50 protein-coding genes, 2 tRNA genes, 2 pseudogenes and 1 riboswitch (2 of these 55 only partly in view) are annotated in these 57,671 nt (G+C 56.5%); of the genes and pseudogenes, 28 read left to right on the plus strand and 26 right to left on the minus strand.

Features of this window, described 5'->3' with window-relative positions; translation table 11 throughout:
• From AAC620_RS12395 to AAC620_RS09445, 4 genes and pseudogenes are all read left to right on the plus strand, one after another.
• Nucleotides 1-62, plus strand: a pseudogene (locus AAC620_RS12395) (capsule biosynthesis protein) (its annotated part extends 109 nt beyond the left edge of the window); the annotation flags it as partial.
• 5 nt (nt 63-67) lie between these two features.
• Nucleotides 68-901, plus strand: coding sequence for a 3-deoxy-8-phosphooctulonate synthase (gene kdsA, locus AAC620_RS09435; protein WP_317655712.1), 834 nt, complete (start codon nt 68-70; stop codon nt 899-901).
• Between the two features lie 24 nt (nt 902-925).
• Entirely contained in the window at nt 926-2,422 is a 1,497-nt protein-coding gene (locus tag AAC620_RS09440) for a phosphomannomutase/phosphoglucomutase (RefSeq protein ID WP_340244526.1), read from the plus strand.
• Nucleotides 2,423-2,502: 80 nt separating this feature from the next.
• Nucleotides 2,503-2,577 (plus strand) — tRNA-Gln (locus tag AAC620_RS09445).
• A 76-nt stretch (nt 2,578-2,653) separates the two neighbouring features.
• Here AAC620_RS09445 and AAC620_RS09450 read toward each other — a convergent pair.
• Both AAC620_RS09450 and AAC620_RS09455 read right to left on the minus strand, forming a co-directional pair.
• Nucleotides 2,654-3,535 (minus strand): carbon-nitrogen hydrolase family protein, encoded by an 882-nt coding sequence (locus AAC620_RS09450; RefSeq protein WP_340244528.1) that lies wholly within the window; start codon nt 3,533-3,535, stop codon nt 2,654-2,656.
• Nucleotides 3,532-4,254 (minus strand): arylesterase, encoded by a 723-nt coding sequence (locus AAC620_RS09455; protein WP_445322461.1) that lies wholly within the window; start codon nt 4,252-4,254, stop codon nt 3,532-3,534. The genes AAC620_RS09450 and AAC620_RS09455 overlap by 4 nt, the downstream gene beginning before the upstream one ends.
• On the opposite strand from AAC620_RS09455, the gene AAC620_RS09460 reads away from it, so the two are divergent.
• The 21 genes and pseudogenes from AAC620_RS09460 to AAC620_RS09560 all read left to right on the plus strand — a co-directional run bounded on the left by AAC620_RS09460 (nt 4,253) and on the right by AAC620_RS09560 (nt 27,555).
• Nucleotides 4,253-4,954: an ABC transporter ATP-binding protein gene (locus AAC620_RS09460; RefSeq protein ID WP_340244530.1), complete on the plus strand. Its 702-nt coding sequence runs from the start codon at nt 4,253-4,255 to the stop codon at nt 4,952-4,954. The genes AAC620_RS09455 and AAC620_RS09460 overlap by 2 nt on opposite strands.
• Nucleotides 4,951-7,491, plus strand: a complete 2,541-nt coding sequence (locus tag AAC620_RS09465; protein ID WP_340244532.1) for an ABC transporter permease — start codon at nt 4,951-4,953, stop codon at nt 7,489-7,491. Before AAC620_RS09460 ends, AAC620_RS09465 begins: the two co-directional genes overlap by 4 nt.
• On the plus strand, nt 7,440-8,324 hold the full coding sequence (locus AAC620_RS09470) for a serine/threonine protein phosphatase (RefSeq protein WP_340244533.1): 885 nt from the start codon (nt 7,440-7,442) through the stop codon (nt 8,322-8,324). Before AAC620_RS09465 ends, AAC620_RS09470 begins: the two co-directional genes overlap by 52 nt.
• A 312-nt stretch (nt 8,325-8,636) precedes the next feature.
• Entirely contained in the window at nt 8,637-9,575 is a 939-nt protein-coding gene (locus tag AAC620_RS09475; RefSeq protein WP_340244535.1) for a hydrogen peroxide-inducible genes activator, read from the plus strand.
• A 119-nt stretch (nt 9,576-9,694) separates the two neighbouring features.
• Nucleotides 9,695-10,705, plus strand: a complete 1,011-nt coding sequence (locus AAC620_RS09480; RefSeq protein WP_340244536.1) for an Ldh family oxidoreductase — start codon at nt 9,695-9,697, stop codon at nt 10,703-10,705.
• On the plus strand, nt 10,702-11,664 hold the full coding sequence (locus AAC620_RS09485; RefSeq protein ID WP_340244537.1) for a LysR family transcriptional regulator: 963 nt from the start codon (nt 10,702-10,704) through the stop codon (nt 11,662-11,664). Before AAC620_RS09480 ends, AAC620_RS09485 begins: the two co-directional genes overlap by 4 nt.
• Before the next feature lie 582 nt (nt 11,665-12,246).
• Nucleotides 12,247-14,187 (plus strand): acetate--CoA ligase, encoded by a 1,941-nt coding sequence (acs, locus tag AAC620_RS09490; protein ID WP_317655723.1) that lies wholly within the window; start codon nt 12,247-12,249, stop codon nt 14,185-14,187.
• 17 nt (nt 14,188-14,204) lie between these two features.
• A complete protein-coding gene (locus tag AAC620_RS09495; RefSeq protein ID WP_340244538.1) occupies nt 14,205-14,891 on the plus strand; it encodes an adenylate kinase in 687 nt (228 codons plus the stop codon).
• A 98-nt stretch (nt 14,892-14,989) separates the two neighbouring features.
• On the plus strand, nt 14,990-15,250 hold the full coding sequence (locus AAC620_RS09500; RefSeq protein ID WP_317655725.1) for a DUF4212 domain-containing protein: 261 nt from the start codon (nt 14,990-14,992) through the stop codon (nt 15,248-15,250).
• Between the two features lie 15 nt (nt 15,251-15,265).
• The gene (locus tag AAC620_RS09505) at nt 15,266-17,035 is read left to right on the plus strand and encodes a sodium:solute symporter family protein (RefSeq protein WP_317655726.1); all 1,770 of its coding nucleotides are present in this window, start codon (nt 15,266-15,268) and stop codon (nt 17,033-17,035) included.
• A 120-nt stretch (nt 17,036-17,155) separates the two neighbouring features.
• Entirely contained in the window at nt 17,156-18,970 is a 1,815-nt protein-coding gene (locus tag AAC620_RS09510) for a DUF294 nucleotidyltransferase-like domain-containing protein (protein ID WP_340244541.1), read from the plus strand.
• A gap of 53 nt (nt 18,971-19,023) precedes the next feature.
• The gene (locus AAC620_RS09515; protein WP_340244543.1) at nt 19,024-19,551 is read left to right on the plus strand and encodes a hypothetical protein; all 528 of its coding nucleotides are present in this window, start codon (nt 19,024-19,026) and stop codon (nt 19,549-19,551) included.
• Between the two features lie 39 nt (nt 19,552-19,590).
• Entirely contained in the window at nt 19,591-21,579 is a 1,989-nt protein-coding gene (locus AAC620_RS09520; RefSeq protein WP_340244544.1) for a 3'-5' exonuclease, read from the plus strand.
• 200 nt (nt 21,580-21,779) lie between these two features.
• Nucleotides 21,780-23,273, plus strand: coding sequence for a signal recognition particle protein (ffh, locus tag AAC620_RS09525; RefSeq protein ID WP_340244546.1), 1,494 nt, complete (start codon nt 21,780-21,782; stop codon nt 23,271-23,273).
• A gap of 12 nt (nt 23,274-23,285) precedes the next feature.
• Nucleotides 23,286-23,591, plus strand: a complete 306-nt coding sequence (locus tag AAC620_RS09530) for a chorismate mutase (protein WP_317655731.1) — start codon at nt 23,286-23,288, stop codon at nt 23,589-23,591.
• A 41-nt stretch (nt 23,592-23,632) separates the two neighbouring features.
• Nucleotides 23,633-24,028: pseudogene (rpsP, locus tag AAC620_RS09535) on the plus strand (30S ribosomal protein S16); the annotation flags it as partial.
• 317 nt (nt 24,029-24,345) lie between these two features.
• Nucleotides 24,346-24,870 carry a ribosome maturation factor RimM gene (rimM, locus tag AAC620_RS09540; RefSeq protein ID WP_340244548.1) on the plus strand — a complete coding sequence of 175 codons (525 nt, stop codon included), beginning with the start codon at nt 24,346-24,348 and terminating at the stop codon, nt 24,868-24,870.
• Nucleotides 24,860-25,684 (plus strand): tRNA (guanosine(37)-N1)-methyltransferase TrmD, encoded by an 825-nt coding sequence (trmD, locus tag AAC620_RS09545; RefSeq protein ID WP_340244549.1) that lies wholly within the window; start codon nt 24,860-24,862, stop codon nt 25,682-25,684. Before rimM ends, trmD begins: the two co-directional genes overlap by 11 nt.
• A 266-nt stretch (nt 25,685-25,950) precedes the next feature.
• Nucleotides 25,951-26,337, plus strand: a complete 387-nt coding sequence (rplS, locus tag AAC620_RS09550) for a 50S ribosomal protein L19 (RefSeq protein WP_317655735.1) — start codon at nt 25,951-25,953, stop codon at nt 26,335-26,337.
• Between the two features lie 14 nt (nt 26,338-26,351).
• The gene (gene rpmE, locus AAC620_RS09555; RefSeq protein WP_317655736.1) at nt 26,352-26,573 is read left to right on the plus strand and encodes a 50S ribosomal protein L31; all 222 of its coding nucleotides are present in this window, start codon (nt 26,352-26,354) and stop codon (nt 26,571-26,573) included.
• Nucleotides 26,574-26,745: 172 nt separating this feature from the next.
• On the plus strand, nt 26,746-27,555 hold the full coding sequence (locus tag AAC620_RS09560) for a division plane positioning ATPase MipZ (RefSeq protein ID WP_340244551.1): 810 nt from the start codon (nt 26,746-26,748) through the stop codon (nt 27,553-27,555).
• Between the two features lie 2 nt (nt 27,556-27,557).
• Here AAC620_RS09560 and AAC620_RS09565 read toward each other — a convergent pair whose 3' ends face one another.
• From AAC620_RS09565 to miaB, 14 genes are all read right to left on the minus strand, one after another.
• Complete coding sequence (locus tag AAC620_RS09565) at nt 27,558-28,571, minus strand: cytochrome d ubiquinol oxidase subunit II (protein ID WP_340244553.1); 1,014 nt, start codon at nt 28,569-28,571, stop codon at nt 27,558-27,560.
• Nucleotides 28,572-28,574: 3 nt separating this feature from the next.
• Nucleotides 28,575-29,987, minus strand: coding sequence for a cytochrome ubiquinol oxidase subunit I (locus AAC620_RS09570; protein ID WP_340244554.1), 1,413 nt, complete (start codon nt 29,985-29,987; stop codon nt 28,575-28,577).
• Between the two features lie 187 nt (nt 29,988-30,174).
• Nucleotides 30,175-31,854, minus strand: coding sequence for a 30S ribosomal protein S1 (rpsA, locus tag AAC620_RS09575; protein WP_340244555.1), 1,680 nt, complete (start codon nt 31,852-31,854; stop codon nt 30,175-30,177).
• 208 nt (nt 31,855-32,062) lie between these two features.
• The gene (locus tag AAC620_RS09580; protein ID WP_340244557.1) at nt 32,063-32,659 is read right to left on the minus strand and encodes a (d)CMP kinase; all 597 of its coding nucleotides are present in this window, start codon (nt 32,657-32,659) and stop codon (nt 32,063-32,065) included.
• Complete coding sequence (aroA, locus tag AAC620_RS09585) at nt 32,656-34,008, minus strand: 3-phosphoshikimate 1-carboxyvinyltransferase (RefSeq protein WP_340244559.1); 1,353 nt, start codon at nt 34,006-34,008, stop codon at nt 32,656-32,658. Before aroA ends, AAC620_RS09580 begins: the two co-directional genes overlap by 4 nt.
• Before the next feature lie 76 nt (nt 34,009-34,084).
• Nucleotides 34,085-34,786, minus strand: a complete 702-nt coding sequence (gene trmB / locus AAC620_RS09590; RefSeq protein ID WP_340244561.1) for a tRNA (guanine(46)-N(7))-methyltransferase TrmB — start codon at nt 34,784-34,786, stop codon at nt 34,085-34,087.
• Nucleotides 34,787-34,845: 59 nt separating this feature from the next.
• Entirely contained in the window at nt 34,846-36,027 is a 1,182-nt protein-coding gene (metK, locus tag AAC620_RS09595) for a methionine adenosyltransferase (protein WP_317655744.1), read from the minus strand.
• A gap of 6 nt (nt 36,028-36,033) precedes the next feature.
• Nucleotides 36,034-36,083, minus strand: a riboswitch (SAM-SAH riboswitch).
• Between the two features lie 18 nt (nt 36,084-36,101).
• On the minus strand, nt 36,102-37,622 hold the full coding sequence (gene lnt / locus AAC620_RS09600) for an apolipoprotein N-acyltransferase (RefSeq protein ID WP_340244564.1): 1,521 nt from the start codon (nt 37,620-37,622) through the stop codon (nt 36,102-36,104).
• A gap of 2 nt (nt 37,623-37,624) precedes the next feature.
• Nucleotides 37,625-38,524 carry a hemolysin family protein gene (locus tag AAC620_RS09605; RefSeq protein WP_340244566.1) on the minus strand — a complete coding sequence of 300 codons (900 nt, stop codon included), beginning with the start codon at nt 38,522-38,524 and terminating at the stop codon, nt 37,625-37,627.
• Nucleotides 38,525-38,568: 44 nt separating this feature from the next.
• Entirely contained in the window at nt 38,569-39,063 is a 495-nt protein-coding gene (ybeY, locus tag AAC620_RS09610) for an rRNA maturation RNase YbeY (protein WP_340244568.1), read from the minus strand.
• 11 nt (nt 39,064-39,074) lie between these two features.
• The gene (locus AAC620_RS09615) at nt 39,075-40,094 is read right to left on the minus strand and encodes a PhoH family protein (RefSeq protein ID WP_317655747.1); all 1,020 of its coding nucleotides are present in this window, start codon (nt 40,092-40,094) and stop codon (nt 39,075-39,077) included.
• Nucleotides 40,095-40,218: 124 nt separating this feature from the next.
• On the minus strand, nt 40,219-40,545 hold the full coding sequence (locus tag AAC620_RS09620) for a hypothetical protein (RefSeq protein ID WP_340244571.1): 327 nt from the start codon (nt 40,543-40,545) through the stop codon (nt 40,219-40,221).
• Nucleotides 40,546-40,556: 11 nt separating this feature from the next.
• On the minus strand, nt 40,557-41,099 hold the full coding sequence (locus AAC620_RS09625; protein ID WP_340244572.1) for an OmpA family protein: 543 nt from the start codon (nt 41,097-41,099) through the stop codon (nt 40,557-40,559).
• Nucleotides 41,100-41,346: 247 nt separating this feature from the next.
• A complete protein-coding gene (miaB, locus tag AAC620_RS09630) occupies nt 41,347-42,669 on the minus strand; it encodes a tRNA (N6-isopentenyl adenosine(37)-C2)-methylthiotransferase MiaB (RefSeq protein WP_340244573.1) in 1,323 nt (440 codons plus the stop codon).
• A 153-nt stretch (nt 42,670-42,822) separates the two neighbouring features.
• Between miaB and AAC620_RS09635 the strand changes: the two genes are divergently transcribed.
• Nucleotides 42,823-43,707 carry a hypothetical protein gene (locus AAC620_RS09635; protein ID WP_340244574.1) on the plus strand — a complete coding sequence of 295 codons (885 nt, stop codon included), beginning with the start codon at nt 42,823-42,825 and terminating at the stop codon, nt 43,705-43,707.
• Between the two features lie 80 nt (nt 43,708-43,787).
• Here the strand turns inward: AAC620_RS09635 and AAC620_RS09640 are convergent, their stop codons facing one another.
• From AAC620_RS09640 to AAC620_RS09655, 4 genes are all read right to left on the minus strand, one after another.
• Entirely contained in the window at nt 43,788-44,261 is a 474-nt protein-coding gene (locus AAC620_RS09640) for an Hsp20 family protein (RefSeq protein ID WP_340244575.1), read from the minus strand.
• Between the two features lie 153 nt (nt 44,262-44,414).
• Complete coding sequence (glcF, locus tag AAC620_RS09645; RefSeq protein ID WP_340244577.1) at nt 44,415-45,737, minus strand: glycolate oxidase subunit GlcF; 1,323 nt, start codon at nt 45,735-45,737, stop codon at nt 44,415-44,417.
• A gap of 18 nt (nt 45,738-45,755) precedes the next feature.
• Entirely contained in the window at nt 45,756-46,895 is a 1,140-nt protein-coding gene (locus AAC620_RS09650) for an FAD-binding protein (RefSeq protein ID WP_340244666.1), read from the minus strand.
• A gap of 64 nt (nt 46,896-46,959) precedes the next feature.
• The gene (locus AAC620_RS09655; RefSeq protein ID WP_340244579.1) at nt 46,960-48,399 is read right to left on the minus strand and encodes an FAD-linked oxidase C-terminal domain-containing protein; all 1,440 of its coding nucleotides are present in this window, start codon (nt 48,397-48,399) and stop codon (nt 46,960-46,962) included.
• A gap of 122 nt (nt 48,400-48,521) precedes the next feature.
• On the opposite strand from AAC620_RS09655, the gene AAC620_RS09660 reads away from it, so the two are divergent.
• Nucleotides 48,522-48,932, plus strand: coding sequence for a CopD family protein (locus AAC620_RS09660; protein WP_340244581.1), 411 nt, complete (start codon nt 48,522-48,524; stop codon nt 48,930-48,932).
• On the opposite strand, the gene AAC620_RS09665 is transcribed toward AAC620_RS09660, so the two are convergent.
• Genes AAC620_RS09665 through AAC620_RS09680 form a run of 4 tightly spaced genes read right to left on the minus strand, consistent with a single transcriptional unit; the run spans nt 48,919 to nt 55,703 of the window.
• Nucleotides 48,919-51,009: a hypothetical protein gene (locus AAC620_RS09665; protein WP_340244583.1), complete on the minus strand. Its 2,091-nt coding sequence runs from the start codon at nt 51,007-51,009 to the stop codon at nt 48,919-48,921. The two genes, AAC620_RS09660 and AAC620_RS09665, sit on opposite strands and share 14 nt — an antisense overlap.
• Before the next feature lie 3 nt (nt 51,010-51,012).
• Complete coding sequence (locus tag AAC620_RS09670) at nt 51,013-53,808, minus strand: DUF4159 domain-containing protein (protein ID WP_340244585.1); 2,796 nt, start codon at nt 53,806-53,808, stop codon at nt 51,013-51,015.
• Nucleotides 53,805-54,701 carry a DUF58 domain-containing protein gene (locus tag AAC620_RS09675; RefSeq protein WP_340244587.1) on the minus strand — a complete coding sequence of 299 codons (897 nt, stop codon included), beginning with the start codon at nt 54,699-54,701 and terminating at the stop codon, nt 53,805-53,807. The genes AAC620_RS09670 and AAC620_RS09675 overlap by 4 nt, the downstream gene beginning before the upstream one ends.
• On the minus strand, nt 54,702-55,703 hold the full coding sequence (locus tag AAC620_RS09680) for an AAA family ATPase (RefSeq protein ID WP_340244589.1): 1,002 nt from the start codon (nt 55,701-55,703) through the stop codon (nt 54,702-54,704). It lies immediately after the preceding gene.
• Nucleotides 55,704-55,815: 112 nt separating this feature from the next.
• On the opposite strand from AAC620_RS09680, the gene AAC620_RS09685 reads away from it, so the two are divergent.
• Entirely contained in the window at nt 55,816-56,382 is a 567-nt protein-coding gene (locus AAC620_RS09685; protein ID WP_340244591.1) for a DUF1285 domain-containing protein, read from the plus strand.
• Nucleotides 56,383-56,468: 86 nt separating this feature from the next.
• On the opposite strand, the gene AAC620_RS09690 is transcribed toward AAC620_RS09685, so the two are convergent.
• Both AAC620_RS09690 and AAC620_RS09695 read right to left on the minus strand, forming a co-directional pair.
• Nucleotides 56,469-56,545: transfer RNA gene (locus AAC620_RS09690), tRNA-Arg, on the minus strand.
• A gap of 47 nt (nt 56,546-56,592) precedes the next feature.
• Nucleotides 56,593-57,671 carry the 3' portion of a sensor histidine kinase gene (locus AAC620_RS09695; protein ID WP_340244593.1) on the minus strand. It continues 313 nt past the right edge of the window, so 1,079 of the gene's 1,392 nt are visible here — the last part of the coding sequence; its start codon lies beyond the right edge, outside the window — the gene reads right to left on this strand; the stop codon is at nt 56,593-56,595.

The raw sequence follows: 57,671 nt of genomic DNA on the forward strand, positions 1-57,671 counted from the left end.
CGGGCATCTACCTGTTGATATCAATGACAGCATCCATTCTTCGCGAAAAGGTATCGGCGTAAAAACTATGAGAGACGTGCAAATCGGAAATCTGACGGTCGGCAACGACCGCCCGCTCACCCTTATTGCGGGGCCTTGCCAATTGGAAAGCGCAGATCATGCGCAGATGATTGCAGGTATCCTAAAAGAGGCCTGCGAAAAGGCAGGCGCGCAGTATATTTTTAAGGGCAGCTTTGATAAGGCCAATCGCACCTCACTTAATGCCGCGCCCCCCTTGGGCTTGGATAAAGGTCTTGAGGTTTTGGCATCTGTTAAATCCACGCTTGGCGTGCCTGTTCTGACCGATATTCACGAAAAAGAGCAATGCGCCCCCGTGGCCGAGGTGGTGGATGTTCTCCAGATCCCTGCTTTCCTGTGTCGCCAAACCGCCCTTTTGCTAGCGGCGGGAAGGACGGGTGCCGTGATCAACGTCAAAAAGGGACAGTTTCTTGCCCCGTGGGATATTCCCAATGTGGTCGCCAAAATCGAAAGCACGGGCAATGATCGGATCCTGCTCACCGAGCGCGGGGTCAGTTTCGGCTATAACCGCCTCGTGGTTGATATGCAGTCTCTGCCCGAGATGGCAAAAACGGGCTGCCCCGTTGTAATGGATGCAACCCACGCTGTCGCACAACCTGGGGGTTTGGGTGGCGCATCAGGCGGGCAGCGCGAATTTGCACCTGTTTTGGCCCGTGCCGCCGTGGCGGTTGGTGTGGCCGCGGTCTTTACCGAGACGCACCAAGACCCCGACAACGCCCCTTGCGATGGCCCCAATATGATCCGACTGTCGGATATGCCCGCATTGATTGAAATGTTGATGCAGCTTGACCAATTGGCCAAAGCCAACCCAATCCGCATTTAACCCAAGCCCAATAAGGTATTCATCATGACAAAACCCCTCGCCAAGGTCACCCCGAATACATGGGCCTTTTTGCGCGATCCCATGATCAAACCGACCGGATTTCGCGAATATGATGCACGCTGGCGTTTTCCCGAAGAGATCAACCTGCCGGGCGTTACTGCCTTGGGTCTAGGGCTTGGCACACAAATGCATGAGGCGGGCATCCGCCCTGAGATCGTGGTGGCCAATGATTACCGCGACTATTCGCTCTCGGTCAAAAACGCGCTGATCTTGGGTTTGATGCAGGCGGGGATCAAGGTGCGGGATATCGGCCCCGCCCTCAGCCCGATGGCCTATTTTGCGCAATTTCACCTTGATGCGCCAGCCGTGGCCATGGTGACAGCCAGCCATAACCCCAATGGATGGACAGGGGTGAAAATGGGATTTGAAAAGCCCCTCACCCATGGCCCAGTCGAGATGGCGCGTTTGCGCGATATCGTTTTGGGCGGCGCGGGCGTGGCGCGCACGGGCGGCGCGTATGAGTTTGTCGATGGAGTCAAAGAGGCCTATTTGGATGATCTCGTTGGCGATTTCAAAATGACCCGCAAGCTGCGCGTGGTCTGCGCCACGGGCAATGGCACGGCGTCGGCCTTTGCCCCTGAGTTATTCGCGCGCATGGGGGTCGAGGTGGTCGCATCGCATAATGCGCTTGATTACACATTCCCGCATTACAACCCAAACCCTGAAGCGATGGAAATGTTGCATGACATGGCCGACACGGTGCGTGAAAGCGGCGCTGATTTCGCGCTTGGGTTTGACGGGGATGGCGATCGTTGCGGCGTGGTGGACAATGAAAGCGAAGAAATTTTCGCCGATAAGATGGGCGTGATCTTGGCCCGGGATCTGGCCAAACATCACAAGGGTGCGATTTTCGTAGCTGATGTGAAATCTACGGGGCTGTATGCCTCTGACCCTGAATTGCGGGCGCTTGGCGCGCGGGCGGATTATTGGAAAACCGGCCACAGCCATATGAAACGCCGCGTGCATGAATTAGGCGCACTCGCGGGGTTCGAAAAATCGGGCCACTACTTCTTCGCGCCGCCTTTGGGACGTGGCTACGATTGCGGCATGCGCGTTGCGGTAGAAATCTGCAAATTGATGGATCGCAACCCTGACGCCTCTATGGCGGATCTGCGCCGCGCTTTGCCCCAAACCTACGCCACCCCGACCATGTCGCCCTATTGCGCGGACACGCAAAAATACGATGTTCTCGCTCGGTTGGTGGAAAAACTCGCGACTTTACAGGGTCAAGGCGGCTCACTGGGCGGGCAGAAAATCGTGGATGTAGTAACGGTAAATGGCGCGCGGGTGATATTGGAAAATGGCGGATGGGGCCTTGTGCGGGCCTCATCCAACACGCCAAATTTGGTGGTTGTCTGCGAAAGTCCCGCCAGCGAAGCAGAAATGCGCGCAATCTTCCAAGACCTAGACGCGATCATTCGAACAGAACCCGATGTCGGGGCCTATGATCAAACGATTTGAGACTACGAAAATAAACCAAAGATTTTTCGCACAAGGGTCTTGATCCTGCGACCCGCGCAAAGTAACTAGCGCGGCACGGTTGGGGTGTAGCCAAGTGGTAAGGCAACGGTTTTTGGTACCGCGTACCGTAGGTTCGAATCCTACCACCCCAGCCAATTCTTCCCAAAACTGACTGCTACACCCGACAGGTAACAAATTGGCGCGCTCGCGGCTGATCACGCCATCTTAGCGTTAGACTTCGTTGGGATTGCGTGCTTTGGTGCGCGCATCCTTTCGCGATAACTGATAGGGTCTTTCATTGGACAGGTTGGGAATTTGTGCCCGCGCGTGATCCGCACGACTTAAATCCAAATCGCAGATATGCAAGGCAGGCGCCGCCGTGCCTGCATCCAACAAAATCTCGCCCCATGGGGCGACAACCATCGAATGACCATAGGTGCTGCGCCCATCTTCATGGCTGCCTGATTGGGCGGCGGCTACGATAAAACTGCCCGTCTCAATGGCACGAGCACGCAGCAGAACCTCCCAATGAGCTTGGCCCGTGGTCACCGTAAAGGCCGATGGCACAAAGATCATGCGCGCGCCCGACTTGGCATAGTCGCGAAAGAGATGGGCAAAGCGAATATCATAACACACGCTCATCCCCCACGGGCCCCAAGGGGTGTCGACCAACACCGCCTGATCCCCCGCGTCAAATCGGCTCGACTCTCCGATTGGGGCCTGCCCGTCCAGTGCGATATCAAACAGATGAATTTTATCATAGACCGCCACCACATCCCCATCAGGCGCGATCAAAACAGCGTGATTGCGGAATTTTTCTGCGCCTTCAGGTCGGATCGCTGTTGTGCCTGCTTGAATCCAAAGGCTGTGCATGCGCGCCGCATTGCACGCGGCATCCAAAAACGGATCTTCCGAGGCGGTCTTGACCTGTGCCAAAGCTTTCTGACGATCGCGGCACATCAAACCCGCCACTTCAGGCAGACATAAAAGATCTGCGCCCGCTTCCGCGGCATTGCGCGCAAACTCTTGCATCACGGCGATATTTGGGGCGTGGGTCGTGGCAGAACACATCTGCCCAAGAGCCACACGCAGATGATCGGCAGCCTTGCTCATGACCCGCCTGCCTCGGCGCGGGCAATAAGGTTTGCAACCTCTGGGCCAAGTGCCTCGACCACCAAAGCCACGCCCTTGGCATTGGGGTGAATACCATCGGGCTGCATCAAAGCGCTCAAGGCCTCTTGGCGGTTACTTTCAGCGGCCGCGGCAATAGGCCCAAGAAAATCAAGCACGAGACTGGTCTCATATTGGGCCGCGAGATCGGGGTAAATCGCGTCAAATTCAGCCTTAAATGCGGGGCCGTAATTATTGGGCGCGGGCAAGCCCACCAAAAGAACGGGCAAATTGCGCGCAGATATTTTCTGCAAAATTGCCTCAAGGTTGGCGCGACTGGTTGCAGGTGGAATGCCGCGCAACAGATCATTCCCCCCCAATGCCAAGATCACGGCATCCACATCAGGGGTCAGCGTCCAGTCAATCCGAGACAGCCCGCCTGCGGTCGTGTCACCCGAAACACCCGCATTGAGAATCTCTGCATCAAGACCTTGCTCATTGAGCCAATTTTGTAGCTGCGGCACAAAACCTTCGCCTTGAGGCAGGCCGTATCCTTGGGTCAGACTGTCGCCCAAGGCAACGACCTGCACCTGCGCGGCCCCCGTCTGTGGCAGCAGCATCAGCAGCACGCCAAAGAGCGCCGCCCAGACAGGCCGCCCCTTGCCGCAACGCGGCAAAACCCCATATCGAGATGCAACCAAGTATGCGGGGTTATTGAACATGGCTGAAACCATCCTTTCGCTTGAAAACGCGGGTCTGTCCTTGATGGGCAATGCGGGCCCTGTCGATATCCTACATGGGGTGTCTTTGACGATAAGCAAAGGGGAAAGCGTCAGCCTCGTTGGGCCATCTGGTTCGGGCAAGTCCTCGCTCTTAATGTTGATGGGCGGATTAGAGCGCCCCACATCGGGCACAGTGCGTGCGCTTGATCATGATTTGGGACATATGGATGAGGATGCCTTAGCGCGGTTTCGCCGCAACCATATGGGCGTTGTTTTTCAATCTTTTCACCTGATCCCAACCATGACCGCGCTTGAGAATGTTGCAACGCCCCTTGAATTGGCAGGGGTGGCCGATGCGTTTGATCGTGCTGAGGCTGAATTGGCTTCGGTTGGCCTTGCGCATCGTGCAGGGCATTATCCTGCGCAAATGTCAGGCGGTGAACAACAGCGTGTGGCCTTGGCCCGTGCGGCAGCACCGCGCCCCTCGATCTTATTGGCGGATGAACCAACAGGGAATTTGGATGCAACCAATGGGGCGCAGATCATGGACCTTCTGATGGATCTGCAAAGCCGTCACGGGGCTACGCTGATCCTTGTCACCCATTCTTCGGAACTGGCCGCAAAATGTGACCGCATGGTCACCTTGCGCGATGGTCGGGTCGTCTCAGAAACACGCCCTCAAAAAGGATCGCGCACATGATCATGGCATGGCGAATTGCGCAGCGCGAATTGCGCGCGCAATGGCGTGGGGGGTTGCGTGGTTTTCGCATTTTCCTCGCATGTTTGATTTTGGGCGTGGCGGCCATCGGCACTGTTGGCACAGTGCGCAGCGCAATTGGCGATGGCTTGTCGCGTGAGGGGGCGGTGATCCTTGGCGGTGATGCTGAGATGGAATTCACCTATCGCGGCCCAAATGAAGAAGAGCGCGCCTTTATGGCGGCAATCTCAACAGACCTCTCTGAGACAATCGAACTGCGGTCTATGGCGGGTTTCGCGGGGCCCGAGGGGATGGATTACGCCCTGACCCAATTGCGGGCGGTCGATACGGCCTATCCGCTTTACGGTGCGGCGGGTCTTATACCAGATCACCCGATCCAAGAGGCCATTTCAGCGCAAAACGGCCTGCATGGCGCGGTGATGCAGCAAGTGCTGATTGATCGTTTGGGCATGAAAATTGGTGATGTCTTCACCATTGGAACAGCAGAATTTCAACTGCGCGCCGCCCTTGATGCAGAACCTGATGGCGCGGCAGGCGGCTTTGGCCTTGGCCCGCGCACCATCATATCGCTGGACGGGTTGACCGCGTCAGGCCTGATCCAACCCGGCACACTTTATGAAACTGAAGTGCGGCTGAAACTGCCCGAAGGGGCAAATTTCGATAGCTTGCGCAGTCAGATGGAGGCGGCCTTTCCCGAAGGCGGTATCCGCTGGCAAGACAGCCGCCGCGCGGCCCCAGGGGTGCAACGCTTTGTCGATCGTATCGGCGCGTTCCTTGTGTTGGTTGGCCTTGCAGGTCTGGCCGTGGGTGGGGTTGGCATTGCTGCCGCGGTGCGGGCCTATTTGGAAAATCGTCTGTCCACCATTGCGATCCTGAAAACCATCGGGGCCGAGGGGCATACAATCTTTGCCGCCTATCTGATCCAAATTATTATTTTGGGTGCCGTTGGTGTTGGCATGGGTGTGGCGCTTGGGGCGCTGTTGTCGCTTGTGGCGGCTCCGTTCTTGGCCCCGCATATGCCTGTGGATTTGAACATAACCATTGCCCCTGCCGCCCTTCTTGAGGCGGCAAGCTACGGCGCGCTGACGGCGTTAATCTTCACGCTTCTACCCTTGGCGCAAACCGAACGCCTACGCGCCGCAGCGATCTTTCGAGATGCAGCAAGCCCAGCCATTGCCACCCCGCGCAAACGCTATATTGCAGCGCTGCTTGGCCTATGCGCGGCGCTCTTGGGGTTGGCGCTATGGCGGTCTGGCGTGCCGATTTTGACGCTTGGCGCAGCAGGGGGGATTGCCGCAGCCCTTTTGATCCTATGGGTGGCTGCATGGGTGTTGCGCCGCGTCTTGCGCAATTTGGCGCGTGGGCGCGCCTTGCGCGGACGGGTCATGTTGCGCGCGGCCCTCGCTGCGATTGCCGCCCCCCGTTCAGAAGCGACCGCGGTGATGATCTCACTAGGTCTGGGCCTGTCAGTTGTGGCAGCGGTGGGGCAAATCTCGTCCAATCTACAAAATGCGATTGACCGCGACCTTCCCGAGGTTGCCCCCTCCTATTTCTTTGTCGATATCCAACCAAACCAGATTGACGCCTTTCTCACCCGCACGGCAAGCGACCCTGCGGTATCACGGGTGGAAACCGCGCCTATGCTGCGCGGCATCGTGACAGGGATCAACGGGCAAGACGCGCGCGAAGTGGCAGGGGATCACTGGGTCGTGCGCGGGGATCGTGGCCTGACCTATCTGGACGAAGCCCCACCATCTGACCAAATCGTTGCAGGGCAATGGTGGGATCAAGGCTATGACGGGCCTCCTTTGATGGCCTTTGCCGCCGAAGAAGCCGCCGAATTGGGTGTCGGGCTTGGCGATCAGATCACTGTTAACGTTTTGGGGCGGGACATCACCGCGACCATTGCCGCGCTGCGTGAGGTTGATTTCTCAAATGCAGGGATTGGGTTTGTTATGACCCTCTCCTCTAACGCGCTTGCAGGCGCACCTCATACATTCATCGCAACAGTCTATGCCGAAGAGTCCGCAGAAGCGCAGTTGTTGCGTGATATTGCGGGTGATGCCCCAAATATTACCGCCATTCGCATCCGTGATGCACTAGACCGCGTGGCCGAGGCGCTTGGGGCCATTGCAACGGCAACGTCCCTTGGCGCAGGCGTGACCTTGTTGACAGGATTGATCGTCTTAATCGGTGCGGCAGCATCGGGCGAACGGGCGCGCAGCTATGAGGCGGCACTTTTGAAAACCCTCGGAGCCTCGCGCGGGCAAATCCTGTCATCCTTCGCCCTTCGTTCTGCATTATTAGGGGCGATGGCAGGCTTGGTCGCCCTTGGCGCAGGCACGCTTGGCGGCTTTGCGGTCATGGAATTTGTGATGGAGGCGCCCTTTCAGTTTGATCTTACCTCGGCCGTTCTCATCATTGGGGGCGGTGCCTTGGTCAGCCTTGCTGCGGGGCTTGGTTACGCATGGCGACCTTTGGCCATGCGCCCTGCAGGACGGTTGCGCGCACGCGATTAAGCGCGCAGCTGCACCGCAAATTTAGCCTTGCTTATGCGCCCATATCCGCGCAGATTTTAACCATGTTCAAACTGTTCAAGCGCACCCCCAAACCCACAGGACAGGCAGCCTTAGGTCAGGGCAAAGGCGGGCAACCGCGGCCTGAATTGGCAAGCTATATCGTGGGCGACCTTATGGGCTGCGCCAGTTTGCTTGAAGGCATTTTGGCGCGCATTGATGCCCATATCGGCAATAGTGGCGCAACAAATCCACAATTGGTTTTCGTTGGAAATTACCTGCACGCGGGCGGGCAAGGGTTAGCCACGCTCGACCGCCTGATGGATCTGACCCAAGAATTTCCAAATAACGTCACCTGTCTTTGCGGTGCGCAGGAACGGCTTTTGCTCGATAGTCTAGACGCGCCAGCGGTGCGACTTCAACGCTGGCTGCGTGCAGGGGGCCCGCGATTTTTGCAGGAACTCAAGCTTGACCCGAACCTGCCCCCCGATGACTTGGTTGCACATTTAACAGAAGTCTTGGGGGAGGCGCGCATTGCGTGGTTAGCCAACCTGCCGTTGTTTTGGAAATCAGGCAGCTTGGCTGCAACCCATGCGGGCGCTGATCCGCATCATCCGCTTGATCAACAAAGCGGGCGCAATCTGATCTGGGGCCATCCTGAATTCGCCTATCGCCTGCGTGGAGATGGGCTATGGATAGCCCACGGCCATAACGCAGTCGACAGCGTAACCCAAGCGGAGGGGCGCATCGCGCTAAACACCCGCCCCGATGAAACAGGACGCCTCAGCGCCGTTGCGATTTTGCCCGATGGCAGCACCACCGAATTGCATACCTAATTGAGAGGTGAGCGCGGACTAACCGGGGAGAGCTGATTAATCCGCGCTTTTAAGGAGAAATCGGGTGTCCCTCAGGGGTGACGGCAGGATCCCGTCAGGACACCCGAAACGCTTTGCCCATCTCAAACCACTGGAAGGGACTAACAACCAGAGACTTGGGCCTTGCGTGTAAATGGCCTTTGCGCGCGTGCCTTCGCATCGGCCCAATCAGGTTTGCGCCTGATCATGACCAAGATTTAGGGTCACCCTTGCTGAAAGAAAATATTGCATTACAACATATTTTGATAGGAAAAAACTAACGAGGCATCCGCCATGCCAATTCCAAAAATTCCGCTTACCTTGCGCCAACTTCGGTACTTGGTCGCGATTGAGGAAACGGGCCATTTCCGCCTAGCGGCAGAATCCTGTGGGATATCGCAACCCTCGCTCTCGGTGCAGATCAAAACCTTGGAGGAGGCATTATCCCTGACCCTGATTGAACGGGGGCGCGGGCCTGTGAAATTGACCCTTGCGGGACGCGAAGTTGTGGCGCGCGCGCGCGATATTTTGGACGCAACTCAAGCGATTGTTGATCTATCCGCATCCTTGCAGACGGGCCTTGCGGGCACATTGCGCCTTGGCACGTCCACCACGCTGGGGCCTTATCTGATGCCGCATATCGTGGGCGATTTGCATCGCTCCCACCCTGATCTGCGTCTCTATGTGCGCGAGGCGGCCCCACATGACCTTGCTCGTCAAATCAGCGAAGGGGGCCATGATCTGATCTTGACGCAATTGCCAATCCCTGGCGCGTCTTTGGTCACGGAACGATTGTTCCGAGAGCCCTTGGTCGTGGCAATATCAGCCGATCATCCGCTCGCGCAGCGCAGCCAAATTGAGCCGCAAGACCTCAGCGGCGAAACAATCTTGTCACTGTCACCGAATTATGCGCTGCATGATCAGATATCAGCACTTTGTGTTGAAACGGGGGCGACATTGTCGCGCGAATATGAGGGCACATCGCTTGATGCCTTGCGCCAGATGGTTGCAATGGGGATGGGGGCCACGTTTTTGCCTGCGCTTTATGTGCGTTCCGAAATATTGGGGCGCGCGCAGGATGTTGCGGTAAGGCCCTTTAAGGGCAAGCGTTTTTCGCGCTCTATCGGGCTCGTATGGCGCTCAACCTCAGGGGCCAGCACGGCGCATCGGCAATTGGCCGAAGTGATCCGCGGCTATGCGCGTCAATTGCCCGAACTGATCATCGAAGGCTAGGCGCGCCCCAATATCGCACCGCTTTTGCCGCGCTTGCGCCCTTCTGCCGCCGTTCTTGAGTGAAACAATCTGTCCCATAGAGGCTCAATGTTGAGCCGCAGTGTAAAAGGCGACAGAGTATGAATGAGCAGCAAGACGAAAACAATCAACGGCTAAGCCTTGCCGATTTAGAAGCGCTGAGTTTTGACAGCCTCAGCAGATTGTCGGCCAAAACACATCAAGCCAAACCTCTTGCACGCCGCATCGCCCGCGCCGAAGCTGAAGGACGCGCCCGCGCAGGCCTTCGCTATTTATTGCATTGCCTTGAGGATCTGGCGCTTGGTCGCTGTGATGGGGGGGCGATGCCGAAAGTGCAGCCCAGACAAGGCGTGCGGTTACATTGTGACATCGCCAACGGCTTTTTGCCCGCGGCCTTTGATCTGGCCCTGCCCGAGTTTCTGCAGATCGCCGAGGCGGAAGGGACGGCGTGTTTGGCCTTTGCCAATGGCCATAGCCCAGGATTTCTGCCGCAGATGGCCGAAGACGTTGCGCGGCGCGGCTATGTGAGCTTGGCGCTATCGACCGACACGGCCTGCATCAGCACAAACCCGCCCTTGCCCCCAACTTTGGGGGATAATCCAATTGCACTGGCAGTCCCTGACAAGCGCGGACAAGGTGTGTTGATTTTTGAACAAGGCCAAGCCGCGATATCGCGCGACACTGTGTTTGATCACATCAAATCAGGAACCACGCTGCCGCCCCAGCTTGCGCTTGATGATCACGGGCGCGCCACGCAAAACCCGCGCGCAGCGATTGAGGGCAGCATCTTGCCTGTTCAGGGCGGCTACGGGTTCAATATTGCGGTGATGGTCGAAATTCTCGTGCTCAGCCTTGTTGGGGCGGGGGCCTCGGCCATGATCAGTGACCCTGATGATCCAAGCAGCGGGCCGCTGCGCATGGGGCATTGTCTTTTTGCCATCAAGCCGCAATCATACGGGCAGGTATCGGCGCTTGAGCAATTCACCCAAGCCCTTCTTGCCGATGCCCCCAATAGGTTGCAGGCGCTTTCGCGCAGGCAAAAATTTGAAACCGCGCTGACAGAAGGGGTCGCTGTGCCTCAGGCGCTATTGGAACGGATCATCGCCGCATGACGCGACCCGATCTTAAGGGGATCAGCCTCAAGAGCCTTGAGACCTTCGAGGTCATGGCGCGCACGGGATCGCTGTCCGATGCGGCCGAGGAGATGGGTCTATCCGTGCCCGCCGCCTCGCAACAACTGCGCAATTTATCTTTGGCGGTGGGGGTTGAATTGATTGACACCCGCAGGCGGCCTATTGGCCTGACACCTGCGGGGCGGTTGTTCCTAAAACGGGTGGAAGTGGCGCTTGGCGCGCTGCGTGCAGGGCAAAAAGATCTGAGCCGCTTGAACCTATCGGGCATATCCGCCCTAGGTCTTGGGGTCATTGATGATTTTGAGAATGATCTAACCCCACAATTAGCCGCACGTTTGGCCGAGACGCTCAGCGATTGTAAATTTCGCCTGCAAACTGGGGCGAGCCACATCTTGCTGAATATGTTGGCCAAGCGGAACCTTGATATGATCATTTGCGCCGCACCGCAGACCGCGCCCGCCGATATCGTAGCGCACCCGATTTTGCAGGATCCCTATATTTTGGCCCTCCCAAAAGGATATGCTTTTGAGGGAAGGTTCGAAGACTTGGGCGGGCTTGCTTTTTTGGGTCGCGACCCTGCGCAGGTTATGGCGCAGCATATTGATGAGTATCTTCAGGCGCATGATATGCAGGTTAGTCGCAGATTTGAGATCGACTCGAACCAATCCATTTCGGCCCTTGTGGCGGCAGGACTTGGCTTCACCATTACAACGCCCCTGAGCCTGATGCGGGGCGAGCGATTTGCAGATGGGATTGACACCTACCCCTTGCCCGCGCCCGCGCAACCGCGCCAGATCATGCTCTATTGCACCGATGACTGGACGGGCGCCATTCCCAGTGAAATGGCGAACCTGATCCGCGATCTTTCACAAAAGCTGTTCATCGCGCCAGCCCTGCAAAGGATGCCTTGGCTGGGGGCGGATTTCCGTGTGCTTTAGCGCCCTCAATTTCGGGTGACTCGCGCGCGGTTTTGGCCCTCCATCAACCGATAATCAGGAAAAACACCACATGTTGGGGTTGCGCCGCAGCGCAGAATTTAGCGCTAACTCTCTAAAAACGCGCAAATACAACCTATGGTTTAAATATGCTCGCCACCAAACTAGGTATGTTTTCCAAGGAAATTTTCGAATATTGTTAATAAATTTACAAATTCCGCAACGCAGTGTAAATTTGTTACACAGAAATCGTGGGAATCAGGATGTATTCCTTCTGAAGCCAAAAACTTGTTGTAAACTGTTTGTGATTGATAGCGGTGTGCCTGATCGGGAAATCAGGCCAAGGATGGGGCCGCTGTCGACTTTGCGAAACCGCCCAATGGAGGGGGCAAGGACGCAAAATTTGGGGATCGGGGAGGATCTGTTTTAGTCATCACATGAGCTGCGTTTGTGTCGTTTGTTTACGTTGAACAAGCACGAACCGCCATATTTCCACGAAGGGATCGGGGTGAGCGACACCCAAGCTGCGGCGCGGCACCCTTTGTCAAACGACATCCGCGCCGCCACCTTTGAGGGAGAACTACATTGCCAACGACTTCGAAATTCCCTGACCTTCTTGCTGGCGCGCATATTGACGCGGATAAATACACAGCAATGTATGAGGCCTCCATTTCCGATCCTGAGGCGTTTTGGGGCGAACAAGGCAAGCGCCTTGATTGGATCAAGCCCTACACCAAGGTCAAAAACACCTCCTTTGCCTATGACAATGTAGATATCCGTTGGTATGAGGACGGCACGCTGAACGTAGCGGCAAACTGCATTGATCGCCATTTGGCAACGCGCGGCGATCAGACCGCGATTTTGTTTGAACCAGACGATCCCAACGAAGCCGCGCAGCATATCACCTACGCACAGCTTGGCGATGAAGTGGGCCGTTTTGCCAACACCCTGAAATCATTGGGCGTTAAGCGCGGTGATCGTGTTGTTCTCTATTTGCCGATGATCCCCGAGGCCGCCTATGCCATGCTTGCCTGCGCGCGCATCGGCGCGATCCACTCCGTGGTCTTCGCGGGCTTCTCGCCTGACGCATTGGCAAATCGGATCAATGACTCGGAAGCACGGGTTGTCATCACTTCGGACGGCGCCCCCCGCGGCGGTCGCGTGACCGATCTGAAATCTAACGTGGATAAGGCGCTTTTGCATTGTGATGATCATGTGAAATGCTTGGTCGTGAAGCGCACAGGTCAAGATGTAACTTGGACCGATGGTCGCGATATCTGGTATCATGAGGCTTCTGCGGGCCAATCCACCGCCTGCCCTGCGGAAGAAATGAACGCTGAAGATCCGCTCTTCATTCTTTATACCTCGGGCTCAACGGGCAAGCCGAAGGGTGTTGTTCATACGTCAGGTGGCTATCTGACTTATGCCGCGATGACGCATCAATACACGTTCGACTATCATGATGGCGATGTGTTCTGGTGTACCGCCGATGTGGGTTGGGTGACAGGCCACAGCTATATCATCTACGGCCCGCTTGCGAATGGCGCGACAACCTTGATGTTTGAAGGCGTGCCAACCTATCCAGACGCGGGCCGTTTCTGGGCTGTTTGTGAAAAGCACAAAGTGAACCAATTCTACACCGCCCCTACAGCCATTCGTTTGCTGATGGGTCAGGGTAATGAATTCGTGACCAAATATGATCTCTCTAGCCTCAAACTTTTGGGGTCGGTGGGCGAGCCTATCAACCCCGAAGCATGGAATTGGTATAATGACGTTGTTGGCAAGGGGAACTGCCCCATTGTTGACACATGGTGGCAGACCGAAACGGGCGGCCATTTGATTACGCCTCTGCCAGGTGCCACCAAACTTAAGCCAGGCTCAGCGACAAATCCATTCTTCGGCGTTCAGCCCGTGCTGTTGGATGCCACCACTGGTCAAGAAATCCACGAAACCGCCGCAGAAGGCGTTTTGTGTATCAAAGACAGCTGGCCTGGCCAGATGCGCACCCTGTGGGGTGATCCTGATCGCTTTGTGCAGGCTTATTTCAGTGACTATAAAGGCTATTACTTCACAGGGGACGGATGCCGCCGTGACGAAGATGGCTATTACTGGATCACGGGCCGCGTGGATGATGTGATCAACGTGTCGGGCCACCGCATGGGCACAGCCGAGGTTGAATCGGCGCTCGTGGCACATGAAAAAGTATCCGAGGCCGCAGTGGTGGGCTTCCCCCATGATCTCAAAGGTCAGGGGATCTACTGCTACGTCACGTTGATGGCGGGCGAAGAGCCCTCCGAAGAATTGCGGGCAGAATTGACCAATTGGGTGCGTAAAGAGATCGGCCCAATTGCAAAACCAGACGCGCTGCAATTTGCACCTGGCCTGCCCAAAACGCGGTCGGGGAAAATCATGCGCCGCATTTTGCGTAAGATTGCCGAAAACGATTTCGGCAGCCTTGGTGACACATCGACCTTGGCAGATCCAAGCGTGGTGGATGACCTCATCGCCAATCGCATCGTTAAGTAACGCGTGGAATTCAGTAAATGACGGCAGATACGATGACACGACCAGTTAACTTAATCCTTCTCGGGCCTCCGGGCGCTGGGAAGGGCACCCAAGCCCGCATGCTAGAAGATGCATTCGGGCTTGTGCAGCTGTCCACTGGTGACTTGCTGCGTGGCGCAGTCAATGCAGGCACACCCGCAGGCTTGGCCGCGAAATCGGTTATGGAAAAGGGCGAGTTGGTCTCGGATGAGATTGTGCTCGCCGTTCTCGAAGAACGCCTTCAGCAGCCCGATGTGGCCGCAGGCACAATTCTGGATGGTTTCCCCCGCACTGCAGCGCAAGCCGAGGCACTTGATGGCCTTTTGGCGGCACGCAACCAGCAGATTGACGCTGTCATCAGCCTTGAGGTGGATGATGACGCGATGGTGGCCCGCGTATCGGGTCGCTATACCTGCGCCGATTGTGGCGAAGGATATCATGACGAATTCAAGCAACCCGCAACAGCGGGTGTTTGTGACAAATGTCAGGGCAGCTCGTTTAAGCGCCGCCCTGATGATAATGCCGAAACAGTGCGCACGCGCCTGTCGGCATATCATGCCCAAACGGCCCCCCTTATCGAGTATTACAATGCCCGCGGCACGCTTAGCAAAGTCGCGGCTATGGGGGCTATTGACGATATTGCCAAGGCACTTGGCAAGATCGTGTCCCACCTTACTGGGGCGTAATTGGGCAAAAGAATTCTGTCGGCGCCTTAGGAGGAGGCGGCGTCAGATGTCACCGTTGGGGCAGTGCCTCACTGGTTAGAAACCGAAGGGAGATATCAATGGCCGAAAAGGCAAATAACTCTGAATACTGGGCCGCGAACATCCGCTTGGTCACCCTATGCTTGGTGATCTGGGCGCTGTGTTCCTATGGCTTTGCTATTCTTTTCCGCCCGATGCTTAGCGGCATCGCGGTGGGTGGCACAGATCTGGGCTTCTGGTTTGCTCAGCAAGGTTCAATCCTCGTATTCCTTGTTCTGATTTTCTTCTACGCCGCGCGTATGAACAAATTAGACAAAGAATATGGCGTGGACGAAGAGTAAGGGACGGGCCAGATTATGGATCAAACAACACTCAATATTATCGTTGTGGGGCTGTCGTTTGCGCTCTACTTCGGTATCGCGATTTGGGCCCGCGCGGGTTCCACATCTGAATTCTACGCCGCAGGGCGTGGTGTTAACCCTGTCATCAACGGTATGGCAACTGCAGCTGACTGGATGTCGGCGGCCTCCTTCATCTCGATGGCAGGTCTGATCGCATTCGTAGGCTATAACAACTCAACCTTCCTCATGGGCTGGACGGGTGGTTACGTGCTTATGGCGATGCTTCTTGCGCCCTATTTGCGCAAGTTCGGCAAGTATACGGTTCCTGAATTCGTAGGTGACCGTTTCTACAGCCAGACTGCACGCGTTGTGGCCGTTATCTCGCTGATCGTTATGTCTGTGACCTATGTTATCGGTCAGATGACTGGCGCTGGCGTGGCCTTCTCCCGCTTCCTCGAAGTGGACAGCACAACAGGTCTCTACATCGCATCCGCAACCGTTTTCGTTTACGCGGTTTTGGGCGGCATGAAGGGCATCACCTATACGCAGGTGGCGCAGTATTGCGTTCTGATCACAGCGTATACGATCCCTGCTGTGTTTATCTCGCTGCAACTGACGGGTAACCCAATCCCAAGCCTCGGCCTCTTCTCCGAGCACACCGCCTCTGGCCAGCCTCTGCTGACCACATTGGACGGCTTGCTGACAGATTTGGGCTTCAATGCTTACACCACAGGCTCTAGCCCATGGTTGATGGCGTTGTTCACCTTGTCGCTGATGATTGGTACCGCGGGTCTGCCCCACGTTATCATTCGCTTCTTCACCGTTCCCAAAGTGGCTGACGCACGTTGGTCTGCTGGTTGGGCGTTGGTGTTCATCGCGCTGCTTTACCTGACCGCTCCTGCGGTAGGTGCTATGGCACGTTTGAACATCATGACCACCATGTGGCCAAATGGCGTTGAAGGTGAGCCTGTTGCACAAGCTGATCTGCCTGATTGGTTCAACACTTGGTCGGTCACTGGCCTTCTGGCTGTTGAAGACAAGAACGGCGATGGCCTGATCCAGTACTACAACGAAAATGGTGCTGGTATGGCTGAAATGGCAGCCGAGCGTGGTTGGGCAGGCAACGAGCTTGTGACCTTCAACCGTGACATCCTCGTTCTGGCAAACCCAGAAATCGCACAGTTGCCAGGTTGGGTTATCGCTCTGATCGCGGCAGGTGGTCTGGCAGCGGCTCTGTCCACAGCGGCGGGTCTTCTGTTGGCGATCTCCTCTGCCATCAGCCACGACTTGATCAAGTCGGTGATCAATCCTGACATCTCCGAAAAAGGCGAGCTGCTGGCCGCCCGTATCTCGATGGCAGGCGCGATTGCTTTGGCAACCTATCTTGGTCTGAACCCTCCAGGCTTCGCGGCGCAAACCGTGGCTCTGGCATTCGGTCTGGCAGCAGCTTCGCTGTTCCCAACACTGATGATGGGTATCTTCTCCAAGCGCATGAACTCCGCAGGTGCAACAGCAGGTATGCTTGCAGGTCTGATTTCAACCTGTCTCTACCTGTTCACATTCTTGGGTTGGTTCTTCATCCCAGGCACCAACATGCTGGATAACACTGCAGCGAACTACCTGTTCGGCATCCCACCAACCCATTTCGGGCCAGTGGGCGCATTGCTGAACTTTGCGGTTGCATTCGCAGTATCCCGCGTGACAGCAGAGCCTCCGCAGGAGATCCAAGACCTCGTGGAATCCGTACGTATCCCACGTGGCGCAGGTGCAGCCATCAACAAGTGATCCTTTGATCACTTAGGGGCTACCCCTTAAGAAAAATGGGCGCATTCCGATCAATCGGGATGCGCCTTTTTCATAAATAGTCTAGGCTGAGCCAGACCGACCAAACAGACCCAGATCCAGATGCCAAAAGAAATCCTGACACTTCTGTCACAAACGCACCCCTATGACAGCTTACCGCATGATTATCTGGCGGAACTGGCAGGGCAGGTGAACCGCTCCATGGCGAAAGCGGGCGCTGTGATTTATCACGCGGGCGCGCCGCTTGAGGCGCTTTACCTCATCGTGTCAGGGCAGGTTGATATCACCGAACCCAATGGTGAACTGGTCTCGATCCTCGGCCCAAAAAACTCCTTCGGAGAGCGTGGCTTGATGCGCGATGGTATTGCGCCTGTCACCGCAACCGCCGTGAAACCAACCGAACTTTTGGAGATCTCGGCGCCACTTTTCCATAAATTGGTGAAAGAGCACCCCGCCTTTCTCGATTTCTTTGACCGCACCCGCCCGGCCCGCGCCAAGCGCAGTGCATTGTCGACCCAAACCTTGGGCGATTTAATGACGCGCAATCCTCTGACCTGCACAGCGCAAGACAGCTTGCTGAGCGCCGCGCAGAAGATGCGGGATCACCGCGTCTCTTGCTTGCTTGTCACCTCCGAAAAGGGGGCGCTGCAAGGGATCATCACCACACGCGACTTAACCAATCGCGCGATGGCGGCGGGGCTGCCATCAGACACGGCCGTGGCTGAAGTGATGACGCGCGACCCCAAGACCTTGCCCGCCTCCGCCCTTGTGGCTGATGCGCTGCATTTGATGGTCGAGCATGGGTTTACCCATATGCCCGTCATGGATCGCGGGCAGCCCGAAGGCATATTAAGCCAGACCGATATGATGCGCTTTCAGGCGACCAGTTCCGCCTCAATCATCATGGATATCGCCTATGCCGCGAATAGCGCAGAAATTGCCAAATATGTAAAAGGCATCCCTGCCCTTTTGATGCAATTGGTTGGGGCAAATAATGATCATCAGGTGGTCACTCGCCTGATCACCGATATCGGCGATGCCGCGACCCGGCGGTTGCTAAAACTTGCCGAAGACCATCTTGGGCCGCCGCCTGTGCCCTATCTGTGGCTGGCCTGCGGCAGCCAAGGTCGGCAAGAACAAACGGGCGTTTCCGACCAAGACAATTGCCTAATCATAGACGATGCCATGCGCCCAGAAGATGACGCTTATTTCGCCGCTTTGGCAAAATTCGTCTCGGATGGTTTAGACGAGGCAGGCTATTTCTACTGCCCAGGTGATATGATGGCGACCGCCGCACGTTGGCGGCAACCCTTACGCGTTTGGCGAAACTATTTCTCGAAATGGATCAACAAACCCGACACCGAGGCGCAGATGTTGGCATCGGTGATGTTTGACCTGCGGCCCATTGGTGGGACGATGGCCTTGTTTGACGATCTTCACGCCTCGACCCTTGCAGAGGCTTCGGGAAATTCGATTTTTGTGGCTCATATGATTTCCAATTCGCTCCAGCATACGCCCCCGCTTAGTCTCTTTCGAGGCTTTGCCACTGTGCGGTCGGGCGAGCATAAAGATCGCATTGATCTCAAGCATAACGGCGTTGTGCCCGTGGTGAATTTGGGGCGCATCTATGCGCTGAAAGGACAGTTGACCGAAGTAAACACCCGCGCGCGCTTGGTTGCCGCAATTGACGGAGGTGCGGTTTCTGCCTCGGGCGGACGGGATTTATTGGATGCCTATGACATGATCGCGGAAGCGCGGCTTGCGCATCAATCGCGCCAAATCCGCAATGGCCACGCGCCCGATAATTTCATGGCGCCTGCTTATTTATCCGATTTTGATCGAAGTCATCTCCGCGATGCCTTCGTTGTGATTAAAACAATGCAATCGGCAATCGGACAGCGCAGCGGATTTCTATAACCCCCGCACCTGTTTTTGGTTGTCACGAAAAGAGAAAGACCAACGAAATGCAAATGTTCCTCGTCCTTATTGCGGCACTGTCCTCAGCCTTTGCAGGGGCAGGCATCGCCTATGGCCTGCGCCGCCTGATAGGAGAGCGGATACCAAAATGGTTCGTGCCTGCAGGCGCGGGGCTGGCGATGATCCTGACCACAATATCCCTCGAATATTCATGGGCGCGCGGCGTCATGGCCACCCTGCCCTCAGACACTGTAATGATCGCCACCCGCGAACAGCGCGCTGTTTGGCAGCCGTGGACATATGTGAAGCCATGGATCAAAGGCTTTGTCGCAGTTACCCCCTCAGAGACTGTCGAAACAGTCGAAGGCTCGGGCCAATGGGTTGTGCAAACGCGCCTGCACGAGCGGTGGCAGCCCGCGATCATCAAGCCCATCTTGGTGGATTGCACGACCCCCGCCCGCGCAGAGATTTTTCCAACCACCAGTTTTGATGCCGATGGCCGCGCCGAGAATGCCGATTGGTTAGCGGTTTCCGCGGATGATCCGTTGATTGCGGTGGTCTGCCCAACTCTGGGCGGCTAGGCCGCGTCACCGCTGCGGGAGGAGGAGGCCCGCACGCCCATGTTCACCCATCTTAGTTTGCGTTTGCGCATCTTTTTGTTCTTTGCGCTCTTGGCCCTTGGGGGCGCGGCCCTGCTGACCGCGGGTCTGGTGATTGGGTATGTTCGTTTGGGCGAGGATCACGCGCTATCGGCCTTTATCACCGCAGGGGCAGTTGGGGCATTTGCAATTATCGGCCTGTCTGCTTGGGTTTGGACGAAGTTCGATGAGTATGTCGCCCGCCCCCTTGAGGCATTGGCCGCGGATATGCGCGCCCGCGCCCATGCCGATGTGGATGATGAAATCAATCCAAACTATGCGCGATATTTGGGTGATTTAGCCCCTGCTGCTGCGGCTGTTGCCGCGCATTTGACCGAAACGCGCAACGCAATGGCATTGGCCGTGGGGCGTGAAACAGCACGGCTCGGCCTTGAGAAGCAGCGGCTTGAAACCTTACTAGCCGAAATTCCCGATGGGGTCGTGTTCTGCACGCCTGACCATAAAATCGCGCTTTACAATGGCAAGATGCGGGACCTCTTCAATGATGATGAGGGGTTGGGTCTGAACCGCCCCCTTGATCAGCTTTTGCGCATGGCCCCCTTGCGCGAGGCTTATGGCAGGCTGTTGCGCGCACAGAGCGCCAAGGGCACGGATATTTTGGTAACAACCCGCCACGATGCCCGCCTTTTCGAGGCACGGATGCGCTTATTCTGGCTCGAAGGTCAGGAAACAGCCGATCCTGCCTATCTCTTGTGCTTGCAAGACCGATCCAAGGATTTGGCACTGCATGGCATGCGCGAGGCTTTGTTCGCCGATTTAATTGAGGCCGTGGGTGCCGTTTTGCCAGACCTGCCCCAAGGGGCGCCGCGTGCGCAGTTGGAAAAGACGTTGCACGATGTGCAAAAAGAAAAAGCCAAAACCGATACAGCATGGTGGCCCCTTGAGCAGCTTGACCTATCCGATATTGCAATCGCGCTTGCCACGCGCTTGGCGCAAAAGGATATCCAACTGCAGTATGACGCGCTGCCTGACTTGCGAATGCGCGCCGATGGCTTTGCCATCAGCCGCTTGTTAGAGCGCCTGACGCTGTCGTGGATTGGCGCGGGGGCGTCTGAGATTCGACTTGCGGCCCGACTGTCAGAGGGAGAGGCCATTCTTGACCTGCAGGGAGATGCAAAGGCCCCTGACGCGGCACGGCTCAATGATTGGTTAGACAGCCCCCTGATCACGGGCCATTCACGCTTTGCGGGGGCCGATGTTTTGCGCAGCCACGGCGCCAAGATCGAAGCCACAGATCAACGGATCAGCCTGTCCCTAGCCGCCGCCCCCGAAACGCTGCCAACGCCGCGCGTGATCCAATATGATTTTGACCTGTTGCAAACCGCACTGCCTGCTGAGCTGTCACAGGCCCCGCTGAAAAACTTGTCTTTCGTGGTGTTCGATACAGAAACCACCGGGTTAAACCCGCAAGTTGATGAAATCTGTCAGATTGCCGCGATGCGGATCGTAAACGGCAAATTGGTCGAGAGCGAACGCTTTGATACATTGGTCAACCCTGCGCGCAAAATCCCTGCGGCCTCAACAGCGGTGCATCACATCACCAATGAGATGGTGGCAGAGGCCCCATCGGTTGTTGATGCCTTATCGCGGTTTCATCGCTTTGCCGATGGCGCGGTTCTTGTGGCCCATAACGCCCCCTTTGACATGGCCTTTCTACAGCGGCGGGAAGGGGCCATTGGCGCGCGTTTTGATCAGCCGATTTTAGACACTGTTCTGTGTTCAGCCATCCTTTTTGGTCAGTCTGCGGAACACACATTGGACGCGCTATGTGACCGCCTCAGCATCCGCATACCCGACAATGCCCGTCATACCGCACTTGGCGACACATTGGGAACGGCGCGGGCCTTTGTGAAGATGTTGCCCATGCTTGAAGCGACAGATATTCAAAATTTGGGGCAGTTGATCACGGCCTTTGATCGTCATGCGCGGCTCTTGCGCCATTTGAACTAAGGCGCGAAGGCTTGACATTCCCCTCTTCGCGCGCGTAAGAGCAGCGCAACTTCCAGCAAGCTTTGGCTTTCTGGTCTTAGGATATGTCCAAGATCGCCCCCCGTCAGCGAGTTTCGCCCACGGGGGCCTTGGTGCATTGCAATACGGTGGCCTGATGCACAGATCACCAAAGAGATGACGTTACAAAGGGGCCTTGGCCAATGTTTGAAACACTTTCAGAACGCCTCTCCTCGGTCTTTGAGGGGCTGACAAAGCAAGGCGCTTTGTCTGCTGATGATGTGAAAACAGCCCTGCGCGAAGTGCGGGTGGCTTTGCTTGAGGCAGATGTTTCTTTGCCCGTGGCGCGGGAATTTATTCGCGCGGTCGAGAAAAAGGCCACAGGTGCTGCGGTGACCAAATCGGTGACCCCTGGTCAACAGGTCGTCAAAATTGTGCATGACGAATTGATCGCCACGCTTCAGGGCGAAGGCGAGATTGGCGCACTGAAAATCGACAACCCGCCTGCACCCATCCTGATGGTGGGTCTGCAAGGCTCAGGGAAAACCACAACAACCGCGAAACTGGCCAAGCGCCTGAAGGAGCGCGAAGGCAAGCGCGTGTTGATGGCATCCCTTGACACAAACCGCCCTGCCGCGATGGAGCAGTTGGCCATCCTTGGCCAACAGATTGGCGTGGATACCCTGCCCATCATCCAAGGTGAAAACCCTGAGACGATTGCAAAGCGCGCCAAAACCCAAGCGGGGCTTGGCGGCTATGATGTCTATATCCTCGACACCGCAGGGCGTTTGCATATTGATCAAGACCTGATCGCGCAGGCCGCAGCCGTGCGTGACATTGCCAACCCGCGCGAGACACTCTTGGTCGTAGATGGCCTCACGGGCCAAGATGCGGTGAATGTTGCGCAGGAATTTGACGATAAAATTGGCGTGTCTGGCATCGTTTTGACCCGTATGGACGGCGATGGTCGCGGCGGCGCGGCACTGTCGATGCGCGCCATCACGGGCAAACCGATCCGCTTTGTGGGATTGGGTGAAAAGCTCGAGGCGCTCGAGACATTCGAAGCACAGCGTGTCGCTGGCCGCATCTTAGGCATGGGCGATATCGTGGCCCTTGTTGAAAAAGCCCAAGAAACCCTTGAGGCTGAACAGGCCGAGCGCATGATGAAGCGCTTCCAAAAAGGTCAGTTCAACATGAACGACCTTAAAGGCCAGTTAGAGCAGATGCTGAAAATGGGCGGGATGCAGGGCATGATGTCGATGATGCCGGGCATGGCCAAGATGCAAAAGCAGCTTGATGATGCTGGGCTTGATGACAAGGTGATCAAACGCCAGATCGCGCTGATCCAATCCATGACAAAGCGGGAAAGGGCCAACCCTGACCTTTTGCAGGCAAGCCGCAAAAAGCGCATTGCCGCAGGCGCGGGGCAAGATGTCTCTGACCTGAACAAGCTTTTGAAAATGCACCGCCAAATGGCCGATGCGATGAAGAAGCTCGGCAAAATGGGCAAAGGCGGGATGCTCAAGCAGGGCCTTGGCGCATTAATGGGCAAAGGCGCACCCAAAGATTTGGCGGGCATGGATCCTTCAGCAATGGATCCCAAAGCGATGGAGGCCGCAGCCCGCAAGATGGGGCTTGGCGGCCTGGGTGGCGGCAGTGGTCTGCCGCCCCTGACAGGCTTTGGCAAAAAGAAATAAAGGGATCGCATCATGACCGATACAGCCGCCCGCGCCGCAGCGCTGCTCAAGGAACATCGCGCCTCGATTGATCGCTTGGACGCAATCCTCGTCTATACTCTTGGCGAGCGGTTTAAGCACACCCAAGCCGTAGGGAAGTTGAAGGCACAGCATGATTTGCCCCCTTCCGACCCAGACCGCGAAGCCAAACAAATCGCACGGCTTGAGCGTTTGGCTGAGGAGGCAGACCTCGACCCAGAATTCGCCAAGACCTTTCTGAAATTCATCATTCAGGAGGTCATCCGTCACCATGAACAACACATTGAAAACGGGCAATAAACAAAGACGCCCCGATCATCTATCCGAAGGAGAAGACTAACATGGCAATGAAAATCCGCTTGGCCCGTGGTGGCTCGAAAAAGCGCCCATTCTACAGCATCGTGGCCTCTGACAGCCGCATGCCGCGCGATGGCCGCTTCATCGAGAAGCTCGGCACATATAACCCGCTCTTGGCAAAAGACAGCGAAGAACGCGTGAAAATGAACATGGAGCGCGTGAAATACTGGCTCGAGCAGGGTGCACAGCCCACCGACCGCGTAAGCCGTTTCTTGGAAGCAGCTGGCGTGTTGGCCGCGAAAACCCGCAACAACCCGAACAAAGCTGTTCCAGGCAAAAAGGCACAAGAGCGCGCAGAAGAAAAAGCCGCTAAGGCCGCAGAAGCAGCCGAAGCAGCAGCCGCACCTGCACCTGCCGCAGAAGAGGCGCCCGCAGAAGAGGCCGTTGTTGAAGAAGCAGCTGCACCTGAAGAAGCGCCTGCCGCTGAGGAAGCCGCAGAAGAAGCAAAGGCTGAGTAATCAGCCCCCTGCCTTGCCCCCGCTTGTTGTGTATTGGGGGCAAGGCGGCCTTAGGGCCAAGCGTAGATGTGGCTTTGAGTATCTTAAATGCGCCGCCTGATCCTAATTTCGATCCTCTGCCTTTTCGCCTATATAGGTGGGCGCGTTGAAGAACGGCGCAATGCGCAAGCGGCCTGTCTTGCCCTTTCGGGCGACTGGGTCAGCGCAGATCGGTTATGCCTAAGAGAGGGCCCCGTGGAATGAGCGATCAAAACCTGATTTGTGTCGGTGCGATTGCAGGCTCCTTTGGCGTGCGCGGTGAAGTGCGCCTCAAAAGTTTTTGCGCCAATCCCGAAGATATCGGCACTTACACGCCACTGTTTTCTGAAAAAGGCGACCGCAGCTTTGATCTTAAAATCACCCGTGCCGTCAAAGGTGGCTTTGCCGCGCGGGTTGTTGGGGTGATGACAAAAGAAGCGGCAGATGGCCTTCGCGGCACGCGTCTGTTTGCACCGCGCACGGCCCTGCCCGCCCTTCCTGATGATGAGTTTTATCACAGCGACCTTCTCGGTCTTAACGTGGTCGACACAGGCGGCGCGGCGCGCGGCAAGGTGGCGGCCGTTTTGAACCATGGCGCAGGTGATATTCTCGAACTGCGCAGCGTGCCCAATCACAAGGGCAGCGTTCTTGTGCCTTTTACACAGGCGGTTGTGCCCACAGTCGACCTCAGCGCCAAGCGCATTGTGATTGATCCGCCAGAAGGCTTGTTTGACGATGACGTCTAAACCACCCCGCAGCTATGGCCGTCTGTCGATTTCCGCCAATGCCACCCCTCGGGACTTGATGGGGCCGCAGCGCCTGAAGGACGCATGGTGCGCGAAGGTCATCACACTCTTCCCTGACATGTTTCCAGGTGTCTTGGGGGGCTCGCTGACGGGTAAGGCATTGCAAAGCGGTCTTTGGGCATTAGACACTATCGACCTGCGCATCTTCGGCGAGGGCAAGCACCGCAATGTTGATGATACGCCCGCAGGGGGCGGCGCAGGGCTGGTCTTGCGTCCCGACATTTTGGGGCGCGCCATGGACATGGCCGCTGATAACACACCACCTGAGCCTGCAAGATGGCCACGTGTCTATCTGTCACCTCGGGGGCGGCCTTTTACACAGGCCGATGCCGCGCGCTTTGCGGGCTGTGACGGCATGACCCTGTTGTGCGGGCGGTTCGAAGGGGTGGATCAACGTGTGATTGACCATTACGAGATGGAAGAAATCTCACTAGGTGATTTTGTTCTGACGGGCGGCGAGATTGCCGCCCAAGCGGTGCTGGATGCCACCATTCGCCTTATTCCGGGTGTCTTGGGAAATTTTGACTCGACCCAAGAAGAAAGTTTTTCCAATGGCCTGTTGGAGCATCCGCACTATACCCGCCCCGCTGAATGGCGTGGGATGGTGATCCCCGAGGTTTTGACATCTGGCAATCACGCCCGCGTTGCCGAGTGGCGCCATGCCCAAGCCGAGGCTTTGACGCAATCGCGCCGCCCTGATCTTTGGGCGGAATATCTCTCTAAACAGGGCAAGACAGGGCGCGATAAGGCTTGATCCTTTGGGATTTGCAGCCTATACGCCATCCGTCCGCAGTCGGAATCGGCTGATCGGGCCTCTTTGGTTTTTCTTGGGGCTTCGTCCCCGCGCTTTTGCGGAACTTCGGCGCAAGGCAGATTGGCCAAAGATCACATTAGGAAAGTCAGCGTGACCTCTGGCGGACACCCCCATATGGGAACAGGTGGATCCGGTCGAAGACCAGAGCTCTCAGATGCGACCACACCTTCGCGGAGCAACCGCGAGCATTTAGAGGAGAAGATCCAATGGATCTGATCGCACAAATCGAGGCGGAACAGATTGCCGCCCTTGGGAAGACCATTCCCGATTTCAAAGCTGGCGACACCATTCGCGTTGGCTTTAAAGTGACCGAAGGGTCGCGTTCTCGTGTGCAGATGTATGAAGGCGTTTGCATCAGCCGTAAAAACGGCAAAGGGATCGCAGGTTCGTTCACTGTTCGCAAAATTTCATTTGGTGAAGGCGTAGAGCGCGTATTTCCCCTCTACTCGACCAATATCGATTCAATCGAAGTGGTGCGCCGCGGCCGTGTTCGCCGCGCGAAGCTGTACTACTTGCGTGATCGCCGTGGTAAGTCGGCCCGTATCGCCGAGAAAACAAACTATCGCGAACTCAGCGATAACGCCGAAGCGTAAGAAGGGCTTAGACGATGAAAAAAGACATCCATCCCGATTACCACGTCATCGATGTCAAAATGACCGATGGCACCGTTGTTCAGATGAAATCCACTTGGGGTTCCGAGGGCGATACGCTTGCGCTGGATATTGACCCTTCTGTGCACCCTGCATGGACAGGTGGTGGCGCGCGCTTGATGGATACAGGCGGCCGCGTTTCCAAGTTCAAAAAGAAATACGAAGGTCTGGGTTTCTAATCCAAACGCACCTAACTGTTTCAAAACACCGTCCCTTTGGGGCGGTGTTTTTCATTTTAGCCATAAGTTAAATGTCTTTCCTGCTTAACAGCGCAGCATTCCTTCCGTATATTGAGGATCAACGGAATGCGCCCACAATATCGGGTGCGCAGTGGGGTAAGTGAGGTTCGTTTTGGCGCATATTATCGTATTCGGGAATGAAAAGGGCGGTTCGGGCAAGTCGACCACAACCATGCATGTGGCCACAGCACTGGTGCGCGAGGGGTTTAAGGTTGGTGGTCTAGATCTGGATTTGCGGCAGCGCAGTTTCCACCGCTATATCGAAAACCGCCAAGCCACGATGCAAAAACGTGCAATCTCTTTGCCTTGCCCGATTTTGATGACACTGCCAGAAATTGACCCTGCATCCTTGGACGAAGGTGAGAATATTTTCGACAAACGCCTGTCGGCGGCGGTTGCGGGCATGGAAAACCAGGTCGATTTCATCGTTATCGACTGCCCCGGATCGCATACACGGCTCAGCCAAGTCGCCCATTCCATGGCGGATACCTTGGTGACGCCCATGAATGACAGCTTTGTTGATTTTGATCTTTTGGCGCGGGTTGATCCCGAAACTTACGACATCACAGGCCCAAGCGTATATTCCGAAATGGTCTGGCATTCGCGCAAATTGCGCGCGCAGGCGGGGCTTAAGCCGTTTGATTGGATCGTGCTGCGCAACCGCCTCGGCGCGCAAGAGATGCACAATAAGCGCAAAGTCGGCGCAGCGATGGAGGCCTTGGCCAAGCGGATCGGGTTTCGCGTCAGCTCGGGCTTTGCCGAGCGCGTGATTTTTCGCGAGCTATTCCCATCGGGCCTGACCCTTCTTGATTTGAAAGAGGTTGGCGTTGACAAGCTGAACATCTCAAACCTCGCCGCAAAGCAAGAACTGCGCGACCTAATCAAAGATTTGCGCCTGCCCAATGTTGCGGTTTCTTTCTGAACCTAGTCGTAACTGAGGGCTGTCGCCTTGCCGCGAAAGATCACATAGGTAAGGATTGAATAGGCGATAATGATTGGCACCACGAACAAGGCGCCGATCAGGATAATCAGCAGGCTTTCGGGGGCGGATGCCGCCTCGTATATGGTCAATCGTTCGGGCACCACATAGGGGTAAAAACTATAGGCCAGCCCGATATAGGCCATCGCAAAAAGCGCGCTCGCTGTTGCGAAAGGCGCCCAAGACGCGTGATCCCCCTTGAATGGCATGCGCCTGAGCATAACCCATAAAACAGCCACCAATAAGACAGAGAGAATTGGCAAAGGCGCGAGATAGAGAAATGAAGGATAGCTGAACCATTTCTCAAAGATGCGCAGCGACACCAATGGTGTTGCCGCAGAAACCAATCCAATTCCAAGGATCACACCCCAGAGGCTGCGCTTGCCCCATGTGATTGCCTTGGCTTGTAGCCCGCTATCGGTTTTGTAAATCAACCACATCGCCCCAATGCAGCTATAGCCCACTGTCAAACAGCCCGCTGTCAATATCGCGAAAAACACATGCGCCCCTGTATATTCAAGGCCAAGGATATAAAGGCCCAACATGAATCCTTGCGCCAAAGAGGTCATCAACGAGCCTGCAAAAAACACACGGTTCCAAGTGGATTTAAACCGAAGGCTTGCCTTGGCGCGGAATTCAAAAGCAACCCCGCGCAGGATGAGGCCCGCCAACATCACGAAAACGGGCAGATAGAGCGCGGTCAAAATGATCCCATGCGCCACTGGAAAGGCCACCAAAAGCAACCCGACAGCCAAAACCAGCCATGTTTCATTCGCGTCCCAAAACGGGCCGATGGAGGCAATCATGCGGTCTTTTTCTTCGGCAGATGCGAAGGGGAACAACAACCCCACGCCAAGGTCGAACCCATCCAAGGTCACATAGACCAAGATCGAGAACCCCATCAGCGAGGCAAAGGCCCACGGCAGCCAAATATTTGGATCACCAAAGAGATCAAGCACGCCCTATTCCCCCGCAACCAATGCAGCTTCAAGGCCCTGTTGCGGGCGTGCAGGGCGCGCCCCGCCCTGCCCCATGGCCGCCTTGCGCGCAAGATAGACCAATACGCCCACATAAGCGGCCAAAAGCGCCGCGTAGATCGCCAGATAAACAATCAGCGTTCCCATCACCATCGGTGCGGGCACCTCGGCCACGGCCTCAGCGGTTGTGACCACGCCTTGCACCAACCAAGGCTGCCGCCCGATCTCGGTTGTATACCACCCCGCAAGGGTAGCCACCCATCCCGACAGCGCCATTGGCACGAGCGCATAAAGCATTAGGTTTGGCAGCCCTTCGGGCGAGAGGGCTTCACCCGCAACACGCCCGCGGCGCATATAGACCAATGCCCCCCATGACAGGAACAACATGGCAAAGCCTGTGGCCACCATCACGCGAAACGAAAAGAACACAGGCGCGACAGGCGGGTGTAGGGCTGTGCCATCCTCGGCAATAAAATCATTCAGCCCCGGAACGACACCATCAAAACTATGCGTCAGGATCAATGAGGCGCCATTTGGGATGGCAATCTCAAAGCGATTTTCGCGAGCCGCCTCATCTGGCAAAGCGAAAAGAACCAAGCGCACATTCCCTTGCGTCTCCCAATTCGCTTCCATTGCGGCAACCTTTTGCGGCTGATGTTCGAGCGTGTTAAGACCATGTAAATCGCCCGCCAGAATTTGCAGTGGGATCAATGCAGCGGCCATCACAAGACCCGTGCGCAGCATCACGCGCAGTTCTGCCGCACGATCCCCCCAGAGCCAGCGCAGGGCCGCCAAGCCGGCCATCAGGAAGGCCACTGTCAGCCCTGATGCCAAAAGCATATGCAACAGGCGATAGGGCATTGAGGGGTTGAAGATAATCGCCGCCCAATCAGTAGCATGCGCCACGCCATCAATCATCTCAAACCCTGCAGGCGTGTGCATCCAACTGTTCAACACCAAAATCCAAAACGCGGATAAAGTCGTGCCAAAGGCGACCAAGCCCGTGGCCAAGATGTGCAGCCACGCAGGCACACGGCTGGCCCCAAACAGCATGATGCCGACAAAAGCCGCCTCAAGGAAAAACGCGGTTAACACCTCATAGGCCAATAGAGGCCCTGCAATATTGCCCACAATTTCCATAAAGCCTGGCCAATTCGTGCCGAATTGGAAGGACATGGTGATCCCAGACACCACCCCCATGGCAAAGGTCAGGGCAAAGATTTTCACCCAAAACAGATAGGCCGCCATAAACCGCGCCTCGCCCGTGCGCCAAAACCGCAGACGGAAATACAAAAGCACCCACCCCAAGGCGATGGTGATCGTGGGAAACAAGATATGAAACGAGATATTCGCGGCAAATTGAATTCGCGACAGCAAGAGCGTGTCTGCAACGTCCATCGGGCAACCTTTCGGCATAAAATCATGCATCTCTGCCCTGCCCGCATTGATGCTTAGTTCATCAATTAGGCGCAAAAGATGAAAAATCTATGGGCTGCGACAGCCTGTCGTTCCGACAAAGAAAAAGCCCCGCTCTGCTGAGCGGGGCAATTCCATCTCATAACGGGGCCAAAGGCCCGCGTGATGATTATTCGTCTTTGTTCAATGCAGCGCCAAGGATATCGCCCAAGCTTGCACCAGAATCGGATGAGCCATACTGCTCGACCGCTTCTTTTTCTTCGGCGATTTCGCGTGCCTTGATCGACAGGCCAAGTTTGCGGGTCTTCGCATCGATATTGGTTACGCGCACATCGATCTTGTCACCAACCGAGAAACGGTCAGGGCGCTGATCACCACGGTCGCGGCTGAGGTCAGAGCGGCGAATGAAGGATTTCATGCCTTCATATTCCACTTCCAGACCGCCTTCTTCGACCGAAGTCACAACAACTGTGATGACCGAGCCACGCTTCACGCCGCCAACTGCATCTGCGAATGGATCGCCATCAACAGCTTTGATCGACAAGGAGATACGCTCTTTCTCAACATCAACTTCGGTAACAACCGCTTTGACCATATCGCCTTTGCGGTAATCGCCGATCACATCCTCACCACGGCCTTCCCATGTCAGGTCAGACAGGTGAACCATGCCGTCAATGTCGTTGTCGAGGCCGATGAACAAACCGAATTCGGTGATGTTCTTGATCTCGCCTTCAACCGCTGTGCCAACAGGATGGGTTTCTGCAAACACTTCCCATGGGTTGCGCATGGTCTGCTTGAGGCCGAGCGATACGCGGCGCTTGGAGCTGTCGATCTCCAGAACCATAACTTCGACTTCTTGGCTGGTCGAAACGATCTTGCCAGGATGCACGTTTTTCTTTGTCCAAGACATCTCGGAAACGTGCACCAGACCTTCAACGCCAGGCTCCAGCTCAACAAATGCACCGTAATCGGTGATGTTGGTCACGCGGCCCATGTGAACGGATTCAAGCGGGAATTTCGCTTCAACGGAATCCCATGGATCGTCCAACAGCTGCTTCATGCCGAGGCTGATGCGATGGGTGTCTTTGTTGACCTTGATCACCTGAACCTTCACGGTCTCACCAATTGTGAGAACCTCTTTTGGATCATTCACACGGCGCCATGCCATGTCGGTGACGTGCAACAGGCCGTCAACACCGCCCAAATCGACAAATGCGCCGTATTCGGTGATGTTCTTGACCACACCATCCACGATGTCGCCTTCGCCCAGTTTGCCGATAACTTCGGCGCGCTGCTCGGCGCGGCTTTCCTCAAGGATTGCACGGCGGGACACAACGATATTGCCACGGCGGCGATCCATTTTCAGGATTTGGAATGGCTGCTTGAGGCCCATCAAAGGCCCTGCATCCCGCACGGGGCGCACGTCAACCTGAGACCCAGGCAAGAACGCAACAGCACCGCCAAGATCAACGGTAAAGCCACCTTTGACGCGGCCAAAGATTGCGCCATCGACACGCTCTTCTGCGGCATATGCTTTTTCCAAGCGATCCCATGCGGCTTCGCGGCGGGCCATTTCGCGGCTTAGAACCGCTTCGCCACGCGCGTTTTCCACATTGCGCAAGTAAACCTCCACCTCATCGCCAACTGCGATTTCGGGGGCCTCGCCGGGATTTGCGAATTCTTTAAGGTCGATGCGGCCTTCCATTTTGTAGCCCACATCAATGATGGCTTGGCCCGCTTCGATTGCGATGACCTTACCAGTGACAACCGCACCTTCTGCGGGGGTGTCAATCTCGAAGCTTTCATTCAGAAGGGCTTCGAATTCTTCCATAGTTGCTTTAGCGCACATAGATATTCAGTTCCTTTTCATAGAGCTATTCGGGCCATGCGGTTGTCTCCGCAGGTCTTTGGTTTCGTTTTCAATCGCCCCCTCGAAAATGATGAAGGGCCGGAGGATATCCCGACCCTGCTCAATCCGAGACGTTGACCGTCTGCTTGATTGCGTGGCTCATACAGTCATTGCACCAGTATGACAAGGGTTTTGGCCATTTTTCACACTAGCCCTTGAGGCGGGTTGTCACATGTTCTGCCGCAAGGCGAACAGCCGCCTCAATATCCAAATCGCTGGTATCGATCACCACCGCATCCTCGGCGGCACGCAATGGGGCATCTGCACGCGACATATCGCGGCTGTCGCGCTCAATGATCTCGTTCAAGATCTGCGCTTCATCCCCGCCAAGCTCTAAATAGCGGCGATGCGCGCGCACTTCGGGGCGGGCTGTGACGAATAATTTTAGATCCGCATCGGGGCAGATCACCGTGCCGATGTCGCGCCCATCCAAAACAGCGCCGCCGTTTTGACGCGCAAATTCGCGTTGAAATGTCACCAAGGCACTGCGCACTTCGGGGATCACAGCAACTTTTGAGGCGGCTTGCCCCGCCGCATGGCTGCGCAGATCAGTGCGGGCCAGATCGGCGGCTGTCAGATTTTGCGCGGCCATCTCAGGCGCGGCGCCATCAGCCACTTTTGCCCCAACGGCCCGATAAAGCAGGCCTGTATCGAGATGGGCAAAGCCAAATTGATCAGCCAAGCGGCGGCTTATCGTGCCCTTACCTGCGGCCGCAGGCCCATCAATGGCGACCGTGAAAATCAAACGTCCACCTCGCCAAGCGTGGCGCCAAGCCCCCGCATCAGGTCAATGAAGATGGGGAATGAAGTCGTAATTGGCCCGCCATCATCAATTTGCACGGATTCTTTCGTGGACAGCCCCAAGCACAAGAAAGACATGGCGATCCGATGATCCAAATGCGTTGCACATATCCCGCCGCCTTGCACACCGCCCGCACCGCGACCCTGCACAATCCACCAATCAGGGCCATCCTCCACCTCAACCCCATTTGCGCGCAGACCTGTGGCCATGGCATCAATGCGGTCGCTTTCTTTGACGCGCAGTTCTTTGACCCCGCGCATCACAGTCGCGCCTGTGGCATTCGCGGCCACGACCGACAGAATTGGGTATTCATCAATCATACTTGCGGCGCGCTCAGGCGGAACTTCGATCCCCTTGAGATCAGGTGAGAAACGCGCACGGATGTCTGCCATAGGCTCTCCACCTTCATCGCGGATGTTTTCATAGGTCAAATCCGCCCCCATCTCGATCAGGGTTTCAAACAAACCTGCGCGGGTGGGATTAAGGCCGATATTTGGCACCAATACATCTGAACCTTCCGTGATCAGCGCCGCACAAATTGGAAAGGCCGCGGAGGAGGGATCACGGGGCACAGTGATATCTTGAGGGCGCAATTCTGGTTGGCCCTCTAAGGTGATCACGCGCCCCTCATCGGTCTGCTCGCTCGTAATCGTTGCGCCAAAACCCGCAAGCATCCGTTCGGTATGGTCCCGCGTGGCCTCTTCTTCGATGACCACAGTTTGTCCGCGCACATTCAAGCCCGCCAACAGAACCGCAGATTTGACCTGCGCTGAGGGCACAGGCAACTTATAGCGCACAGGCACGGGGGTTTCCGCACCGATAATCGTCATCGGCAAGCGCCCGCCTGAGCGCCCAAAGGCCTGTGCACCAAAAAGAGCGAGCGGGTCTGTGACCCGTGCCATGGGGCGCTTATTGAGGCTTGCATCGCCTGTAAAGGTGGCCGCAATGGGGGTTGTGGCCATAGCGCCCATAATCAGACGCACGCCTGTGCCAGAGTTGCCGCAATCAATCACGTGATCAGGCTCGGCAAAGCCGCCAACACCAACGCCATCCACATGCCATTCGCCATCCCCGATACGCGTGACACGCGCACCAAAAGAGGCCATCGCCTTGGCCGTATCCAAAACATCTTGCCCCTCAAGCAACCCTTTGATGCGCGTCTGCCCGATGGCCATCGCCCCAAAAATAAGGCTGCGATGCGAGATGGATTTATCACCTGGCACATGCGCCTCGCCCGACAAACCCGCGGATTTCCGCGCCTGCATTTTGATAGGTTTTCCGTGGGCAGACATGCTTCATTCCCTCGCAAATTAACTTGGCCCATCTGATAGCGGTGACAGCCCGCCGCGTCCACAGGCTTTGGGGGTATTACCCCAATCGGCGGAAGGTCAGATAATGGGGAACACGCCCCTCCCGCAGGGCTTTTTGTTCGTAACGGGTGGAAATCCAATCGCCCCAAGGTTTGCGCCAATCCTCTGGCCGTTCGGCCAACCATTCAAACCCTGCCTTTGGAACTTCCTCCAATGTCTGGCGGACATAGTCGGGAATATCAGTGGCAACCCGAAAAATCGCGCCGGGCTGCAAAACCCGCGCTAAAGGTTCCAAATGCTCAGGCGTCACGAAACGGCGGCGGTGGTGGCGTTTCTTCGGCCACGGATCAGGATAAAGCAAAAACGCACGCGCGATTGATGCATCAGGCAGCACATCAAACATATCGCGCACATCGCCCGGAAAAACCCGCAGATTGGCGACACCGCTGGCGCGGATTTTGCCAAGCAGCATGGCCACGCCGTTGATATAGGGCTCGCAACCAATCAACCCGACATTGGGGTTCAGCGCGGCTTGGTGCACCATGTGCTCGCCGCCGCCAAACCCGACCTCAAGCCAAACATCGCGCCCGCCAAACAGCGCCTCAAGATCAAGGGCTGTCCGATCAGGGTTCTCGTCCCAATCAACCGCGCCAGGACTAAGCTTGGCCAAGTCCTGTTCCAAATAGGCTTCTTGGCTGTCGCGCAGGTTATGTCCTTTGCGGCGGCCATAGAAATTGCGGTGGGGTCTGGCTTCGGTCATCTTTGAAAGAAGGCCCCAACCAAATCAGTCAGGGCCATACTCCATGTGCAAGGTTCAAATTAGAGCGCGGATTTGATCGCATCGACCAGATCAGTGCGCTCCCACGAGAAGCCACCATCTGCCTCGGGGGCGCGGCCAAAATGGCCATAGGCCGCAGTGCGCTGGAAGATTGGCTTATTCAAACCCAAATGCAGGCGAATGCCGCGTGGGGTCAGGTTCATCGCCTGCGCCACGGCGCGCTCAATCGCGGCCTCATCGACATTGCCCGTGCCATGTGTGTCGGCATAGATCGACAAAGGCTTGGCCACGCCAATCGCATAGGACAGCTGAATAGTGCAGCGATCTGCAAGACCCGCAGCCACCACGTTTTTCGCCAAATAACGCGCCGCATAGGCGGCTGAGCGATCCACCTTGGTCGGATCTTTGCCCGAAAACGCACCGCCGCCATGTGGGGCCGCGCCACCATAGGTGTCTACGATGATCTTGCGACCTGTGAGGCCCGCATCGCCATCGGGGCCACCAATGACGAATTTACCCGTTGGGTTAACGTGCCATTCTGTGGCGGCAGTCAGCCACCCCTCGGGCAGCACTTCGCGGATATATGGCTCGACCAAGTCCCGCACATCAGCAGAGGTCATGCTTTCGTCCAAATGCTGTGTCGACAGAACCAAGGACGTGATTTCAACTGGCTTGCCATCCTCGTAGCGCACAGAAAGCTGCGATTTCGCATCTGGCCCAAGCTGCGGGGCCGCGCCCGATTTGCGTGCCTCAGCCAAACGGCGCAGGATCGCATGGGAGTATTGGATCGGGGCGGGCATCAGATCAGGGGTTTCATTGGTGGCAAAGCCAAACATGATCCCTTGGTCGCCTGCACCCTCGTCTTTATCCTCTGCGGCGTTCACGCCTTGTGCGATATGGGCGGATTGCTCGTGCAAGAGGTTGGTGATCTCACAGGTTTTCCAATGGAATTTGTCCTGCTCATACCCAATGTCGCGGATACACGCGCGGGCGATATCTTCGATACGGCCCATGTAGTCGCGCAGCTTATCTTGGTCGGACAAACCAACCTCGCCGCCGATCACAACGCGATTGGTCGTGGCGAAAGTCTCGCAAGCAACGCGCGCTTCGGGTTCTTCCGACAAAAACGCGTCCAAGACCGCATCAGAGATACGATCGCATACTTTATCAGGGTGACCTTCCGAAACGGATTCGGAGGTGAAAACATAGTGCTTACGGGACATGATAAGTGCTCCATTGGGGTTAAAGCCGCCACGTCAGGAAGCCGTTGTGGGGCCAAGATTGCGCCGCTTTATCTTCAAGTGCGGGTGAGATCAACCATATCAACACGCCGCTTGCGCAAAAATGCGCCCAAGAGCCCCAAAAGCATCACCCCATAGGCCCCATCCCCAAACCGCGCATAAAGGGTCGGGGGTAAGGATGGGGGCAAGGCGGCATCAATCACACCCATCTCTCCCATTCCCAAAGCAGACACGATTTCGCCACGCGCATCAATCACGGCGCTGACCCCTGTATTGGCGGCGCGCAAAACGGGCAAACCTTGCTCCGCTGCGCGCAGCTGAAGCAGGGCCAAATGCTGGTACGGGCCTGAAAACTGACCAAACCACGCATCATTGGTGGCATGGAACATCCAATCAGGGCGCGGCACATCCGTGATATAATGCGGGAAAATCGCCTCGTAACAGACCATCGGGAACACCGTTCCAAGATCTGCGCCGAGGTCAAAGACCTGAGGCCCTGACCCGCGCGAGAAACTTAGACCCATGCGATTTGCGAGCCCGTGTAACCCCATCTCGCGCGCAAGCGATTGCAAGGGCATATATTCCCCGAAAGGCACCAAATGATGCTTATCATAGGTTGCGGTCACTGCGCCAGTTTGATCCACCAAGGCAAGGGAGTTATAGGCAACCTCCCCCTCAAGACGTTGTGCGCCCAAAAACAACAGGCCACCGCCGGCAGCAGAGGCGAGATCTTGGCGGATGGTTTCGGTATTCTCCAAGAGCGAAGTTAAAACCGTTTCGGGATAAAGCACCAAATCAGGCCGTGCGCCCCCTGCCTCACGGACGGGCAGAGCGGTGAGATCAAGAATCCGATCTTGAAAAAACGGCTTCATCTCGGGTCGCCATTTAAGGTCTTGTGCAGCATTGGGTTGAATGATGCGGATGAGCGGCGCATCTGGGGCCGCCTGTGGCGCGGGAAAGACTGGCATGAACACCCAAAGCGCCACAATGCCACCCAACAGCCCCCCAGCGTGACGCCACGCCCCATTAATTGCAAAATGGGCCAAAAGACCTGCAGCACTGAGCAACAGGAGGCCCATCCCATGCGCACCGATGACCCCCGCCAAAATCCGTAAATTGGTGCCAATCATGGCGTGGCCAAACATTGCCCAAGGAAACCCCGTCAGGATATAGGCGCGCAGATATTCCCCAAATGACAGCGCCAGAACAATCGCCATGATGCGGGCCGCACGGCTTTGGGGACGGGCCAAGGCGCAGATCGCCCAGACGGGCAGTGCGAAAAACAGGGCCAACCCACCTGATAAGCCCAAAATCGCAAAAGGGGCCATCCACCCCTCTTGCGCCGCATAGACCATGAAGGGCTCGACAATCCAATGCAGCGCAAGGATGAAGTAGCCCAATCCCCCCCAAAACGCGGAAACCGCCGCGGCCTTGGGGGTTGGTGATTGGGCCAAGAGATAGATCAAAGCGCCCAATCCCAACGGGGTCGCGATGAGTATGTTAAACGGCGCAATGCCCAGAGCCGCGCCGAAACCTGCGCAAAATGCCAACAGACGCGGATCGCGCAGCCGTGTCATGATCACGCAGCGTCACCTTTGGGCAATCGCACACGCAACCGTTTGATCCGCCGCGCATCGGCATCGACAACCTCAAACTCGGCACCAGAAGGGTGCGGAACGATTTCCCCGCGCGCGGGAATACGCCCCGTCAGTTTGAACACCAAACCACCAAGGGTGTCTATTTCCTCATCTTCGTCAGTGTCCAGCAGTTTGATCCCAATCTCGGCTTCAAACTCGTCTAATGGGGCGCGGGCAAGGGCGAGATAAGCGCCTGATTTCTCATGGCTCCATGGGCTGTCTTCTTCGACATCATGCTCATCTTCAATCTCACCGATGACCTGTTCGATCAAATCTTCGATCGTCACCAAACCATCGACACCGCCATATTCGTCAATCACCAAAGCCATATGGGTGCGCTCGGTCTGCATTTTTTGCAGAAGCACCCCAATCGGCATGGAGGGCGGCGCATAAAGCAAGGGCCGCAGCATAGAGCGCAAATCGAAATTACCGTCCGACTTGTGAAAGCCATGGCCTAAAGCAACGTCTTTCAAATGGACGAGGCCGATGGGGCTATCGAGGGTGCCATCGTAAACTGGCAGGCGCGTATTGCCGCTTTCGCGAAACACCGCGATGAGATCGTCAAGGCTGATATCAGCGGGCACCGCCGTTATCTCGACACGCGGGATCGACACATCCTCGACCCGCAAACGGCGGAGATTGGACATGCCAAATTGCGCAAAGGATTTACCCTCGCTTGCAGGGTGGCTCAGGCTTTCGCCATCGGCATGATCTGCATGATCGGGGTCTGATGGGCTAGACCCAAAAAGACGGGAGAAGAAACTTTGCCTTTGCGGCAGAGGCTCGTCATCAAGGGGCGCGCTTTGCGCCGCGATAGACGAGGGTTCGGGATTTGAGCTCATAGCCCCTTTCCAAGGTTACACTGACAAAACTTGTGCCATCCGCCCTAATATGGGTCAGCAACCCCCAGTCTGGCAAGGATGCGTGTCTCTAAACTTTCCATCACCGTGGCATCGGGGTCATTTATATGATCAAATCCCAACAAATGAAGGATCGAATGAACCATCAAATGGGTCAAATGATCATCAAAATCTTTGCCCTGCTCCTCCGCCTCGCGGGCGCAAGTCTCATAGGCGACTGCAATATCGCCCAATTCATGTGGTGGGCCATCCGCGGCGGGGGTCGGCAATTGGGGCATTTGACCGAGGGGCAGGTCAATCTCTTCTGCGGGCCAAGACAACACATTGGTCGGTGTCGGCTTGCCGCGAAAATCGCTGTTTAGGGTTGCGATGCGGCTATCGTCACAGGCCAAAACCGAAACTGCAAACCGCGCAGGATCAAGCCCAAGCTCGGCACAGATGCCGTCTGCCGCGCGCGCAGTGACATCTTCAATGTCACAGGCCTGCCACGCAGGGGTTTCGATCAGAATGTCAATTTCCATGCGCCTTGCGCCTAACCTTTAACCTCATCGGCGTCATAGGCTTCGATAATCTTGGCGACCATCGGATGACGCACCACATCTTTTGCGGTGAAATAGTTAAAGCTGATCCCTGAGACAGCACCCAAAATGCGTTCGGCCTCGGCAAGGCCAGAATTCACGCCGCGCGGCAAATCAACCTGACTGCGATCACCCGTGATAACCATGCGGCTGCCGCGTCCCAGACGGGTCAAGAACATCTTCATTTGCATTGTGGTTGCGTTTTGGGCTTCGTCCAAAACCACATAGGCATTGGCCAATGTCCGCCCCCGCATGAACGCCAAAGGTGCAATTTCAATGGTTTTTTCTTCCATTAATTTCTGCAGTTGTCGACCAGGCAGAAAATCATGCAGCGCATCATAAAGGGGCTGCATATAGGGATCGACCTTATCCTTCATATCCCCAGGCAAGAATCCCAGACGCTCGCCCGCTTCTACGGCGGGGCGCGACAAGATGATCCGATCCACATGGCCATTGATCAAGCGGTTCACCGCGACAGCAACCGCCAAATAGGTTTTTCCCGTTCCCGCAGGGCCAATCCCAAAGGCCAGTTCGTTTTTTAGCAAGTTTTGAACATAGGCTTTTTGCGCATCGGTGCGGGGCTCGACCGTTTTCTTGCGGGTGCCGATTTCCAACGAGGATGCACCAAACATTTCAATCTGGTCACCTGCGCGAACGCCCGTCCCCTCAACAGAGCCACGCATACGGATTGCGCCCTCGACATCTTCGGCCTCTACTGATTTTCCTGCCTCTAATCGCGCATAAAGACTGCCCAAAACTTCGGCCGCGCGCTCCCGCGCCTCGCCATGCACGGCCAATTGGTTGCCACGGCGAATGATCTGCACCGATAGCGTTGTTTCAATTTGCGTGAGATTTCGGTCGAATTCTCCACAAAGGTCGATCAGAAGGCGATTGTCAGGAAAGCTCAGCTGCAAATCCGCAGGGGGGCCAGATTTAGGGGTGGCGGGTGCGCTCAACGTGGACAATGCCAACATACTCTCCTTCGCTCAGAGAAGATTCCTGAGTTGAGAGTGCCAAGCCCTCGCAGCCAAATCAATAGCTAGTGTGAGATGCACGAAAATTTCACATATCTAGGCGACAGATGACCGATTTTTGCGCCTAGAACAAACCAGCGGAGCGAATATCAGGCACAACCCCACCCGTGGCGTAGTCACCAACAACTGAATTTGGCGGCGCAACAGCCGTGCAAACAGGCAAGCCAGACACAGGATCACGGCGGCGCGACCAATACCCTTCCGCGCCATCGTCAATCATCCAAATGTGGCAACCATCAGGGTCGACATAGATGGCGGCCTGTAATTGGCTAAGGTCTTTTGCGTCAAAACCGCGATCACGATTACTCGCAATTGGGCGGTCTAGGCCTGAACAGCCCGACAAAACTGTAGCCGCCCCAATTAGGGCAATCGCCAAATATCGCTGACGCATCATGGCCCCCTTCATATGTAACATACGATTTCAACGCGGCGGTTGCGCTGCATATTGGAGGTGCTGTCATTGGGCGCAATTGGTCGGCGTTCGCCATAGCCAATTTCACGCGCCACGCGCGCCCCAACACCGCGCGCCACATTGGCCACCGATTCGGCACGGGCCTGCGAGAGGCGGATATTGTATTCATCTGAGGCGCGCGCATCAGTATGCCCATAAATCGCATAGGCAAACGCACCCGCCGAGCGGAAAAACTGTTCCAACTGCGCGCGACCATTTGCGGTCAAATGCGCGCTGTCTGTCGCGAAAAGAACATCGCTATTCGTCATTGCGCAGGTGTTGACGCGCATGCAGACAGGCATCCCCGTTTGGGGATTCACACGTCCCTCCATGTAGCCCTCAAGACCGCCATCGGCGACCCAATGCATACAGCCGTCAGGATCAATCCAGATCCCCGGCTGCACGCGGCCAGAAATAGCCCCACTCTGCGCCTCCGCGAATTGTGGCACAAAGGCAAGCAGCCCAATCGCCAAAAACCGCACGGCATGTGCCATTCCATGTTGGATAAAGCTGTTCAAAAGCACGCCCAATCTCAAAATTCTTTCCCTGCGACCATCCCGCTAAAATGCGGAAGAATGGTTAACAGCGCGATTATTCGAGAGAATATCCGAGCAATTTCGCTTCGGAAAGAAAAATATATCAATATTTAGATATAAATTGATAAACAATCTCAACAAATTGTGAGAAATTGTTCCTGTTGGGGCATCCTACCCGCCGAAGGCCACCCCAGGCATCCGCAGACTATACCAACGCGCCTGTCAAGGAATTGGTGGCAGACTTAATGATTCGAACCATTGCCACTTGACCAATTAATTCAGCAGGCGCGATAGCATGAACCGAATGCAAATAGCCCGATTTTCCAATCAATTGCCCCTCTTGGCGCCCATGCTTTTCAAACAGAACTGGCATTTCGCGCCCCACCATTCCATCTTGAGCCGCCCTTTGCTGTTCGGTCAAAAGCGCCTGCAATTCTTGCAAACGGGCATCTGCAATCTCAGGCGCAACATCTGCACGCTCGGCCGCGGGCGTGCCGGGACGCGCGGAATATTTGAACGAATAAGCCTGCCCGTAATTCACTTTGCGCACCAAATCCATCGTTTGCGCAAAATCTTCATCTGTCTCGCCGGGGAAGCCCACGATGAAATCCCCTGACAGCAACAAATCAGGGCGCGCGTCACGGATGCGTGCGATCAGGTCGAGATAGTCCTGCGCGGTATGTTTGCGGTTCATCGCTTTGAGAATACGATCAGACCCCGATTGCACAGGCAAATGAAGATAGGGCATCAGCTTGTCACAATCGCCAAAAGCCGCGATCAGGTCATCTTCCATGTCATTGGGGTGCGATGTGGTAAAACGGATACGCGCCAAATCTTCGATTTTCGCCAATTCACGGATCAGGCGCGCCAGCCCCCATTCACGCCCATCCTCATCTTGCCCATGATAGGCATTCACATTTTGCCCCAAAAGCGTGATTTCGCGCACGCCACGTTCGACCAGATCGCGCGCCTCCCCCAAAATGCGCGCAACGGGGCGACTGACCTCAGCGCCGCGGGTATAGGGCACAACGCAAAACGCACAGAATTTGTCGCAGCCTTCCTGCACCGTCAAAAACGCACAAGGCCCGCGCTTGGCGCGGCGATCTTTTGGCAGATGCAGAAACTTATCTTCTTCGGGGAAATCCGTATCAAGGGCCTTTTCCCCTGCCTCAACCGCGCGCATCATGGCAGGAAGGCGGTGATAGGTCTGCGGGCCAACGACCAAGTCCACAATCGGTTGACGGCGCATAATCTCTTCGCCTTCGGCCTGCGCGACACAGCCCGCAACACCGATTTTCAGATTGGGGTTCTCATCACGCAAAGGTTTCAGGCGGCCCAATTCCGAGTAGATCTTTTCCGATGCTTTCTCGCGAATGTGGCACGTGTTCAGCAGGATCATATCCGCTTCTTCCGCACTGCCGACCTGCTCATAGCCCTGACCAGACAGCGCCTCTGCCATACGCTCGCTGTCATAGACATTCATCTGGCAGCCATAGGTTTTCACGAATAGCTTTTTGGGTTCAGTCATTGCACGGGGCCTTTTTCGCAGATCGCAGCACAGGGTCATTTAGCCCAACAGGGGGCGCACATCAACGCATGTGACCCATTGCAATAGACCACAAAGCCCCGCAAATTGGGGTTGGGTTACAAAAATTTCAGAATTGGTCGGAATAAACCGCATATGCAGATCAAAGACTATGCATCTTTGGCCGAATTTCGCCGCCTGCCGCGGGGCGGGTTTGGCAAGGGGCCGTTTGCAATTTTGATTGCAGAGGATCGGGTTGAATTGGCCTCGACACTGTCTCATTTGATGCAATTGGGGTTTCGCCATGTGTTCATCGCAGCCCCCACTGGTTTGGACATCTCACCCGAGACAGAGGGGCACGCCCCAAACACTGTTTCGATTATTCGCGCGCAAACCCGCCGCTCAGATGCCGCTGCCAGTCTTGTGAATGCGCTGATCCCTCTCGTGCCAAATGAATGGATTCATTACTGCTATAACGCTGAATATTTCTTTTACCCGTTCTGCGAGGATCGCACTGTGGGAGAAATGGCAGCCTTCATCGCGGAAGAACGCCGCGACTGCGCGCTGACCTATGTGATTGATCTCTACGCACAAGACCTGAACATCGCACCAAATGCCGTGAACCTAGATCATGCCATGCTCGACAGTGCAGGGTATTTTGCCGATGCGCGCCGTGATGAAACGGGCCGCGCCAAGGATCGCCAACATGATTTTTTTGGCGGCTTGCGCTGGCGCTTTGAGGAACATGTTCCCAAAGAACGGCGGCGCATTGATCGGATCGGTTTCTTTCGGGCGAAGGAAGGGCTGCAAATGTTCGAAGATCATCGCCTCAGTGACGAGGAAATGAACACTTTTGCGTGCCAATGGCACCATTCCATTACCGCAACCATCTGTTCGTTTCGCGTAGCCAAAGCACTGCGCAGCAATGCAGGATCTCGCTATGATATCGGGGATTTTCGCTGGCACCGCTCAAAGCGGTTCCAATGGTCTAGTCAGCAATTGATGGATTTGGGCCTGATGGAACCGGGGCAATGGTTCTAGGGCCACGCCCAGTCCTGCCACCGATCACCGCCTGCGCGCGCAAGGGAGGGCCCGCGCGCAGGGGTGTCTGAAGGTCTGTCTCAGACCTCTACATCCGTCACTTCAAGTGCGGGTGTTTGTTTGGATGCCTTGCCAGATGTGATGGCAATCTGACGCGGTTTTTTTGCCTCTGGCACCTCACGCAAGAGATCGACATGCAACATGCCGTTCTCATGGCTGGCTTGGGTCACGCGCACATGATCGGCCAATTGGAACCGCTTCTCAAAAGCGCGGGTCGCAATGCCACGGTGCAAATAGGTGCGGGCGGTGTCGTCTTTCTCTTTGCGGGCCGCGATGACCAGTTCCGTCTCGCGTTGCTCAACACGCAATTCAGCCTCGGAAAAACCCGCAACAGCGATAGAGATACGATAGGTATTCTCATCGGTTTTTTCGATATTATAGGGGGGATAGCTGTTCGCGCCCGTTTCCTGCGTCAGCAGGCTGTCTAACAAATCAGCCATACGATCAAAGCCGACAGTGGCGCGGTATAGGGGGGTTAGGTCGTAGTTTCGCATAGGACATCCTCCATCAGAAGCGATACCAAGGTTTTCGTGGCGCTCTACACCATGAGACACGCCAACAAAGGTTCAGGTCGGCCCGCTTGGCGGCACCGACCTCTCTGATATTGGAAGCAGCTGTTCGGGTTTCAAGACCCTTGAAACTGGGATTTAGCGCAAGATTGGCACAGGGATTTCCTGCGCTGCGCGCGACATCGCAGGCGGCTTCGGCCCACCCGTGGCCCAATCAAGCAACTCGACCGTATGCACCACAGGATGCCCTGTGCCTGACCCAATTTGCATCATGCAGCCGATATTGCCCGCAGCAATCACATCGGGCTGCAGGGCCTCAAGCGTGCGGATTTTGCGCGCCTTAAGCTTGCCCGAGATTTCAGGCTGCATGAGGTTATATGTGCCTGCCGATCCACAGCATAGGTGACTGTCGGCAGGTTCAAGTACCGTGAACCCCGCGGCTCTGAGCAAATCCTTCGGCGCGGTTTTCACCTTTTGCCCATGTTGCAGCGAACAGGCCGCATGATAGGCCACGTTCAAATCTTCAGGGGCTTTGGCGGCAGACAAGTCCAGCTTTTGCAGAAGCTCCGAAATATCCATCGCAAGACCTGATATGGTTGCAGCATCTTCCGCCAAAGGATCATTGCGGAACATATGTCCGTAATCCTTGACTGTGGTTCCACAGCCAGACGTGTTGATCACAATCGCGTCCAATCCTTCGCCGCGCGCCTCGCGCATCCATGCTTTGATATTGGCTGCCGCAAAGGCATGCGATTCCGTCTCGCGGCCCATGTGATGGGTCAAGGCCCCACAGCAGCCTGCACCTTCGGCCACAACCACCTCGCAGCCCAAACGGCGCAACAGGCGAATTGTGGCATCATTGATATCCGTATTCAGCGCCCGTTGTGCGCATCCCGTCATCAAAGCAACCCGCATTTTGCGCGCGCCATGCGGCGCAAAACTTTGTGCATCATCATTGCGACTAACGGGCGGGATTTGCGCAGGCACCATGTTCAACATCGCCTTGAGCCGCGCATCAGGCATCAAAAAGGCAAAAGGCTGCCCAATCTTCGCCCCCAAAAGTGCAAGGCGAAACCGTGTCGGATAGGGCAGAATTTTCGCCAAGGCAAAGCGCAGAACACGATCCATAAAGGGGCGCTTATAGGTGCGCTCAATATGGGCGCGGGCGTGGTCGACCAAATGCATGTAATGCACCCCCGAAGGGCAGGTGGTCATGCAGGCCAAACAGGACAAGCAGCGGTCAATATGTTTGACGGTCTTTGCGTCTGCTGGGCGCCCAGATTCAAGCATATCCTTGATCAGGTAAATCCGCCCACGCGGACTGTCTAATTCATCGCCCAACACTTGATAGGTTGGACAAGTGGCCGTGCAAAATCCGCAATGGACACAGGCGCGCAAAATCTCGTTCGAGCGCGCAGTGGCGGGATCAGCAAGCTGTTCTGGGGTGAATGTCGTCTGCATGGCGAAACACGCCCTTCCTTATGCGGCGGGCATGGCCGTGGCCATCAGCCCTGTGTTCAATATTCCTTTTGGGTCGAATTTGCGGCGCAACCCATCTGACAGCGCCGCCAAAGGCGCAGGCTCAGGGTGGAAGGTCGGGATGCGCGCATGCGTGGCCTCAGATGCACGGATCAGCGTGGCATGGCCACCAAATGCACCAAGGGTCTTGCGCAGATCATGCCCTTCGCCAACCAAGGCCCAAATGAGACCGCCGCCCCAGTCATAGATCACTTCGCCCTTGATTTTCGCGCCGATTGTAGGCCCGTCACTGGGTTTGCACGAGATGCGCCAGACATCGCCCGTTTGCCCCGCAAACGCAGTCACATCGCGTTGATCTTTCCACATCTGCCGCACCAGATCGGGATCAGATATCACCTCCACTTCTCCGAACTCGGCAAGAACGCCGCGTAGGGCATCTGTGCGATAGGCCACGCTTTTGGCAAAGCCTTCAAGACGCAGCATGGTGCGCGACCTGCCACCACGATTGGCGGTATGCGCGGCCCCTGTTACCTCATAGGGTGAGGCTAGGGCGCGCGACAGCGCGGCCACGGCGGACTGATCCGACAGCCCCTCAAGGATCAGGCAGGCGCAGGTTTCGACTTCAGGAAGAAGCTTGAAGGAGACTTCGGACAGAACCCCAAGCGTGCCGTAACTGCCTGCCATCAGTTTCACGAGGTCATAGCCCGTAACGTTTTTCATCACGCGACCGCCATTCTTGATGACGGTTCCCGCCCCATCAACAAAACGCACGCCAATCAAGCTGTCACGCGCGGCGCCCGCTTGAATGCGGCGCGGCCCCGAAACATTGCCAGCAACCACCCCACCGATTGTGGGCGTGCCGTTTGTGCCCAAAAGCGCGCGATGATCCATCGGCTCGAAGGGCAGGCGCTGGTTCTCGGCATGAAGCACGGCCTCAATTTCGGCCAAGGGCGTGCCAGCTTGCGCGACCAAGGTCAGCGCACCCGGTTCGTAAAGCGTGATCCCCGTCAAGGCCGCCGTTGACAAAACTTCGCCCGCAACCGCGCGGCCAATCGGGCGGGTGCCACCACCACGGATCGCCATGGGATGTTTTGCTGCGGCGAGACAATCGGCCAATTCAGCCTCGGATTTCGGTTGCAACATAGCGCAACGCCCCTTTCGTAAGGTAGGCCCCCAAGAGCGAGATCGGGGGATGAAATTATGCTTAGGCAGCGTGATCGCGGCGAGATTCAGTGACCGAAAGCGGAAACACCTTTGCAGGGTTCAAGAGCCATTTGGGGTCGAACACATCCTTCACCCAAAGCTGCGCTTCGAGGTCTGTTGGGGTATACTGCGTCAGCATTAAATCACGCTTTTCAATGCCCACCCCATGTTCGCCCGTCAGGCAACCGCCCACCTCAACACAGAGCTTGAGGATATCCGCGCCAAAAGCCTCGCACAGTTCCAGATCGCCTGGTTTGTTGGCATCAAACAGGATCAACGGGTGCATATTGCCATCCCCTGCATGAAAGACATTGGCAACGCCAAGTCCGTATTCCTTGCTCATCTCGCCGATGCGGCGCAGAACGTAAGGCAAGCTTGAGACGGGGATCGTGCCGTCAAGGCACATATAATCATTGATCTGACCCATCGCACCGAAGGCGGATTTTCGGCCCAACCAAATGCGTGCGGCCTGATCGGCATCTGCCGCCTCGCGCAATTCCACGGGATTGTGGCGCGAGGCAATGTCAAGGATCACATCCAATTGTTCGCGGATTTCCGCTTCAGATCCTTCGACCTCGACAATCAACAAGGCCTCGCACATCGGGTAGCCCGCCTTGGCAAAGGCCTCGGTCGCCTCGATACAGGGTCGATCCATGAATTCGATTGCCACAGGCAGAACGCCCGCCTTGATAATATCAGAGACGCATTCCCCTGCGACCTCATTGCTGTCAAATCCCATCAATACGGGGCGCGCACCTTCGGGTTTGCGGAGGATACGCAAAGTGGCCTCCGTGACTACGCCAAGCTGTCCTTCGCTGCCGCAAATCACGCCCAAAAGATCAAGGCCGCCCGCATCCAAATGCGCGCCACCAATCTCAACGACTGTGCCATCCATCATCACCATCGTGACGCCCAATAAGTTATTGGTCGTCACCCCATATTTCAGGCAATGCGCACCGCCAGAATTCATCCCGATATTCCCCGCAATCGCACAGGCCAATTGGCTTGATGGATCGGGGGCGTAGAAAAAATCATTCGCCTCAACAGCGCCCGTCACGCTGAGATTGGTGCGCCCTGTCTGCACACGGATGAATCGATTGTCATAATCGGTTTCCAACACCTGTGTCAGGCGCGCCACCCCCAAAATGACGCTATCGGCCGTAGGCAAGGCCCCGCCCGCAAGCGAGGTGCCAGAACCACGCGGAACAACGGGCACACCCTCCTCGTGGCAAATGCGCAGCACCTCAGAGACTTCAGCCGTGGACTGGGGCAACACCGCCGCCAAAGGCGGGCAGCGATAGGCCGTCAAAGCGTCACATTCATAAGCCCGCGTTTCATGCGGATCATCAATAACCGCATCATGGGGAAGCACATCGCGCAACCGCGAAATGATCCGCGTGCGCTTGGCCAAAATGGCGGGGTTTGGTTTTGGCATTTCCATAATCAGCCCTCCCTGCGGTATTGGTAAGATTTCTAGACCAATTTGAAGGATTGCGCAAGCAAAAGCCATGCGCGACCGAATTGCCCATAGACGAAACATAACAAAACAGGCAGCAAGGCAGCATGGATTGGGTCAAAGTCATACATATTCTTTGCGTCATGGGCTGGATGACTGGTATTTTTGCCGTCCCCCGCGCCATTATCTTTTGGAAACGGGAATATGCGCGGCTTGGTGAATTTGGACCAACAGGCGATCTGACGATTCGCATTTACCGCTTTTCGCTAGGGCTTGGTGTGATTGCGATTGCCACTGGGCTATGGCTTGGGTGGTTTTGGAATTTCGCGCCTTGGGTCTGGGTGAAACTGGGCCTCGTCAGCCTGCTTGGCGCGCATTACGCCTGGACGGGTCGCTTGATCCTGCGCGCCCTAAAAGGCGAGTTCCGCGAAAGCGATTTTTACCTGCGGGTCTTTAATGAGGTCAGCGTGTTTGGCGCCATCGCCGTTTTGATCGTGGTGGTCTTTAAGCCCTTCTAAAGCGCCCTTCGCGCAGCCATGCGGCGGCAAGCGCAGCCAAACCTGCGATCAGATACACCCAAACAGGAACAAGCGGTCGGGCGCGCACATCCTGTGTAACAAAGGCATCACGGGCATAAAGCCCCATCCAACCGCGCCCCACTGCACCGCGCCATTCGGGCACAAGACGCAGATCAGGCAGAGCATCGCGGAGGAAAAACACCGCCCCGCCCGTTGCCTCTAGGTGAGGACGAAGAAGATCGCCTGTCGCTATAACCTCGTTAAATTCGCGCGGGTTGGCAGGGCCAATGCCCACAACGATATCTGACAAATCTGCCGCATTTGGATCGCTTACGCGGTAAAGCCCATCTTCGGGGGCAAGATAGCTGCCTTCAAACATGCCTTCGGCCGCCTCACGCAATGGCACGGTGATGTCTTCCCCATCTGGCGCTGTCACAATGACTGAGGCAACACCCGCCCCCATCGTTTGACGAATGATGCGCATCTCGCGACCATCGGCTTCGGCGCTTAGCGCCTCCTCCTCAAGATCTGGCTCTTTCATCATCCAATGGGCCAGACGGCGCAAAAGCTCTAATTGTGGGCCACCGCCCTCGTATCCCCGATCCCACAGCCATGCATGATCCGAGGCCAAGAGCGCGACACGGCCCTCACCCACGCGATCCAAGATCAAAAGCGGCGCATCACCTACCCCCTCAAGCACGACATCGCCCGCGTTTGGGGCAACCTCAACTTGCCGGAACCACCGCCCCCATGGCTGATCTGATCCTGCAATGGGCAAATGCGCCGCCTCAAGACCCCGCGTCACAGGGTGACGCGCACCAAGGCGGGAAAGATGCGGCACATATGGTTCTTCAAACACGCGCGCGGTCGGCTCGGCGGGCAGAATATCGGCCAAAGGTGAGCGATACAGCGACCCTGCGCCCGCAAAATCGGGGCCTGCCGCCACCAAAACCGCGCCGCCATCGCGGACATAGCGCGCCACATTTTCAAGATAGATCAGGGGCAATATCCCGCGCCGTTGATACCGATCAAAGATGATCAAATCGAAATCATCAATTTGATCCATGAACAGCTCACGAGTGGGAAAGGCAATCAAGGACAATTCCGACACAGGAACATTGTCGCGCTTTTCAGGGGGGCGCAGAATGGTAAAATGCACCAAATCCACCGCAGGGTCAGATTTCAACAAATTGCGCCATGTCCTTTGGCCCATATGTGGCTCGCCTGACACAAGCAACACCGACAAACGATCCCGCACCCCATTGACCTGCGCATAAGCGACATTGTTGCGCGGGGTTAATTCCCCCGCCTGCACAGGCACCGCAAAGCGCACAACGTTCCGCCCCGCATGGGCGAGGTTCAATGTTAATTCAAGCGGCTGCCCAACGGGCACAATCGCGCGCTGTGGCTCGTTCCCGTCAATCGAATAAATCACCTCGGTCTGGCGCGCATCCACCCCATCAGGGAGGGGGCCGAAATCACTGACACGCAATGCGATTTTTACATCTTCGCCCAAAATGCCATAGGCGGGGGCAGTTTCAATTTGAAGGGCGCGATCCCAATCATCTGCCTGCCCCGTGATCAGCGCGTGAACGGGGCCAATCGCTGTGGGCATTGCGTCCAGATCATGCACTTGCCCATCTGTCAGCAAAAATGCGCCAGCAATGCGCTCTTGGGGTAATTCCGCGGCAAGCCCGCTTAAGGCAGACAAAAGCTGCGTTCCTTGATTGCCATCCGCATCGGCCACATAGCGCAGTTCAACCTCGACCCCTTTTGTCTCTAATTCTGCGACAAGGGCGGCAAGCGCGGCTTCGGTTTGGGCGGGGCGATCAGCCAAGCCTTGCGATGCCGATTGATCCACCACCACGAGGGCGATATCGGCCAGGGGGGCGCGGGTTTCCTCCTGCCAGATTGGGCGCATCAGCGCCACAAGTGCAACCATCGCCGCAACGGCACGATAGGGCCACCCGCGCAGGCCGCGCAGTGCAGCATAGCCCGTGATCACCAACAACACAGCCGCCACAACAGCCACGACCATGGGAGGGAGATAAGGATCGAATAGGATCATCATACCCATCCCTTAATTCCCCAATCTTTGCAGCAAGGCTGGCACATGGACTTGGTCGGATTTGTAATTTCCTGACAAGACATGCATGACAAGATTGACCCCAAACCGCAGCGCAATTTCGCGTTGCCGTTCACCGGCATATCCGCGCCCAATGGGCAAGAGTGGGCGACCTGCCCCATCGACCGCCCATGCCGCAGCCCAGTCATTGCCACCAATAATCACGGGGCTCACCCCATCATTGAGCGCGCGAAAGGGCATGCCCTCGGCAGGGTCAGGTTCGGGTGGGGCCGCCTCAACCCAAATATCGCGCGATGTATAGCGCCCTGGGAAATCGGCCAATAAATAGAAGGCGCGGGTCAAAACATGATCCTCTGGGATTGGCGCGAGGGGCGGAATGTCTAAGCCCTGCGCCAAATCCTGCAAACGGCGTGCAGCGGGCGTTGCGCCACCAATGCCGCCAAGATCCCCATCTCTTGTATCGAAAACAATCATGCCCCCACCGCGCAAATAGGCATTGAGGCGCTGATAAACATCATCAGAAGGGCGGTTTTGGCCTTCTGTCACGGGCCAATACAGGAGCGGGAAAAACGCCAACTCATCGCGCGTCAACTCCACACCTACGGGTGGGCTCGGCTCAATCGTGGTGCGCGCCCAAAGCGTATCGGACAAACCCTGAAGCCCTGCGCGCGAAATCTCGTCCACCGCATCATCGCCCGTAACGACATATGCTAAGCGCAAATCTTCGGTAGCCATCAGGCCAAACATGTCTTCGGGCGTTAGGGTTTGCGCGTCACTGGGTGCAAAGGGCGCCATCAAGACCACCGCAAAAAGCGCGGCTTTGGCCCGCACAGGCAGCCGCCCCGTAACAGCCAAGCTGCCAATCATATCTGCGGCAAGCGCAATCAGCGCCAACAGGAACAACCAAGGCGCAAGGGGCGTTGGTGGGGCGCTCAGCCCCCGTATGACCGACACATTTTCAGGCCAATCTGCCAAGGTCAGATCCTGCGCAGATTTAATCACATTTAGCGCCACGCGACCCGTGGTGGTCTGATACAGGCCTGGCGGCATATCGGCCGATAGTGCCCCGCTTTGCAAATCTTCACCTGCAACTGTGATTTCGCCCTGCGCATCATAAAGCGCACCAAACCCGTCCAACACTTGCGCGGAAACAAAGCTAAGCCCTGTGTAATCTTTGCCCTCCGCGCTGATCGGGCGGGTAGAGACTGAGAGCCGTTCCAACATCTGCACAAACAGACCCGACAGAGGCAGGTTTGACCATTCTGCATTGGCGGTCACATGGAACAAGACGACACGCCCTGCCCCCCGTGTCATTTGCGTGACCAATGGCGTGCCATCTTCCAAGGCGGCCAAACTGCGCGCCGCCAAATCTGGGCCTGGCTGCGCCAAAACCTGTTGGCTGACCGTAACCTCATCAGGAATGGCCAGGCCAAAAAAGGGGGATGTCTCTGGGAAAGGGTTTAGCTTGCGCGGATCGGCCCATGACATCGCCCCGCCCAAAGCACGCCCACCTTGGCGCAGTTGCACGGGCATCAATGCGTCGGCTTGCATCTCGGCAGGTGACAATGCGGCCATTCGTGGCCCAGGAAAGCGCAGTAACAGGCCGCCTTGTTCCACCCATGCCGTCAAATCAGATTGTTCTGTTTCAGGCAAACGGGTCACATCAACCAAAATGATCACATCAGGATTTGCGGGCAAAATCTCGGCCAAACCGCCCTCGATAAGATCGACATTCGGGGACAGCGCCTCGCGCAGATAATGGAAGGGGGAAAGTAAGGCCTGCCCCTCCTGAGGGGCATTTGACGCAACCAACCCGATCTCGCGCCGTGCGAGACTGTCATCAATCAATAAACGCGCAGCCGCCTGCGGTTGTCCCGCCACCTCAAAGCGGGTCAGGCGATTGCGCAATTCGGGCGGCAGGGTAAGGGCAAGGTTGGCCTCTACAGCCCCCTCTTCAAAGACCGCTTCAGCCTCAACCAACACGCGCGGCACGCCTGATGGATCAGGCCCAAACCCTTGCACGATATAACGCGCCGTTGGCAACGCGGGCCATTGCGCGCGCAAGAGCCTGAGTGTGACACCATCCCCGCCTTGCTCAAGCGGGGCAAGGGCGACCATCCGCAAAAGATTGTCACCCGTTTCGATCACGCGCAGCCGCGCCGCCCGCGCCGCCAAAAGCTCAGCTAAGCCCGCGCGTTCACTGCCATGCGCCAAGCCGTCTGAAAACCAAAGCCCGTCAAAGAGGATGGATTGCTCTGCGAACCAATCTGACCAAGCGGCATAATCGGGCGCGAAGGGTGCGGGACGCATCGCAGACAACCGCATGATTTGCTCATCCCCAGAGGTCAGCAGCGCCTCAAGCGAAGCCTGAGGCTGCTCCGTCAGGCTAATGACGACAGCAGCACGCCCATCGCGGATGGCGGCGCGCAAATTGGCCTCGATGGCCTGTTGTTCTGCAGACCAATCAAGCGCGCTTGCCCAACCCCCATCGCGCAAAATCACCAAAGGAGCTTGTGGCGTTTCATCCCCCTCAGACGGAGGCGGGTTCACCACGGGGCCAGACAACGCCAAGATTAAAAACCCTGCCGCCATAAGGCGTAGCATCAACAGCCACCACGGGGTTTTGGCACTGTCATTTTCTTTATCGGTCAATCCCAGCAAAAAGATCAGCGCGGGGAAGTAAACGCGCCTTGGCTGCGGCGGCACAACGCGCAACAGCCACCAAAGGGCGGGCAACACCGCCAAAGCCGCCAAGACCCATGCCGCCGAAAATCCAAGCGCCCCAATCATTGCCGCGCCTCTGACAAAGCCTGATAGAGAGACATCAACGCCACACTGGCAGGGTGGTCGGTTACATGAGTGAAGAAGGGCCATCCATGGCGCTGTGCCACGGTCATCAGATTGGCACGATGGGCGTCTAACCGCGCTTGATACTTATCACGCAATGCATCTGCCGCTTGCGTCTCGAACTCGGGCCCTGCGGGATGATCTTGGAACAAAACACGCCCCGCAAAAGGGAAGGCCATTTCAGCGGGATCCATAAGATGAAGAATGACCCCGCGCGCGCGCGCCTCGGTCGCCTTGCGCAGAACCATGGCCAATTCATCCGTCCCCCGCAGAAAATCGGACAGGATCACGATCTTTGCGCCTTTGGGTATAGTCTGCGCCGTGACCGTGCCTGATTTTGGGGCAAGCAAATCGCGCGCCAAAGCTTCGCGCTGTGTGACCCCTGCACGCGGCGGGGTCTGGCTATTTAACCACCCGACCCGTTCACCCGCGCGCAACACCAATTCGGCCAAGGCCAACGCAATCACATCCGCGCGCATCCGTTTTTGCGCCATTGGATCCGAGAGAGAGCTATACCGCATAGACGCTGCAGGGTCAGACCATATCAGTAGGCTTTGCGCAGCCTGCCATTCGGTTTGGCGGGCGTAATATCCATCCCCTCGCCCCGACCTGCGCCAATCAATCGCTGTGGCGCTGTCCCCTGCTTGGACATGTCGATATTGCCAAAACTCATCCCCCCCGCCTGCGCGGCGGCGGCCATGATCCCCCAAATGCAGGCTGGACGCCAAATGCTCTGCAGCAACCAACAACGCGGGCAAACGTGCCGCATGGGCAGCCGCATCAGCGCGGAGGCGCAAGAGATCGGTTGGATCACTATGCGAGGCGCGCGGGGGCATTTAGGCTGCGTGATCCAAAACAAGATCAATTTCGCGGGCCAAGAGAGCGGCCAGATCATGGCCTTGGGCCCGCGCGGCAAAACCAAGCGCCATGCGGTGGATCAAAACCGCAGGGGCCATAGCGCGAATATCCTCGACAGAAGGCGCATATCGCCCCTCCATCAACGCCCGTGCGCGCACCGAAACCATCAAGGCCTGCGCAGCACGCGGCCCCGCACCCCAAGCCAAATGCGCCGCGATCCGCGCGGGATCAGCCGCAGGGTCAGGGCGACATCCGCGCACCAGATCAAGGATCATGTCACAAATCCGATCCCCTACGGGCATGTGGCGCACCAAATTTTGTGCCGCAATCAAATCGGCTTCGGCAAAAACTTGCGCTGTTGCCGCCTCACTTGGGCCCGTTGTCGCAATCAATATGTCCCGCTCCGCCGCGCGATCAGGATAGGTCACATCAATGCGCAACAAAAAGCGATCAAGCTGCGCCTCAGGCAATGGATATGTGCCCTCTTGTTCAATCGGGTTCTGCGTGGCCAGAACCAAAAATGGGGCGGGCAATGGGCGTGCAGCACCTGCGATTGTGACCTCTCGCTCCTGCATCGCTTGCAGGAGGGCGCTTTGCGTGCGCGGGCTGGCGCGGTTGATCTCATCGGCCATCAACAGCTGACAAAATACAGGCCCCTCCAAAAAGCGAAAGCTGCGCTGCCCATCGGGGCCTGTATCCAAAACTTCGGACCCCAGAATATCGGCGGGCATCAGGTCAGGGGTAAATTGCACCCGATTGGCACGCAGACCCATGACTTGGGCCATCGTGTCGACAAGCCGTGTTTTCCCCAAACCCGGCAACCCCATCAGCAGGGCATGGCCGTTTGACAACATCGCCGCCAAAGCCAGACTGACCACTTGATCTTGACCGATAATGCGTTTGGAAATTTCTGCCCGCGCCTGACCAAGCTGCGCACCAAGCCGATCAATCTCGGATGTCAGGTTTTCAAGCTCAGCCATAGAAATGCTCCGCATAATGATTATGTTGGGGTCGTAACCTGTTCGCTAGTAAATCTAACTATGGCGCCGACCACAAATGGCAAAAGCCCATAGGAGACAAAACATCGTGACCATGACGCCTGAATCCCTATTGGCCGCCGCGACCAATGCGCAAAAGCAAGGCAAACTGCCCCCTGTTGATCAATGGAACCCACCTTTTTGCGGCGATATCGACATGGAAATTCGGCGTGACGGGACATGGTTTTACAACGGCACCCCGATTGGGCGACCGCGCATGGTGCGCCTGTTTTCAACGATTCTGAAACGGGAAGGGGATAAATATTTCCTCGTGACCCCCGTAGAAAAGGTGGGGATCCGGGTCGAAGATGCCCCGTTCGTAGCGCAGGATTTTATTGTGAGAGGCGAGGGCGCGGCGCAAGAGGTGCAATTCACAACCAATGTGGGCGACACCGTCAGCGCCAGCGCCCAAAGCCCCATTCGCCTCACACGCAGCGCAGATGGGGAACCTTCGCCTTACGTTATGGTGCGCCGCGGCCTTGAGGCGCTTATCGATCGCAAGAGCTTTTATCGGCTTGTCGATCTTGGCGTGGCGCATAACACGAGCGGTGCAGACTGGTTTGGCGTTTGGTCTTGCGGGACATTCTTTCCCTTTATTCCTGTCGCAGAACTCACAACCTAAGCCAAAGCTCTATTGGCGTCATGCCACTGAAACTCAAGCGCAGAGGCGAGACACCACGGACAAACGCACCTAAAATGTAAGGAAAATGGCGCGCTGGGGAGGATTCGAACCCCCGACCCCTTGATTCGTAGTCAAGTACTCTATCCAACTGAGCTACCAGCGCGTGGAGGTGGCTCTTAACGCCCATGTCACCGCAGCGCAAGGGCGAATTCACCCCAAAGGTTGCGAGGGCAGCCAAATTCTAAATTCAGTTCCCTCAGAGGTGCTGCATTCTAAAGTCAGCGCGCCACCATGCCCGCGCACCAATTCCGCCGCTATGGCAAGGCCAAGACCCGAGCCACCTTTGCGCGCGCCGCCTTGGAAAGGTTTGAACAAATGTTCTAGCGCCTTTTCTGGCAGTCCCGGCCCCGTGTCGCGAATACGAATTTCCCACCCGTCTTCATTTGGCGCAGCTTGGGCCGAGATACGGATCACGCCTACCCCCCCTTGTGCTGCAATGGCCTGCCTTGCGTTGCGGATCAGGTTGCTCAACACGCGGAAAATCTGTTCAGCATCACAGCGCAGGGTCAAACCTGTTTCAACACAGACATCGAATTCAATCGCCTCGGCATCTGGCCCAAGCGATTCACTTTCGACCACATCGCGCAGCAGCCCCGCTGCATCTACCCGCGCCAAGGCAGGCGGTGGCTCTTGCGCACGACCAAAGGCCAAGGTGCCTTCGCAAAGATTGACCGCCCGTGACAAAGATTGCAGCAACTTTGGTGAGGTGCGCTGCACGGCAGGATCATCGCTGCCCTCCAAACGATCTGCCATCAGACTGGCTGTGGTCAGGATATTTCGCAAATCATGGCTGATTTTGGCCACAGCCGCGCCCATCTGCGCAAGATGATCCTTCTGCTTCAGGGCGGCGGTCAATTGGGTCTGCATCTTGTTCAAAGCGACCTCGGCATCCCGCAACTCATGCAAGCCCGCGCTTGGCGTTATGATGCGGCGGGCATCTTCGGGGGCATCCGCATAGGCGCGCACCTGCCCGACCACGCGGTTCATCGGTGTCACAAGGAAATACCGCACAGAGAAAAATAAAAGCGCCGCCGTGAAGGCAGAAATCACCGCCGACAGGGCAAGGATCCGTAGGCCAAACTCGACCATCGCGGCGCGTAAGGGGGCGCTGTGCATGGTCACCTCGATCTCAAGGCCCGCATCGCGCACAGGCGCGCCAATCACGCGGATTGTGCGATCCGTTTGATCCCAAAGCTGCATCATGGCATCGCGGATCAAACCCAAGGATG

It is taken from the genome of Roseobacter sp. HKCCA2468 (assembly GCF_037805105.1).
GTDB lineage: Bacteria > Pseudomonadota > Alphaproteobacteria > Rhodobacterales > Rhodobacteraceae > M30B80.

Coding starts and splice junctions, on each gene's coding strand:
- AAC620_RS09530 (WP_317655731.1), top strand. CDS start 23,286: ATGACCGATACAGCCGCCCGCGCCGCAGCGCTGCTCAAGGAACATCGC.
- AAC620_RS09605 (WP_340244566.1), bottom strand. CDS start 38,524: ATGAGCTCAAATCCCGAACCCTCGTCTATCGCGGCGCAAAGCGCGCCC.
- AAC620_RS09515 (WP_340244543.1), top strand. CDS start 19,024: ATGTTCCTCGTCCTTATTGCGGCACTGTCCTCAGCCTTTGCAGGGGCA.
- AAC620_RS09470 (WP_340244533.1), top strand. CDS start 7,440: ATGGCGACCTTTGGCCATGCGCCCTGCAGGACGGTTGCGCGCACGCGA.
- AAC620_RS09615 (WP_317655747.1), bottom strand. CDS start 40,094: ATGTTGGCATTGTCCACGTTGAGCGCACCCGCCACCCCTAAATCTGGC.
- trmD (WP_340244549.1), top strand. CDS start 24,860: ATGACGTCTAAACCACCCCGCAGCTATGGCCGTCTGTCGATTTCCGCC.
- AAC620_RS09465 (WP_340244532.1), top strand. CDS start 4,951: ATGATCATGGCATGGCGAATTGCGCAGCGCGAATTGCGCGCGCAATGG.
- AAC620_RS09485 (WP_340244537.1), top strand. CDS start 10,702: ATGACGCGACCCGATCTTAAGGGGATCAGCCTCAAGAGCCTTGAGACC.
- ybeY (WP_340244568.1), bottom strand. CDS start 39,063: ATGGAAATTGACATTCTGATCGAAACCCCTGCGTGGCAGGCCTGTGAC.
- AAC620_RS09505 (WP_317655726.1), top strand. CDS start 15,266: ATGGATCAAACAACACTCAATATTATCGTTGTGGGGCTGTCGTTTGCG.
- AAC620_RS09440 (WP_340244526.1), top strand. CDS start 926: ATGACAAAACCCCTCGCCAAGGTCACCCCGAATACATGGGCCTTTTTG.
- glcF (WP_340244577.1), bottom strand. CDS start 45,737: ATGCAGACGACATTCACCCCAGAACAGCTTGCTGATCCCGCCACTGCG.
- AAC620_RS09640 (WP_340244575.1), bottom strand. CDS start 44,261: ATGCGAAACTACGACCTAACCCCCCTATACCGCGCCACTGTCGGCTTT.
- AAC620_RS09460 (WP_340244530.1), top strand. CDS start 4,253: ATGGCTGAAACCATCCTTTCGCTTGAAAACGCGGGTCTGTCCTTGATG.
- kdsA (WP_317655712.1), top strand. CDS start 68: ATGAGAGACGTGCAAATCGGAAATCTGACGGTCGGCAACGACCGCCCG.
- AAC620_RS09450 (WP_340244528.1), bottom strand. CDS start 3,535: ATGAGCAAGGCTGCCGATCATCTGCGTGTGGCTCTTGGGCAGATGTGT.
- AAC620_RS09685 (WP_340244591.1), top strand. CDS start 55,816: ATGACGCCTGAATCCCTATTGGCCGCCGCGACCAATGCGCAAAAGCAA.
- AAC620_RS09680 (WP_340244589.1), bottom strand. CDS start 55,703: ATGGCTGAGCTTGAAAACCTGACATCCGAGATTGATCGGCTTGGTGCG.
- AAC620_RS09655 (WP_340244579.1), bottom strand. CDS start 48,399: ATGGAAATGCCAAAACCAAACCCCGCCATTTTGGCCAAGCGCACGCGG.
- AAC620_RS09480 (WP_340244536.1), top strand. CDS start 9,695: ATGAATGAGCAGCAAGACGAAAACAATCAACGGCTAAGCCTTGCCGAT.
- AAC620_RS09570 (WP_340244554.1), bottom strand. CDS start 29,987: ATGGACGTTGCAGACACGCTCTTGCTGTCGCGAATTCAATTTGCCGCG.
- AAC620_RS09520 (WP_340244544.1), top strand. CDS start 19,591: ATGTTCACCCATCTTAGTTTGCGTTTGCGCATCTTTTTGTTCTTTGCG.
- aroA (WP_340244559.1), bottom strand. CDS start 34,008: ATGTCTGCCCACGGAAAACCTATCAAAATGCAGGCGCGGAAATCCGCG.
- AAC620_RS09500 (WP_317655725.1), top strand. CDS start 14,990: ATGGCCGAAAAGGCAAATAACTCTGAATACTGGGCCGCGAACATCCGC.
- AAC620_RS09660 (WP_340244581.1), top strand. CDS start 48,522: ATGGATTGGGTCAAAGTCATACATATTCTTTGCGTCATGGGCTGGATG.
- trmB (WP_340244561.1), bottom strand. CDS start 34,786: ATGACCGAAGCCAGACCCCACCGCAATTTCTATGGCCGCCGCAAAGGA.
- AAC620_RS09625 (WP_340244572.1), bottom strand. CDS start 41,099: ATGGCACATGCCGTGCGGTTTTTGGCGATTGGGCTGCTTGCCTTTGTG.
- AAC620_RS09455 (WP_445322461.1), bottom strand. CDS start 4,254: ATGTTCAATAACCCCGCATACTTGGTTGCATCTCGATATGGGGTTTTG.
- AAC620_RS09620 (WP_340244571.1), bottom strand. CDS start 40,545: ATGCGTCAGCGATATTTGGCGATTGCCCTAATTGGGGCGGCTACAGTT.
- miaB (WP_340244573.1), bottom strand. CDS start 42,669: ATGACTGAACCCAAAAAGCTATTCGTGAAAACCTATGGCTGCCAGATG.
- AAC620_RS09635 (WP_340244574.1), top strand. CDS start 42,823: ATGCAGATCAAAGACTATGCATCTTTGGCCGAATTTCGCCGCCTGCCG.
- rplS (WP_317655735.1), top strand. CDS start 25,951: ATGGATCTGATCGCACAAATCGAGGCGGAACAGATTGCCGCCCTTGGG.
- AAC620_RS09670 (WP_340244585.1), bottom strand. CDS start 53,808: ATGATTGGGGCGCTTGGATTTTCGGCGGCATGGGTCTTGGCGGCTTTG.
- rpsA (WP_340244555.1), bottom strand. CDS start 31,854: ATGTGCGCTAAAGCAACTATGGAAGAATTCGAAGCCCTTCTGAATGAA.
- AAC620_RS09675 (WP_340244587.1), bottom strand. CDS start 54,701: ATGCCCCCGCGCGCCTCGCATAGTGATCCAACCGATCTCTTGCGCCTC.
- lnt (WP_340244564.1), bottom strand. CDS start 37,622: ATGACACGGCTGCGCGATCCGCGTCTGTTGGCATTTTGCGCAGGTTTC.
- AAC620_RS09510 (WP_340244541.1), top strand. CDS start 17,156: ATGCCAAAAGAAATCCTGACACTTCTGTCACAAACGCACCCCTATGAC.
- AAC620_RS09665 (WP_340244583.1), bottom strand. CDS start 51,009: ATGGGTATGATGATCCTATTCGATCCTTATCTCCCTCCCATGGTCGTG.
- rpmE (WP_317655736.1), top strand. CDS start 26,352: ATGAAAAAAGACATCCATCCCGATTACCACGTCATCGATGTCAAAATG.
- AAC620_RS09475 (WP_340244535.1), top strand. CDS start 8,637: ATGCCAATTCCAAAAATTCCGCTTACCTTGCGCCAACTTCGGTACTTG.
- rimM (WP_340244548.1), top strand. CDS start 24,346: ATGAGCGATCAAAACCTGATTTGTGTCGGTGCGATTGCAGGCTCCTTT.
- metK (WP_317655744.1), bottom strand. CDS start 36,027: ATGTCCCGTAAGCACTATGTTTTCACCTCCGAATCCGTTTCGGAAGGT.
- ffh (WP_340244546.1), top strand. CDS start 21,780: ATGTTTGAAACACTTTCAGAACGCCTCTCCTCGGTCTTTGAGGGGCTG.
- AAC620_RS09495 (WP_340244538.1), top strand. CDS start 14,205: ATGACGGCAGATACGATGACACGACCAGTTAACTTAATCCTTCTCGGG.